The organism is Dyadobacter sp., assembly GCF_039919315.1.
Classification (GTDB): Bacteria; Bacteroidota; Bacteroidia; order Cytophagales; family Spirosomataceae; genus Dyadobacter.
On record NZ_JBDSFX010000088.1, the window covers coordinates 1 to 46,036 of the forward strand.

The 46,036-nt window shown below is 45.3% G+C and carries 37 protein-coding genes; 13 read left to right on the plus strand and 24 right to left on the minus strand.

Going from position 1 to position 46,036, the window contains the following annotated elements:
- The 3 genes from ABIO93_RS24315 to ABIO93_RS24325 all read right to left on the minus strand — a co-directional run.
- Positions 1-2,727 (minus strand): SusC/RagA family TonB-linked outer membrane protein (locus ABIO93_RS24315; protein ID WP_348072565.1); only part of this gene is annotated, 2,727 nt, incomplete at its 3' end.
- A 25-nt stretch (positions 2,728-2,752) separates the two neighbouring features.
- Positions 2,753-3,781 (minus strand): FecR domain-containing protein, encoded by a 1,029-nt coding sequence (locus tag ABIO93_RS24320; RefSeq protein WP_348072567.1) that lies wholly within the window; start codon positions 3,779-3,781, stop codon positions 2,753-2,755.
- 46 nt (positions 3,782-3,827) lie between these two features.
- Entirely contained in the window at positions 3,828-4,505 is a 678-nt protein-coding gene (locus tag ABIO93_RS24325) for an RNA polymerase sigma-70 factor (RefSeq protein WP_348072569.1), read from the minus strand.
- Between the two features lie 252 nt (positions 4,506-4,757).
- On the opposite strand from ABIO93_RS24325, the gene ABIO93_RS24330 reads away from it, so the two are divergent.
- The 3 genes from ABIO93_RS24330 to ABIO93_RS24340 are packed head-to-tail and all read left to right on the plus strand — an operon-like array spanning position 4,758 to position 6,835.
- Positions 4,758-5,318 (plus strand): hypothetical protein, encoded by a 561-nt coding sequence (locus tag ABIO93_RS24330; RefSeq protein ID WP_348072571.1) that lies wholly within the window; start codon positions 4,758-4,760, stop codon positions 5,316-5,318.
- Positions 5,319-5,351: 33 nt separating this feature from the next.
- A complete protein-coding gene (locus tag ABIO93_RS24335) occupies positions 5,352-6,146 on the plus strand; it encodes a hypothetical protein (protein ID WP_348072573.1) in 795 nt (264 codons plus the stop codon).
- Positions 6,143-6,835 carry a hypothetical protein gene (locus ABIO93_RS24340; protein WP_348072575.1) on the plus strand — a complete coding sequence of 231 codons (693 nt, stop codon included), beginning with the start codon at positions 6,143-6,145 and terminating at the stop codon, positions 6,833-6,835. Before ABIO93_RS24335 ends, ABIO93_RS24340 begins: the two co-directional genes overlap by 4 nt.
- Positions 6,836-6,856: 21 nt before the next feature.
- Here the strand turns inward: ABIO93_RS24340 and msrB are convergent, their stop codons facing one another.
- The 6 genes from msrB to ABIO93_RS24370 all read right to left on the minus strand — a co-directional run bounded on the left by msrB (position 6,857) and on the right by ABIO93_RS24370 (position 13,084).
- Complete coding sequence (msrB, locus tag ABIO93_RS24345) at positions 6,857-7,426, minus strand: peptide-methionine (R)-S-oxide reductase MsrB (RefSeq protein WP_348072577.1); 570 nt, start codon at positions 7,424-7,426, stop codon at positions 6,857-6,859.
- Between the two features lie 121 nt (positions 7,427-7,547).
- Positions 7,548-8,276, minus strand: coding sequence for a bacillithiol biosynthesis deacetylase BshB1 (gene bshB1 / locus ABIO93_RS24350; RefSeq protein WP_348072579.1), 729 nt, complete (start codon positions 8,274-8,276; stop codon positions 7,548-7,550).
- 13 nt (positions 8,277-8,289) lie between these two features.
- Entirely contained in the window at positions 8,290-9,366 is a 1,077-nt protein-coding gene (locus ABIO93_RS24355; protein ID WP_348072581.1) for a M23 family metallopeptidase, read from the minus strand.
- Positions 9,367-9,449: 83 nt separating this feature from the next.
- Complete coding sequence (trxB, locus tag ABIO93_RS24360; RefSeq protein WP_348072583.1) at positions 9,450-10,409, minus strand: thioredoxin-disulfide reductase; 960 nt, start codon at positions 10,407-10,409, stop codon at positions 9,450-9,452.
- A gap of 177 nt (positions 10,410-10,586) precedes the next feature.
- On the minus strand, positions 10,587-12,548 hold the full coding sequence (locus ABIO93_RS24365; protein ID WP_348072585.1) for an OmpA family protein: 1,962 nt from the start codon (positions 12,546-12,548) through the stop codon (positions 10,587-10,589).
- Complete coding sequence (locus ABIO93_RS24370; RefSeq protein ID WP_348072630.1) at positions 12,503-13,084, minus strand: 7-carboxy-7-deazaguanine synthase QueE; 582 nt, start codon at positions 13,082-13,084, stop codon at positions 12,503-12,505. Before ABIO93_RS24370 ends, ABIO93_RS24365 begins: the two co-directional genes overlap by 46 nt.
- A 171-nt stretch (positions 13,085-13,255) precedes the next feature.
- Here ABIO93_RS24370 and mnmE point away from each other — a divergent pair, with 171 nt between their 5' ends.
- A complete protein-coding gene (gene mnmE / locus ABIO93_RS24375) occupies positions 13,256-14,623 on the plus strand; it encodes a tRNA uridine-5-carboxymethylaminomethyl(34) synthesis GTPase MnmE (protein WP_348072587.1) in 1,368 nt (455 codons plus the stop codon).
- 170 nt (positions 14,624-14,793) lie between these two features.
- On the opposite strand, the gene ABIO93_RS24380 is transcribed toward mnmE, so the two are convergent.
- From ABIO93_RS24380 to ABIO93_RS24405, 6 genes are all read right to left on the minus strand, one after another.
- Entirely contained in the window at positions 14,794-15,027 is a 234-nt protein-coding gene (locus ABIO93_RS24380) for a hypothetical protein (protein ID WP_348072589.1), read from the minus strand.
- A gap of 211 nt (positions 15,028-15,238) precedes the next feature.
- Positions 15,239-16,465 (minus strand): type II toxin-antitoxin system HipA family toxin, encoded by a 1,227-nt coding sequence (locus ABIO93_RS24385; protein ID WP_348072591.1) that lies wholly within the window; start codon positions 16,463-16,465, stop codon positions 15,239-15,241.
- Positions 16,462-16,767 carry a helix-turn-helix transcriptional regulator gene (locus tag ABIO93_RS24390; RefSeq protein WP_348072593.1) on the minus strand — a complete coding sequence of 102 codons (306 nt, stop codon included), beginning with the start codon at positions 16,765-16,767 and terminating at the stop codon, positions 16,462-16,464. The genes ABIO93_RS24385 and ABIO93_RS24390 overlap by 4 nt, the downstream gene beginning before the upstream one ends.
- A 906-nt stretch (positions 16,768-17,673) precedes the next feature.
- Positions 17,674-19,140: a Fic family protein gene (locus ABIO93_RS24395; RefSeq protein ID WP_348072595.1), complete on the minus strand. Its 1,467-nt coding sequence runs from the start codon at positions 19,138-19,140 to the stop codon at positions 17,674-17,676.
- A gap of 120 nt (positions 19,141-19,260) precedes the next feature.
- A complete protein-coding gene (locus tag ABIO93_RS24400) occupies positions 19,261-20,763 on the minus strand; it encodes a cryptochrome/photolyase family protein (protein ID WP_348072597.1) in 1,503 nt (500 codons plus the stop codon).
- The gene (locus ABIO93_RS24405) at positions 20,744-21,088 is read right to left on the minus strand and encodes a hypothetical protein (RefSeq protein ID WP_348072599.1); all 345 of its coding nucleotides are present in this window, start codon (positions 21,086-21,088) and stop codon (positions 20,744-20,746) included. Before ABIO93_RS24405 ends, ABIO93_RS24400 begins: the two co-directional genes overlap by 20 nt.
- A gap of 935 nt (positions 21,089-22,023) precedes the next feature.
- Here ABIO93_RS24405 and ABIO93_RS24410 point away from each other — a divergent pair.
- Positions 22,024-23,508: a glycoside hydrolase family 130 protein gene (locus ABIO93_RS24410; RefSeq protein ID WP_348072601.1), complete on the plus strand. Its 1,485-nt coding sequence runs from the start codon at positions 22,024-22,026 to the stop codon at positions 23,506-23,508.
- On the opposite strand, the gene ABIO93_RS24415 is transcribed toward ABIO93_RS24410, so the two are convergent.
- Together ABIO93_RS24415 and ABIO93_RS24420 are read right to left on the minus strand one after the other, a co-directional pair.
- Positions 23,497-24,507, minus strand: a complete 1,011-nt coding sequence (locus ABIO93_RS24415; protein WP_348072603.1) for a glycosyltransferase family 4 protein — start codon at positions 24,505-24,507, stop codon at positions 23,497-23,499. The two genes, ABIO93_RS24410 and ABIO93_RS24415, sit on opposite strands and share 12 nt — an antisense overlap.
- Complete coding sequence (locus tag ABIO93_RS24420; protein WP_348072605.1) at positions 24,504-26,747, minus strand: glycosyltransferase family 4 protein; 2,244 nt, start codon at positions 26,745-26,747, stop codon at positions 24,504-24,506. Before ABIO93_RS24420 ends, ABIO93_RS24415 begins: the two co-directional genes overlap by 4 nt.
- Positions 26,748-27,275: 528 nt before the next feature.
- On the opposite strand from ABIO93_RS24420, the gene ABIO93_RS24425 reads away from it, so the two are divergent.
- On the plus strand, positions 27,276-29,663 hold the full coding sequence (locus tag ABIO93_RS24425) for an ABC transporter permease (protein WP_348072607.1): 2,388 nt from the start codon (positions 27,276-27,278) through the stop codon (positions 29,661-29,663).
- Positions 29,664-29,762: 99 nt separating this feature from the next.
- Here ABIO93_RS24425 and ABIO93_RS24430 read toward each other — a convergent pair whose 3' ends face one another.
- Positions 29,763-30,869: an NADH:flavin oxidoreductase gene (locus ABIO93_RS24430; protein ID WP_348072609.1), complete on the minus strand. Its 1,107-nt coding sequence runs from the start codon at positions 30,867-30,869 to the stop codon at positions 29,763-29,765.
- 17 nt (positions 30,870-30,886) lie between these two features.
- The gene (locus tag ABIO93_RS24435; protein ID WP_348072611.1) at positions 30,887-31,189 is read right to left on the minus strand and encodes a metalloregulator ArsR/SmtB family transcription factor; all 303 of its coding nucleotides are present in this window, start codon (positions 31,187-31,189) and stop codon (positions 30,887-30,889) included.
- A gap of 193 nt (positions 31,190-31,382) precedes the next feature.
- Here ABIO93_RS24435 and ABIO93_RS24440 point away from each other — a divergent pair, with 193 nt between their 5' ends.
- The 3 genes from ABIO93_RS24440 to ABIO93_RS24450 all read left to right on the plus strand — a co-directional run bounded on the left by ABIO93_RS24440 (position 31,383) and on the right by ABIO93_RS24450 (position 34,226).
- Positions 31,383-31,601 (plus strand): DUF1080 domain-containing protein, encoded by a 219-nt coding sequence (locus ABIO93_RS24440; RefSeq protein WP_348072613.1) that lies wholly within the window; start codon positions 31,383-31,385, stop codon positions 31,599-31,601.
- Positions 31,602-31,604: 3 nt separating this feature from the next.
- A complete protein-coding gene (locus tag ABIO93_RS24445; RefSeq protein WP_348072615.1) occupies positions 31,605-32,951 on the plus strand; it encodes a Gfo/Idh/MocA family oxidoreductase in 1,347 nt (448 codons plus the stop codon).
- Between the two features lie 216 nt (positions 32,952-33,167).
- On the plus strand, positions 33,168-34,226 hold the full coding sequence (locus ABIO93_RS24450; RefSeq protein WP_348072617.1) for an ionic transporter y4hA: 1,059 nt from the start codon (positions 33,168-33,170) through the stop codon (positions 34,224-34,226).
- A gap of 108 nt (positions 34,227-34,334) precedes the next feature.
- On the opposite strand, the gene ABIO93_RS24455 is transcribed toward ABIO93_RS24450, so the two are convergent.
- A complete protein-coding gene (locus ABIO93_RS24455; RefSeq protein WP_348072619.1) occupies positions 34,335-35,999 on the minus strand; it encodes a PQQ-dependent sugar dehydrogenase in 1,665 nt (554 codons plus the stop codon).
- Between the two features lie 181 nt (positions 36,000-36,180).
- Here ABIO93_RS24455 and ABIO93_RS24460 point away from each other — a divergent pair, with 181 nt between their 5' ends.
- Positions 36,181-36,732 carry a hypothetical protein gene (locus ABIO93_RS24460; protein ID WP_348072621.1) on the plus strand — a complete coding sequence of 184 codons (552 nt, stop codon included), beginning with the start codon at positions 36,181-36,183 and terminating at the stop codon, positions 36,730-36,732.
- A gap of 41 nt (positions 36,733-36,773) precedes the next feature.
- On the opposite strand, the gene ABIO93_RS24465 is transcribed toward ABIO93_RS24460, so the two are convergent.
- From ABIO93_RS24465 to ABIO93_RS24475, 3 genes are read right to left on the minus strand one after another with little or no spacing between them, the layout of a single operon-like run.
- Entirely contained in the window at positions 36,774-36,965 is a 192-nt protein-coding gene (locus ABIO93_RS24465; protein ID WP_348072623.1) for a hypothetical protein, read from the minus strand.
- Between the two features lie 41 nt (positions 36,966-37,006).
- The gene (locus ABIO93_RS24470; protein WP_348072624.1) at positions 37,007-38,389 is read right to left on the minus strand and encodes a bifunctional class I SAM-dependent methyltransferase/glycosyltransferase family 2 protein; all 1,383 of its coding nucleotides are present in this window, start codon (positions 38,387-38,389) and stop codon (positions 37,007-37,009) included.
- Entirely contained in the window at positions 38,386-39,894 is a 1,509-nt protein-coding gene (locus ABIO93_RS24475; protein WP_348072625.1) for a hypothetical protein, read from the minus strand. The genes ABIO93_RS24470 and ABIO93_RS24475 overlap by 4 nt, the downstream gene beginning before the upstream one ends.
- A 342-nt stretch (positions 39,895-40,236) precedes the next feature.
- Between ABIO93_RS24475 and ABIO93_RS24480 the strand changes: the two genes are divergently transcribed.
- The 3 genes from ABIO93_RS24480 (at position 40,237) to ABIO93_RS24490 (ending at position 43,151) form a co-directional block, all read left to right on the plus strand.
- Positions 40,237-41,118 (plus strand): DUF808 domain-containing protein, encoded by an 882-nt coding sequence (locus tag ABIO93_RS24480; protein ID WP_348072626.1) that lies wholly within the window; start codon positions 40,237-40,239, stop codon positions 41,116-41,118.
- A gap of 239 nt (positions 41,119-41,357) precedes the next feature.
- Positions 41,358-42,452, plus strand: coding sequence for a hypothetical protein (locus ABIO93_RS24485; RefSeq protein ID WP_348072627.1), 1,095 nt, complete (start codon positions 41,358-41,360; stop codon positions 42,450-42,452).
- Between the two features lie 159 nt (positions 42,453-42,611).
- Positions 42,612-43,151 carry a hypothetical protein gene (locus ABIO93_RS24490; protein ID WP_348072628.1) on the plus strand — a complete coding sequence of 180 codons (540 nt, stop codon included), beginning with the start codon at positions 42,612-42,614 and terminating at the stop codon, positions 43,149-43,151.
- A gap of 69 nt (positions 43,152-43,220) precedes the next feature.
- Here the strand turns inward: ABIO93_RS24490 and ABIO93_RS24495 are convergent.
- Positions 43,221-46,036, minus strand: a 2,816-nt coding sequence (locus ABIO93_RS24495) for a T9SS type A sorting domain-containing protein (protein WP_348072629.1), incomplete at its 5' end; no start/stop codon positions are given.

The window sequence follows — 46,036 nt, forward strand, 5'->3', positions numbered from 1 at the left end:
TCCCGTATCGAAATAGCCGCTGGCGAGGGCAAAACGGTCATTGGATAAGGTCAGGATTTTATTGGAATTGGTAGAAAAATTGGCCGAAGTCGTCCATCTGAACGAAGCTGTTTGAAACGGTATAGCATTCACCTGGATCTCAACACCTTTGTTTTCCATCGAAGCCGCGTTGGCAGTGATGGTACTGTACAAATAGGGCGGGGTAGGGACCGGGAAATTGGCGATCAGGTCGCGGGTGGTGCGCCGGTAAAGGTCTACGGAGCCCGAGATACGGTCGTTCATAAAACCATAATCCAGACCAATATTGACCTCTTCCTTGCGCTCCCACCGCAGATCGGGGTTAGCGTTATTGGACGGATTAATCGCCTGCACCCACTGACCGTTGATGAGCACATTGGTGTTAAAATTGATCTTATTAAGTGAAATATAGGAACTGCCTGGTTCTGTTCCGGTTACGCCGTAACCTGCTCTTAATTTCATGTTAGAGACCGTGTTTGTATTTTCGAGAAAACCTTCTCTTTTCAAATTCCAGCCGACGGAAAATGCTGGAAAGCTGCCCCATTTGTGATTAGATCCAAACCGCGAGGAACCTTCGTGACGCACACTGGCCGTTAACAGGTACTTGTTCATGAAACTGTAATTGACCCGAAAAAAATAACTGATCAGCTTGTTTTCAGATTGAGAAGATGTTTCGGGAGCCTGTCCGCGTCTGAGCGCCAAACCTGCGCCAATGTTGTTGTAAGTGAAGTTATCGGTTGGGAAATCCCAGTTTTGCATGAAGTAGTCTTCCATGTTGTAGCGCCTCCATGTATGTCCGGCCAGCAGCACGAAATTGTGGTCCTGAATGGTTTTATTGTAGTTGGCAGTCAATTCAAAGAGGTCGTCCTGCGAGCGGCTGGTGCCACGTGAGGCAAAGCCGTTTCGTCCGTTCCGGGCTGTTGAATAATGGTTTTTGGTTTCGTAATAACCCCTCGTGCTGTTATACATGTCCCTGGCAAACAGCGCTTTAATTTCCAATCCTTCAATGGGCGCCAGCGAAATGGTGCCGTAAGTCCTGAGGTTGTTATTTCTGTTCTGTCCATAAGACTCTTCAATGGCTGCCAGTGGGTTCATATAATCCGTTTTGTCAGTCCGCTCCGTCCATTTGCCGTTTTCATCCCTTAATGCTTCGGTAGGGTTGAAAGTCAGCGAGTTGCGGTACACCAGGCCGGAGTACGAGCCACCATCGATGGAAAAGTACTTTTGCTGGTAGCCGCTCAGGTTTGCATTGATCTTCAACAATCCGTCGAACATGGAATGGTTAACCTCAATGCGTGGAAAGAGCGTTGTGTTATCCGATTTTTTCATAATACCGTTCAAATGGCGATATTCCAGGCTGACAATGTAATTCGTTGTCCGCGAGCCGCCTCGCAAGCTAATGTTGTGCACTTGCGACAATGGTTTTTGGGTCACTTCGTTGAGCCAGTTGGTGTTGTGGCCGTAATCAATAGCGCCGGGTTTTTGCTGGGCAGCAAGTTGGCGATACTGATCCACGTTCATGAAATCCAGTTTCCGGGTCATTCTTTGTGTGGTGAAATAAGAGCTCACTTCCAGGATTGCGGGTGTTTCTCCTTTTACTTTTCTGGTGGTGATCAGGATCACCCCGTTCGTTCCGCGCGTGCCGTAAATGGCAGCTGCCGATCCGTCTTTTAGCACATCAATGGATTCAATGTCCTCGGGTGCGACCGTGTTGAGCGCACCGGGTACGCCGTCGATCAGGATCAATGGTTCGGAACTTGCATTGATAGTTGCGTTTCCTCTCAGTGAAATTTGGGCCAATGCAGTGGGATCGCCGCTGGGTGTGATCACAGTCAGTCCCGCCACTTTGCCACGAATAAGCTGGGCCGCATCCTGAACGGGGCCTTTCACGAAGTCTTCGGATTTAACGCTGGCAATGGCGCTTGTGATCTGCTCTCTTTTTTGCGTTCCATAGCCCACAACCACTACTTCTTCAAGGCTTTTTTGATCGGGTAACAATGCAATGTCAATGCTGGATTTGGTGCCCACAACCACTTCCTGGTTCTGATATCCCACATAGGAAAAAACCAATGTCACATTCGATTTGAGGTCATCAGGGATACCAATGCTGTATTGGCCATCAGCGTCTGTAGTGCTTCCTCTCGTCGTTCCTTTAATGAGTATACTGACGCCTGGCAATTTTTCTCCGGCATCGCCTTTCACCACCCCGTTGATAACCCTTTCTGCTGCTTTACCTGCTACTTCCGTGGTGGCAGAAGCAGTTTGCAGGATGGCCGTTGGGGTTTGGTAGGAAGCGGGAGGGGCCTCGTCGATATTTTCCTGCTGGGGTTGCTGGGCGCCTGGCTTGCTCTCCTCTTGGTTGGTCAGAATCAGGTAGGTTTGCTGGCTTACTTTTTTGTAGCGCAATCCGGCTGGTATAAGTATGCTATTAAGCTTGTTTTCAATCGATTGTGTAGTTTGAAGCTGAGCGGGTTGGACGGAGACACCTTCCAATAATTTTTCTTCAAACAGAATATCCACTTTGAACTGCTTCTTGACCTGCATAAGCGCATCGCGTAAGGTCAGCTTGTTACTGGGAATTGTGGCAGCAGATCCAGCATTACTTTTCGCACGATTTTGGGCCATTAGCTGGGCTTTTAAAGGCGCAATATCCAGCAGACATCCCACCATTAAGGTTACCAACACTTGAAAGTGTACTAATTTGGTCATAACAATAAACGATTTAAGATACGGACTAATGATTGGAATTGAGCACGAAGGTTTCCGACTGTTGATCGGTTTGTGGGGAATGGCTTACCCGTGCATTGAGCACATCAGAGAGCACTTTGATCACATTTGCCGGGTCATTTGCATTGAAGGTACCTCCGATGGTCCGCTTGGCCAGAGCGGAATCGGCAACAATCACATTCACTCCGAAATGCTCGCTGATCTGGTAGGCAATTTCGGACACAGGCGTATTTTCGAACATAAACCTATGCTGCTTCCAGGCCTGATGCGCAGACAATGTTTCGCTATGGCTCAGCGTGAGCCTTCCCTGGGTCGACATGGTGGCTATGTCACCGGGCTTCATCAGCACTGGCTTGGCATTGAGCTCATTGAGCGCGCGAAGCTGAACGCTTCCCTGGCTGAGCACCACCTTGGAGCCGTGGTCGCGGCTGTACACGATGAACTCGGTACCCAGCACCCTTACTTCGAGCTTATCCGGGGTGCGGACGACGAATTTGCGGTGATCGGGCGTATGTTTTACAGCGAATTCAGCTTCCCCTTTCAGCATAACTTCCCGTGTTCCGCTTCCGAACCCGAAGCGGGGAACGGTCAGCACCGAGTTTGCATTTAATGTTACCCGTGTGCTATCGGGCAATTTCACCATGCGGATCTCGCCGTAACCGGTTTCATAGTGCGTGTAAAGCCACACATCCGAAAGCAAGTAGGCACCAATAATGAGTGTAAAAGAAGCCGCCGCCACCCATCGCAATAAAAGAAGCCGACGCCTGAAAGACGTATAGAACGCGCTTGCCAAGGAGGCGGACTGCTCCATAGCAGTAGCATAATTCGGAACGGTACGTAGTGAACGTTCGTAGGCCAGATCCACATTGGGGGTAAACTGTGGGTTTTCGGTCTCCCACTCTTCCAGCCATTGAAAATACAGCTCCCGGTTGACCGGATTGTTGAGCCATTCCCGAATCAGAATGTTCTGCATCCGGGTTGTTTTCCCCTCGAAGAAGTTCTGGATCACCTGTTTGGAAAGAAATGGTTTCTTCATGCTCTGTTGAATTCAGTATGAGATGTGAGGACGGGAAAAAAATCCGTCAAATGAATAGCAAAGTGATTTGAATGATGGAAAGTAGTCCGTGATCTTGTAGCGCTTTTCTGAGAATGGATAAGCCCTTGGTGATATGTCCTTCCACGGTTTTAATAGATATACCCAGTTCTTCGGCGATCAGGGCATTTCTCTTTCCTTCGAACCGGCTCATCAGAAACACTTTCTGGTTTTGAGGTGATAGTGAGCGGATTACCTGTTCGACTTTCAGGACCAGTTCCTGAAATTGTAGTTCGTGCTGAGGGGTGTCTGCTGGCGAGGCTACTGAGAAATCGTCGAAATCGGCGGTTAGGGTCTCTTTACCGAAGTTTTTCTTCATATAATGAAACGCCGCATGCCTGACGGTGGTAAACAAATAGGACCGGTAAGAAGTGTTTACAGAAGTATGCAGCTGCTTGGACCAGAATTGGCCAAACACCTCTACGACAATGTCCTCGGCGATGTCTTTGGCATAAACAAACCGGACTGCATGGCTGCATAATTGTTTGTAATAGCGTTTAAAGAGCAATTCATAACCCCTCCCCGGATCCTCTTCAAAAGCCTGCCGGATAAATACTTCTGAATCAACAAAATCTGCCAGCGTATTTTTGACTTCCGGGAAATCTGAGGACAAGCTGGCTGGTTCGGTAGTAAGCGCTTTACGCTCAATAGGAGACTTATGATTCATAAACATAATGGAAGTAGTTATCCATAAGAGTATGATAGGGGGGTGCTACCCTTGCCGGTTTTGTTAATTTTTTAATTTTTTTTGTGATTATTTGTAAAAATGCCTGAAAACGAGGCTCAGGTTATCGCAGATGGCTTGATCCACCTATCTGCTGGTAGCCTATGAAAGTCGCAGTTCACATCATTGAGTTGACCATGAATTTTTTAGTAAACAGAAGCAACCTTATTATGCAACAGGGTGTCTAAAATAAAAATGGGAATCCTGACTATGCTGGCTATGAAAAAATCTCCTCTTTTGCTGCTCGGACTTTTTGTCTTGGTCTCCTGTTTGCCGGAGAACAATGAAAATGTCATTGGTGTCAAGTTTGACGGTACAGGTTATAAACCCATTTATGCCAGCGCAGACGAGATTGCCAAAATCGAATTTACGGCTGCAAAGCCGTTGACAGAACCTGGTAAAATCTACGTTTCAGACCCTTATCTCTTTATCAATGAAATGGGAAAGGGAATTCACATCATTAATAACGCCGACCCGAAAAATCCCGAAAATCTATCCTTCATCTCCATCACCGGTAACTATGATATGGCCGCCAAAGACAAGTGGCTGTATGCGGATAATCTTTCTAATCTTTTAGTCTTCGACATTAGCGATCCCAAAACACCTAAGCTGGTAAAAACAATTGCGAATGCTATTCCGGTCAATAATTATCCACCTTATCAGAACATTTACTTTGAATGTGTGGAAAGCAAAAAGGGCTTAGTAATAGGCTGGGAAAAAGTCACTATGTCCGAAAAACCGCGATGTTACAGGTAAAGTATGTGCTACTACTCCCTTCAAAAACAATCCATGCTGGACTTATCTAATATCAATGGCATCATGAAAAGACTGGCCCCTTTATTTTTTCTCGGACTGGCCATTATCGGTCTGGTGATTATTCTGACCTCCTGCGACGGCGGTAATGATTCAGCATTGAACCCACAAACCGGTACTGGTGGCTCTATGGCACGGTTTGCCATCACCGGCAACACGCTTTACATTGTCTCCAAGCAATCGCTGGAAGTCTATAACATTAGCGATGGCGCAAGCCCTGTTAAAGCCCTTACCAAAAACATCGGACTGGGCATTGAAACCATTTTTCCTTTTAAGGATAATCTTTTTATCGGCGCCAGTGACGGCATGTACATTTTCGATAATGCCAAACCGACCGACCCGGTACAAATTTCAAAATTTACTCATATCCAGTCCTGTGATCCCGTAGTAGTACAGGGAAAATACGCTTATGTAACCCTGAGGAGCGGGGTCGTGTGCCGGGCGGGCAATACGCTGAGTTCATTGGATGTAATCGACATTACCGATCCTTCCAAGCCATTTCTGATCAACACACAGGCCATGGACTCTCCTTATGGGCTAAGTGCTTCGGGAAACCGGCTGTTTGTCTGTGAAGGTGACAAGGGATTCAGGATAATGGATATTTCAAATCCGGCTGTGCCCATATACAAGAGCTATTTCCACGATCTTCCTTCCTATGATGTGATCTCCCGCGGTAAACATCTGATTATTACCGGTAAGAAAGGTCTCTTCCAGTATGAGTATGATGACGCCGACAACCTTGAACTACTTAGCAAAATACCGGTTCTATGAGGCTTCTCCTGATTTGTGTTATATGTAGCTTCTTTCAGTTCAGCACAGTTGTTGGGCAAATCAATGCGGAGGCAGCCAAAAATCATGTCATCATCAAATTTTCACCTTTGCCGCTTTTCGATGCTGATAATACCGTTCAGTTTGGCGTGGAAGTGCCATTGGGCAAAAGGGGATTTAGCTTGCAGCAGGACCTAGGTTACGGCCATTCAAAGTTTAGTATGTGGTATTCTGATTACACAAATCCTCCCAACAAAGCAACCTTTAAGAGCAGGACACAGCTCCGATATTATTATTTCGACGGGCGAAAAGTGAGGGGTTATATGGCTGGGGAATTGCTCTTGAAAAAAGTGGTCTACCGCAATGATCAGTGGGTAGGAATGGATTGTAGTGAATTTGGGACCTGTGGCTTTTTTCAAAATCAGGAAGTAAAGATCGGACGCTTTGTAGGCGCGGGCCATTTCAGGATGGGTTGGCAGTTTTACTTTGGAAGCCGGATGGCCCTCGATATGTTTACTGGATTTGGTATACGAAGCATTCATGTAAAGGCCATAACGCCGGGCCTGCAAAACATGAGGTATTCCAGGCCCAGAGAAATGTGGTCAGATACCAGCCCAGGATCGAGAGAAGTGGTGCCAAGCCTGGTCCTGGGTTTTCACTTGGGAATTATATTGGGCAAATTTGAAGACTAGTATCAGAAAACCATTGTAGGGTTAACTGCCTGCGTTAGCTTTCTTTTTACCATTGTATTTCTTTTCAGCGGTTTTGGCCTTCTCAAAATCGAGTACCACACCATTGATGCAATAGCGAAGACCAGTAGGCGGGGGGCCGTCGTCAAAAACGTGACCCAAATGTGATTTGCAACGTCCGCACATGACCTCAATCCGTGTCATACCCAAACTTCTATCCTTTGCTTCAATAATTGACTTTTTATCAATAGGCTCAAAGAAACTAGGCCACCCGCAACCACTTTCATATTTGGCGTCACTCTTAAAAAGCGGGTTTCCACAAACGGCGCAATAAAACGTACCGATTTCTTTGGAATGCTCATATTCGCTGGTAAAAGGCCTTTCTGTTCCCTTCAAACGAGCTACCTGATACACCTCAGGTGATAGGATTTTCTGCCAATCGCTATTGTTTTTATTTAATTTGGAGGTATCGGTATGGGAGTACTCAGTACTCTTTTTGGCCGGGCTGGTTTGCTCGCCGGAAGATTGTCCGTAGCAGGTTTGTAGCAAAACGGAGCACATTCCTAACAGCGCAAGCATTATTGATTTTTTCATGCTGATTTGATGGGATGATTTATTCTATATACGAAATCCAACAGCTAAAAGTTGAGTAGTGCACGTCTTTACTTCGCCGTAGGCTTGTGCGAAAAAATAAGCATATTGAAGAATTATAAAATCAAATAAATGAAGACAAATCCCTGATGCCCAGTTTTTTGGCAGTTGTAAAACCTTCGCCAAATGTAACGCCGATAGAATGACCCATCTCACGGGCGCGGGCGATGACAAATTCCAGAAATTCGGGTGTAGAAATATAGCTCTGCGGCTCGCCTTCCTCATTGTATTCAGGCACATGGAACTGACTTTTGAAGGCTCGGATCGCTTCTACTTTCAGATCATGGAAGGCAGTGATATCTACCACAAAGTCAGGTGAAATATATCTGTCCTGCACCGTATGGAAAATATGTTTGGGGCGCCATGCCTGCTGCTCGCCGCCCTGCTCATCATAAGTTTTGATCATTCTTAGCCCGGAGTAGAAACAACTGTCCGCTACAAGCTGCCCGGCCCTTCCGTGATCCGGATGCCTGTCAATGACCGCGTTGGTGATGACGATATCGGGCTGGTACTTGCGAATGTAGGGAATGATCGCTTTTTGATGGGCTTCATTGTTGACAAAGAAGCCATCGGCAAGGCCTGCGTTGTCTCTTATGGAGATATTCATGATCGCAGCCGCGTCTTTGGCTTCCTGAATCCGACCTTCGGGCGTGCCCCTGGTACCAAGCTCGCCGCGGGTAAGATCTACAATTCCTACTTTTTTGCCTAACGCTATTTGAGACAAAAGGGTCCCTGCACAGCACAGTTCGACATCATCGGGATGCGCTGTGATGGCTAAAATATCTAGTTTCATAAAATTGTTCAGGTTATTTGATGCGAAGCTTTTGGCCGATCCTTAATGTGGAACGGGCTGACATTCTGTTTCGCCTTGCGATAGAAGAAATGCTCACACCGTACCGGCTTGCGATAGAGCCCAGCGTGTCACCGGAGCGTACTTTGTGCAGAATGGTTCGGGTGTAGGCCACCGGTGCATCACCGGCCTCGAATTCACTTTTACTGGATTTTCCCCTGAGGTGGTTCCAGACCGAGCTGGTTAACAGAAAATGGTCAGACTTGATAGCTGCATTCTCCCAATCAAAGATATTTCTGGGGTCGAAAGGGTTTCCCTCATACCGGTTTTCATAATGCAGGTGAGACCCTGAACTTCTGCCGGTATTACCACCCAGGCCGATCATCTCTCCGGCTTTTACCAACTGACCAGATTCCACGGATTGTTTGGAGAGGTGACCATACAATGTTTCCAGTCCGTTATAATGTCGTACTAAAATAAAGCGGCCATACCCACTGCCATCCCAGGCAACGATCCTGACCATTCCATCATAAGTGGACCGTACTGTATCACCTGTTTCCAGGTCCAGATCCGTACCATTATGCCAGCGGCCCCATCGGTAGCTAAAATTGGATGTGGTGGGGGTGCGGGTCATGGGCGTGCTCCACATACGGTTGGCGGCCTGATCGTATAATTTCAAATCGACAGGCTCGTCAAATTCCAGCGCGCTCAAACCGTAGGGGTTAATACTACGGGCGTCCCAGATCACATAATATTCTGCTGCCTTTACCCATTCGTCTGCTACGAGCAGCGAATCTTCTACCTGTACTACTTCTGTTTCCCCTTCATCAATGGTAGTCGTATCTTCGCTGACGACCGGATTGAGTGGCTTGACGGGTTCGAACTGGCTTTGAAATTTTAAATTGGAGGTCTCTACCTGGTATTCGTCCTCAGCTTGGGGGACGGTTACCTTGGTGGTCGGTCCTTCGTTAGCATTGTTTCCGGACTGATTAATCTTAGGATTTCTTTTGAATTTTCCTCGCTCTTGCGCTTGCGTGTTCCAGGAGATCAAACACACGATCATTAGCAAACTTACAATAAGCTTTACTTTCATAGGTATAAAAAATCAGATCAGACTGTACTGCCCGTTTTAGTGGTACAATGCAGTCTGATTCAAATTAGGGGTATGGCAAATAATTAAGCTGTCTCTTCAATAATAATGTCCACTTCGCGCTCCATCAAAAATCTTTCGGCATCCAATGCAGCCATACAGCCGGTACCCGCAGCAGTAACAGCCTGTCTGTAAACATTGTCCTGGGCATCACCACAAGCGAAGACGCCTTTCACATTCGTGCAAGAGCTTCCTTTGATGGTTTGAATGTACCCTGTCTCATCCATCTGCAGGTAACCTTTGAAGATATCCGTGTTCGGTTTGTGGCCTATTGCTACAAAGAAACCAGTTGCGTCTAAAAGTTGCTCCTCGCCGGTTTTATTATTTTTTACCAAAACAGATTCAAGACCGTGTTCGCCATTCAGTTTTACAGTTTCGGTATTCCAGAGAATTTCGATGTTTGGCAACATTTCCACTCTTTTCTGCATGATTTTGGAAGCACGCATTTCGTCACGGCGAACCAATAAATATACTTTACGGGCCAATTTGGCAAGATAACTAGCTTCTTCGGCAGCAGTATCACCAGCACCTACAACGACTACATCTTGTCCGCGGAAAAAGAAACCATCACAAACAGCACAGGCAGAAACGCCATGTCCGTTCAGACGTTGCTCATCTTCCAGACCGAGCCATTTAGCAGAAGCACCTGTCGAAACGATCACGGAATCTGCCTCGATCTCGTGTTTGTTATCAATGATCACTTTGAGCGGATGCGATGTAAAATCAACCGCAGTGGCCAGTCCGTAGCGGATATCCGTGCCAAAACGTTTGGCCTGTTTTTCGAAATTGATCATCATTTCAGGGCCGGTAATTCCATCCGGATAACCGGGATAATTATCTACCTCAGTGGTGATCGTAAGCTGGCCGCCCGGTTGGGCGCCTTGGTAAAGTACAGGGTTTAATCCAGCTCTGGAAGCATATATTGCGGCTGTGTAACCGGCAGGGCCGGAGCCAATAATCAGACAAGAAACTTTCTCAGATGACATATTTATTAAATACTAAATGTTAATGACGAATGTTGTTAACTTATTTCTTAAAAATAAAGAAGAGCCTAACCAGGCATTCATGTGTGCTTATTGGGGCAATGCAATGGTTGTACTCGTCAAATACAACATTGGCTGATCGACAAAAGTGCGAAATTTCAGTTCTTTATGCAAATTCTCTTAGAGTATCCGCCATTCAATTCGCCGGTTCAGCTGGCGATTGGTTTCTGAGTCATTATTAGCCACAGGTTTTGTCTCTCCATAGCCCTTTGAAGATATTCTTTCCGCGCCTACCCCGGATTTATGCAAATACTGTTGTACCGACAATGCTCTTCTGCGGGAAAGCTCCATGTTCTCAGTATCGGAGCCCACATCGTCGGTATGCCCGGAAATCTCGATTTTAATGGCTCTGTTTTTATTTAAAAAATCCACCATTTTATTGAGCTCCACTTTAGACTTGTCGTCGAGCTCGTACTGGCCGGTTTGGAAGAAAATATTGTTTAACACCTCAGCCCGATCTTTTTCAATAGCTTCGAGGGGAATGTCGAGATTGACAAAAGAGGTTGAGTCGCTGACCGTGAACGATAGGCTCTTGAATAAATAGCCCGTTTTAGAAACGTAAAAAGCGTATTCACCTCCACTGTTGAGTACTGTCAAGAACGATCCGGTTTTACCATCAGATGTAAATGCGCCCACTTTTTGCTGGGTTTTCAGGTCAAATAAATCAATGTCAGAAGCCAGCGCCGTGCCGGTATTTTTATCAAAAACTTTCCCTTTGGCATAGCGGGTGGGAATAATCATTTGTTGAACTGATTCGGGAAGCTGGAAAGTGTAGATCAGCGAGCGGCCTTTGCCTCTTTCGGAGGTATCATCCGTATAATATGCTCTCTGACCATCAGAAGCAATATACATACCTACCTGATCGGCCACGGTGTTGATAGGATAACCCAGATTTTTTGGTTGCGCCCATACCGTATCAATTCTTTGAGAAATAAAAATGTCGAAACCGCCCAACCCTGTCAGCCCATTGGAAGCGTAGAAAAGCGTGCGACCGTTGGCATGGATGAATGGTGCGTTTTCTTCGTCCGGGGTATTAATTGTGGCGCCCAGGTTTTTAGGAGCAGTCCATTGTTTTTTTTCATCCAGGTGCGTGATCCAGATATCCCTTTTGCCCTGCCCGCCTTTTCGATCGGAGGCAAAGTAAAGGGTATGGCCGTCAGCCGAAAGGGAAGGTTGTGATTCCCAGTCGCGGGTATTGACCTGCTGGCCCAGATTAATGGGCGCGCTCCAATCTTTGCCATCTTTGTGAGCAATGTATAAGTCACAGCTACCAAAACCGTCCTGCCTGTTACAGGCAGTGAAAACCAGCGTTCGGCCGTCGGCAGAAACACTGCATGTCCCTTCATTATTGGCCGTGTTAATGGACTTTGAAATTTCCTCAGGTACATCCCAGACATTCGTGGCCCCGCCATTTTGCTTTCGGTGCGTAATGTAAATATTCTCGTCACGGTTCTCGGTAAGGCCGGTAAAAATTAAGGTCTCGTCATCAGCGGTCATCACCGGGAAGTACTGCGTGCCCAGAAAATTGACCGTATCACCCATTGAAGTTTTTTTGATAACCAGTGGATTTTTAATCGCATTCTGAGCGAATTTGGAAGAAGCGATAGACTTTTCGGCCAGCCTGGAAAGGCTTGATTTTGGTGGAAACAGTGGATAGGCCTTTTCAAAATAAATTTGTGCAGAATCGTAGCGCTCAGCATTGAAATGATAGCGGCCCAGCCATTGGAATGCAGCAGCAGACTGGGGCGCCGCTGGTTTGAGGGCGATTACTTTATAGTAGTGTTTCTTGACCAGGTCCACATTTCTCTGCAGCTCGTAGATCTGTGCTAGGCGCAGGTGCGTGTCATAGCTGTCAGGCACTTCTTGGAGTACTTTTTCAAAGAGTGTGACAGCTTCAACCAATTGTCTTGCCTGCCAGGCTGCCTGCGCTTTTTCGTAGATTTCACGTGCCTTTCTTGGCAAGGTACCATCTTGGGCTGAGGCAATGTACGGTGTGTAAAGGCTTAAAAAAAGAAAGAAAATCAGTGCGCGGCGCATTATGGAATATTCATAAACTTGTGAGTTTGTAACGACATTTTCCATTTGGGATTGTCTTTGATATAGTCAATTATCAAAGGCAGCATCACCTCTTGCTTACTCCATTCGGGTTGAAGAAGGAGTGTACATTCAGCAGAAACCAGCCTGGAGTGCTCTTCTGCAAAATCAAAATCACTTTTATTATAAATGATCGATTTCAGCTCGTCGGCATTTTTGTAAATGTCAGGATGAGGATTTTTAAACTTTTTTGGCGAGAAACAAACCCAGTCCCAGTGACCGGTAAAGGGATAAACGCCAGATGTTTCAATGTTGGTTTTAAAGCCGACTTCCTGCAGTGCAGCCGTCAGCGCATCCAAATTATACATTAACGGTTCGCCGCCCGTGATGACAGCCAGCCGGCCAGGGAACTGCAGTGCGCCTTTTACAATAGCATCGATCGTAAATTTAGGATGGATGCTGGCATCCCAGGATTCCTTCACATCACACCAGTGACAGCCCACTTCGCAGCCACCGAGACGGATAAAATAGGCAGCTCGTCCGCTATGCTGCCCCTCACCCTGCAAGGTGTAAAAGGCCTCCATGACAGGAAGCTGCTGGGTAAGGATCGGTAATGTTTCAGTAAGCAAAATTCAAAAAGACAAATGTTCAAAAAAAGTACAACAACCAAACTGGTTGGAAAATCCCACAAAGGTACAAAATTCAAAATTGATCGTTTCGATGTTCCATTTTCGATTTAGTCGCATCTTTGCATTATGAATACAATGCAGATCCATCAGCAGGAAGTAATTTGTGCACTTGCTACCCCCTCAGGCGTAGGAGCAATCGCCATCATAAGGGTCTCAGGCCTGGGCAGTATAGGTTTGGTCAATTCAATTTTCAATGGCAAAAATCTTGAAAACGCTGATACACATACCGTTCATTTTGGCACGATCCGTTCAGCAGATGAAATCATTGATGAGGTTTTGGTGACGGTTTTTAAAACACCAAAATCATTTACAAAAGAAGACTCGGTTGAAATTTCCTGTCACGGCTCGGATTATATCATCCGGCAGATCCTGAAATTATTGATCACAAAAGGCGCCAGAATTGCCAAACCAGGAGAATTTACCCAGCGGGCGTTCCTGAACGGCCAGTTCGATTTGGTACAAGCTGAAGCAGTCGCAGATCTGATCGCGGCCGATTCGCAAGCCAGTCACAAAACCGCATTAAACCAATTGCGAGGTGGTTTTTCCAAAAAATTAGCATCATTACGTTCAGAGTTGATCCATTTTGCATCATTAATAGAGCTTGAACTCGACTTCGGCGAAGAAGATGTAGAATTCGCAGAAAGGGAAGACTTGCGAAGGCTGATCAATGCGCTGCTCGAAGCGATTGCGCCACTGATTGAATCATTTGATTTCGGCAACGCGATTAAGGAAGGCGTACCGGTCGCCATCATCGGTTCTCCGAATGTTGGGAAATCGACACTTTTGAATGCATTGCTCAATGAAGAAAAAGCGATTGTGACCAGCATTGCGGGTACTACGCGTGATGTGATCGAAGATACCATTGTGCTTAATGGGTTGAAATTTAGATTTATCGATACAGCCGGAATCCGCGAAACAGTTGATCTGGTTGAGTCCATTGGTATAGAGCGGTCCAAGGCCGCAATGGAAAAGGCTGATATTGTTATTTTTCTTTTCGATAGCGAGGAAACTTTAAAAGAGAATCAGGAGCTAGCCAAAAGTCTCCCTACGGATAAGGAGATCTTATATGTACTCAACAAAATAGATGAAAGCCCGGAATTGGCTCAAAACCTGGCAGCCAAAGCGCCACAGATCATATCTATTTCCGCCCAAAAACAAACAGGTTTACCTACATTGACCGAAAAGTTAGTCTCAGTGGTACACGGGCAGGCGGCTGGTGACACAGTTGTAACCAACCTGCGCCATTATGAGCATTTGATGAAAACCAATGATGCCCTCACGGATGTGATCAACGGGTTGGAGTCTGGCGTTACGGGTGATTTTTTAGCGCAGGATATCAGGTTGTCGCTGCACCATTTGGGGGAGATTACCGGGACTATTGTGACGGATGATTTGCTGGATAATATTTTTTCGAAGTTTTGTATCGGGAAGTAATATAGAGTAAGTAACCATAAATATATATAAACAAACATATATAAAAGCCCGTCAGGATCATTCTGATGGGGTTTTTGATTTATTGATATTTTGCGATAATATCCGAGTGGTTTGTACCTTTTTGTACCTTTTATGGTATTTTTAGGCCGAGGTACAAAAAGGTACAAAAATTAACGATTTAGGGGACCTTCCTGTTGAACTACCGAGTAATCCTCGGTAGTTGCAGCCACATCGAGTTCTTCATCGCTGTATATATTTTTCAAGTGTAGCCCGATTGTATCGGTGTCCTTTTCGAACAATTCAGACATCTGCTTTTGACTCAACCAAACGGTTTCTTCCTCAAACTTCACTTCGATTTGAGTTTGCCCGTCCGCACCTCGATAAATTTCAATTTGATTCTCCATTGCCTATTTTTAACTCTGCCAAATTAAGGAAAAGCAGGCGAATGAAGCAAAAGACAAAAATCGCAGTGCTTTTGAGTGGCAGCGCAAGGTCATGATGCAGCATTATGCTGACTATTTTAGATAGCCTGTCGTAGAGAATTGAAATGGAATAGTATGGGCTTCTCGAACGTGAGTACGTTAATCTCGGCATGAAATGGATACACCATCTATTTTATGCCAGCCTTTTATTTATCAAATCTATATTTGCCTCACTTATACGGTATTCTTTTGCCAAAGTCTTCCACTGCCTCAAGGCAGCCTTTGTTTGTGCAATAATTTCATTTACAAGAGCTTTGGACAGACCAGCTTCAAGCCCCAACTTTATAAGCTGCTTGTCGCTGGGGTTTCTTCCCTCTCCCATTACCATTGTGCTTTGTTCTCCCCCAGGGCCATTAGAAAACGTCAGATCATAAGCTGGCGATAACTTCCATTCCCCTTTACTATCCATCAGAAAACTGAAGTTCTTGGCATGGTCATCACGGTTATGGGCCAGGACATTGAATACAGCTAGTCTATACATTTTCTCAACCTCACGGATGTCTTTCGTAAGCTGACCAGTAAGCGTCAGTAAATCTTCATAATCTAATGATGGTGTCCGAAAATCACTATGCAATAACCCGCTTACCGTATGCATGTGGTATCGTTTTGTACCATTCCGGTCAAAGCGTTTTGCCGCAAAATATCCGCATCCTTTGCTAGCTACAAATAAATGAGCTTCTGACATTACAACGCCTGCCTCTTTTGCCATCAGAGCATAAACGTATTCAATTGCGCCGGAATCAAGTCCGTCTTGAGAATTCGGGAACTTGATCAGCCAGGGCTCAAATCCATCGGCAAGTTGCTTTGCACCATGGGTTATATTCTGACGGGTCTCATCAACCCCTATGAGCGCTTTGGGTCTTGCCCCGGCAGATGATCCGTTTAAAGAAAGTAGCTCCTGAATGAGCTCTTCTGAACTTCCTGTAAGAACTTCACCGGCTTGCTGAGCAAGTTGATCCAGATCAATAAAGCTATCGTCTATATCAGACGGACTATAATCCGGTTCATAGACTAAGGCTCCCATTCCGTGAAATCCCACATATGCCAAACGATCCAGTGGAGTAATATCTGACGGCAATATGTTTTGAGAACGCAAAAGGCGGTCAAATAATAAACGCCCCCAACCATCGGGTAGGCAATCGCTAAAAACACCTGCCAATCCTTCGAAAGGTCTTGTGTCAAAAGCAGTAACGCCTGTTTTGAGAGGCAATCGTAAAGGAGAAATCTCCAATCCTCTTTGAATGAATGAGGCATCATATTCAAAATAAATGGTGTGGTCGCGAATAGCCAAACGCCCAACCGGAAGAATTCCGCTGCCGAAATCCAATCTTACTTTGAGTTCTGTGATAAGATGTTTCATTTGCGACGACCTCGTTTACGGATTGAAGTCTCTTCCTTCAACACTTCATCGATTGAAGAGAAAGTTGGTTTTACAGGCTTGATAGCCTCAATCACTTCCTCGATGCCGCCTACAACCAAAAGAAGCCTAAGGAATGACTCCAAAGAGATGACCCCTTTCTGCTCAAATTTTCTTAGAGTTGGTAGTGCAACGCCTGAACGCTCTGCTAAACCTTCCTGAGTAAGGCCCGCACTTAGACGCCTGGATCTCACATTTTCTGCAAGCTTACGAAGTGCCTTTGATGGTGATATAAGTGATATCATTGTAGTACCTATCGGCCTTGTAACCTAATAATTAATACTATTGTATTACAAATGTAGTTAATTGAAAGCGAAGAATGCCTTACTTAGATGGTTTTAAAGTTGAAATTATAAGTATTAGATCCTGTTTTTAAACAAAGGCCAATACCCTTGATGGAAATGTGGCTCGTAGGTAACCGAGTAATGAATGTCAAGTTTTGTGGTCATTTACTTGCCCACAATCCTCTAAGAAAAACGCATATGCTGTCAGGCTAAGCAACCGCTACATCAAAAGTCCCCGAGACAGAATTTTATCTTGAATCTACAGATAATCTGTGCGGAACACGTTTCACCCTACATTCCAGCTTCAACTGCCGAGAATTCCTCGGTAGTTGCACCGCCAGATTTATGTAAAGCTGACCAACGAGGCATAACACACAAAATCGTTACTTTTGAGGGTAAGTACAGATGTTGTATGGAGGCATTATCCATGTTCAAGAGTACTTTTTCAATATGTGCAAGTCCAAAAATGGCTGGCAACAATTTGGAAGCTTTTTACTCATTAAGTTCGAGTTTGTACCTCTTTTGTACCTATATGAGTGTAAAGTGCTTAAAATGAATTCATAATACATATTGTATCGGGAAATAGTCAGCATTAGGATTTTTTGGATTAGGGGATTATAGAATTAGTATACTACACACATGAAACAGGAGGATATGACGCGCTAGTAATGTTATATCCCTGGATTAAGGAACCCTTTGACAGCAGGGTTGCCTGCTGACCGAGCTGAGAACTCTTAGTGAAATTTACAAGGTGGCAACCAAGTAATTTCTTACATTAAATATCGTGATCTGGAAGAGCAAACGGAATACTCTTCATTAACCTTGGGTATTTGTTAGAATATTTTCTCCTAGTGATGAGCTGCTACTTCATTGAGGCAAAATTATCAGCTTCGAAATCTCCGGATCGTCAAATGCATTACAGGCCATAAGATACATTTCCATTTTTTCCTCACTCTCGCCGTAAACGTTATAACTGAATTCGAATGTCCTGAGCAACATCCTGATGTAGGGAGCGGGGTCATGTTGCCTAGTGAGTTTTCGAAGCGCTCCCATGTAATCTTCCCTAAAGACAGTGGGGATTATGATTTTCGAAAGGCCTTTCGAAGAGAGTTCGGCATTCATCATGACGCGGGCTATTCTGCCGTTACCATCTAGGAAAGGGTGGACTTCGCTGATCAGAAACATGATGTAGACTGCTTTGGCAAACGGATCTTTAAGTAATGTATACCAGTCAAAACCCTTTTTTAACGTACCAGCTACCAGTTGCCAATCGACAAACTCGGTATTGCCCGCCCGGTTGTTCTTATCCTTAAATTGACCAGGTTTTTTGGCTAGCCTGGCTCTCAGCAACGTGGCATGTCGGCTTCGAAGTAATTGCAGTAGTCCATTTGCAGATTCTGGCGTTACCCTCATTTCCTTCCGGTCAGAAACGATTTGATAGGTCCCCAAGACATCGTGCGAATCCTCGTCTCTATCCGGCAGGGGCGTTTCGGACTGAATGATTTGTAGCGCTTCACTTACTGTGAATTCTGTTCCCTCAATGTAATTTGAAAAGTAGCTTTCAAAGAAGGCAAAGTTGCGGTAGGATCTTATTGACTCATTTCTATCCTTGTAGGATGGAAACGTTTTCGTACTTAAAGCTCCATATAAAGTCTCGAAAATTTTAATTCGTTCTGGGTCAAACGGCTCACCAAGTGATCTGGCAATGGCTAATGGGGACCGAAGGTTTTTTGAACTGCCGGTAGTAAGGAGGTCGCTGACCAATTTGTTAAGTTTTATGAACTCCTTTTCCATGCCCAAAACAGGTGCCAGCTCCCGGGCTCTATCCCGAAGCTGATTAATGCCGTCTTCACCTCTTGACCTGATTAGAAGATCAAGTCTTTCCTCAATCTGTTCCGTTGACAAAGTTTTAGGTAATTCGCCAGCACTTCTGGTCTCCTGCATGTTTTCCAGCATTGCCCTCGCTTCCTGGGACGCAAACAGATTTTCATAAAAAACGTTATCATTTTCTTGTTTGGTCGGACCTTCCAAAAAATGGATCGTCAAACCTGGGAGGCGGATATTTCGTGTGTAAGTATGAGTAAGAAAGACATGTCCTCCATCGGCAGGCGCGAATTCTAATGCACTCCTGTGACTAAGTAATATGCCTGGATAGTGATTAGATAATATTCTAAACCAGTTTCGTCTGATGATCACTCCGGGAGCTTCTTCGAAGTTTGAAGTGTAGATCCGAGGCGCTATTTTGTGGATAATCCCTTTTTTCTCCATCCTGGCTAGCCTGGCAGATTCAGATTTATCTGACGAACCGAAGAGTAGTTCTTGTAACCTTATCATTGGAATTTTTTCGACTAAATCAAAATTGCAGCAGATAAATGTATGAAAATTTTCTACTAAACTTTGATTTTGTTAGAATTTTTTCATTTAACTGCCACGCGGTAACTTTGAAGTAATTACTCAATCCAGCGACTTTAAAAACCGCTCCCCAGTATTCAGCAAAGCCTTCCGCTTCTCAACCTCCATTTTGTCAAAATTACCCAGCAGCATGCCTAGTCTGGGATTTTGCTGGAAAAAGCTCCGGTGCACGTGCATGAAGCGCCAGAAGAGTGCGTCCCAGATTTCCTGCCACGGGCCCTTTTCATAGTTACTCATTTTCATGATGTAATTGCTGCCTGCTATGTAGGGTTTGGTCGCCATCAACCCACCATCTGCGAACTGGCTCATGGCGTATACATTCGGTACCATCACCCAGTCATAGGCATCAATAAACAATTCCATAAACCATTGATAAACATCATTCGGGTCAAACTCGCATAATAACATGAAGTTTCCTAAAACCATCAGACGTTCAATGTGGTGGCAATAACCCCGCTCCAAAACCTTTTTAATAGTGCTATCAATAGGTTCAATTCCGGTCGTTCCGTCGTAAAATGACTTTGGTATTTTTCTGGTGAAATTCCAGTAATTTTTGGTTCTGGCAACGGAACCTTTGCATTCATAAAAACCTCGCATGAATTCCCGCCAACCAATGATCTGACGTATAAAACCTTCCGTAGAATTCAATGGAATGTCCTGCTGCTCGGCATAGTTAATTACAGTATCGATGATGAGCTGTGGGGTGATCAGGCCAACATTGAGCATTGGCGTGAGCATGCTGTGATGTAGAATACTTTCTTCTTTGACGATGGCATCTTCATAAGGGCCGAATTCTTGAAAGCGGGTGACGAGGAAGTCCTGTAGCCATTTTTTAGATGAGGCATGGTCTCCCGGATAGAAGGAGTACTTGGTTAAATGACCGAGATTGTCATTGAAATGCTGCTGAACGTAATTTTTTGCCTCCTCATAAAACTCATTGGTTTCAGGATAGCTAATATGAGGTGGTTCTTTTTTTCGGGGGTATTTCTTTCGGTTATCGACATCATAGCTCCATGCGCTACCGACCGGCTCATTGTTGTTGTCTACCAGAATCTTACGGATTTTTCGTTGCTGAATGTAAAACTCGGTCTGGAAAAATTTCTTCTTTTTCTCTTGAAAAAATGCGACTAATTCTTCTTTACTATTTAAAAATAATGGACTCCGGTATTCTATTATTTGAATGCCTGATTTGGCAGCAGCTGAGGTCACACGTTGTACAAGCCAGTTATCGGTCGGGTCAATGTAATGTATGGTTTCAATTTTTTTTGACTTTAAATCGGCAACCATATTCCTTACATCCGAAAGCGGGTTTGCTGCTTCTATATAAATCACTTCTACATTTTTGGATCTCAGAAACGCAGTGTACCATTTCATCGTTGCCCTGTGAAATGCGATTTTTTGCTTGTGGAATGCAAACTGTTTGAAATACAATGTTTCTTCCAGCAAATAAACCGGAAAACCGTTTTCCGCAATCGGGCTATTTTCGAATAATTGATGAGGGAAAATAAGGTTGGCTGCGTTCAAGTTACTGATGGAAGCTTCCATGAATCTTAAATCTGCGGTTTTTAGCGCCCTGCTGTATCTCCAAGATACCACGATAGTCGGTGATACCCGCGATAGTTTTGCTTTCCTCCTTGATCATCAATTTAGCATTGTATTTTTCCCCGGAGAAGTATTCCGTGAAGCCCTTTCGGTCTTTGACGGTCATGGTATGGCCAACAATGATCTTTTGATCATCAATGATCAGATAAGCTTTTTTTAGCGGAGTGGCTACAAAAATATACTGATTTTGAGATAGGGGTATAGATTCAAGACCAAAATAGTACCCGGCCTCCCCTTGAAATGGCTTCTCACTGATGACTGAAAGCATCAATCGGTCTTGTGCAATCACTCCAATGTTGCACATTGCCAAATTGAAGAATATAGTTATAAAGATCGGCAGAAGATACATGTTGATTCAAAAGCGTTAAGTTGAAATCAAGAACCGTTAAGCGAACTACGATTATGAAACTTCCCGCTGTCAAGGACATCTGGATGAGACACATACAACTGCGACACATAATCTGATGATCATGTGTCGCAGTTGCCATTATTATCTTTGAAAATGCTCCTTCGGCAGGTGTGTGCTGATTAACTCCCCTGGATGATGAGATTTACGATTATTGCTTACTGCCGCTCGAAAACGGGACTCCTTCAGCAGGACGCAAATCATCAGCAGAAGGGAAGCTATTAGTAAAGTACTTTTATTTTTCATAGAGTATGCGGATAGTGCGATCCTTAGCAGACATGGATATGTATCAATTTTCGTGCCAAGCTGCAAAATTCAGGAACGAAAAACATGCAATAAATAGCCTTTTGGTTACATATGTGGTATTTAAAGCTTTAATCTATTTTATCGTATGATCTTTATTTGCGATAATCGTTCTGTAACAACGTTTATGCTTTGAACTTAGAATAATTATAAATTAATGATTTGCCCATGAGACTCTCATTGACAATCGATAGTTGTAGACATGAGGCTAAATTTTCTCGACTTATTTCCGGATTCTACACAAAAGCCTGGGTAATCGAAGATGTTGGAGACGGGTAGTTGTACTTACAATGATTTATCAAACAGTTAGGCATATGGAGACTGAGTGTCATCCAATTGAAATAAAACTCCGACAGTTGTATTGAAAAGCTTGGCCGTCCTCAAAGCAAGTAAAATGGAGGGGATAAATTTCCCGGTCTCGGGTCCAGCAAACAAAATCCAGATATTCATGTTCTTATGCCGAATTAATGCATCATCTTGTTCAAAAACTTTCAATGTCAGTACACATCATAAGGAAAGATATTAGTTTCCAACCCGACTCCAGCCGTGTGATCGCACGGTTTCTTTACAGCAGTGATGAACGAAGCAAACATCTGATTGCGCTGATCCTGAACCTGTCTGAAAAAGAGCAACAACAGGAATTAAGTAACGTTTTTCGAAAATACGCCAAGCGTCACCGGAACATCATCAAAATATTTGAAAAGCACTTTCAAAGGTTGTCAACTGTGGTAGATGCGATGGGCATTGATCCCCACAATTTGGCTACAAACCAGAAACTGCTGATAGGCTCCTATTTCACGATGGAATACTCAATCGAAGCAGCCGCCTTTTTTAATCCGTCCATTGTGGAAGATCCTGACCAATCGCGGATCGGACCCGGTGAGAAAAGGGTAATCCTAAGTTTCCGGGCCACTGGCGAGGGTCATATTTCATCGATTGTCTTCAGGTCGGCCATCATTGACCAGGATAACCTGATCATGGTGGAGCCGCCCGGACGAATGCTGAATGCCCCGGAGCATGTGCGCAATCACGTTTACAGGAAAAAAACTTTTCTGGCAAAGCTTGGGGAGATGCAGAACATTGAAAATGCAGCCTATCCTGTGATTGCTCAGAAACTCACGGAAACTTTCACTTACGAAGAGCTCAAACGTTACGTGGAAGAAACCAAGAAGCAAATCGAGCTGGATCCGCTAAGTGTTGTTTTCCTTCGTGAAACCATGTGGCTTGCCTCGTCGCATTACGAGATGGATTTTTCACTTGATACTGATATTTCGGAGCGTGTGATCTTTCCGATCGCTGATACCGAAAAAAAGGGGATCGAAGATGCCAGGTTTGTGAAATTTACAAATGAGGACAATGATCAGACTTACTACGCGACTTATACCGCTTATGATGGTAGTTCTATCTTGCCTAAGTTACTGGTGACCAGTGATTTTTATCATTTTAAAGTTTTGCCAATCCATGGAGACATAGCCCAAAATAAGGGAATGGCATTGTTTCCCAGAAAAATCAATGGGAAATATGCAATGCTCTGCCGGATCGATGGCGTGAATAATTACATTTCATTTTCGGATAATATCAACATCTGGCGCGAGGCTACCATGATCCAATCACCCAAATATCCATGGGAATTTGTTCAGATTGGCAATTGTGGATCACCACTAGAAACCGAAGCAGGGTGGTTGGTGCTGACACATGGCGTGGGTCCTATGCGGGAATACGTACTCGGTGCCTCCCTTTTTGATCTGGACAATCCTCAAAAAGAGATCGGTCGTCTTGTGCAACCACTGCTGGTACCCAACCGAAAAGAGCGCGAAGGCTATGTTCCTAACGTGGTATACTCCTGCGGCGCGCTGATTCACAACGAGAGCCTCATTATTCCGTATGCGGTTTCGGATTATGCATCCACTTACGCGACCGTTGATCTGAAAGAATTACTGGCCATGCTGGCCGAGAACGCAACCGTTTCAGCGGCTTAGCAGATTCTCATAGACATTGATATAGCCTTCCACCATCTTATCCTTCGAAAACATAGCCTGGGCCCATTCCCGGCAGTCGGATCGTTTGATCCGGCTGATTTGCTTTACGGCCTCAGTGGCCTCATTCAGCGAATTTACCAAATAGCCCGTCTTGCCATTCTGGATCAGCTCGCCCATAGAGCCGCGGTCGTAAGCGATCACAGGTGTGCCACAGAACATGGATTCTGCCACGCTTAATCCGAATGGCTCATCGAATTTGACCGGATGGAGCAGCGCAAAAGCATTACCAAGAAGTTGCTTTCGTTCTTGGGGACCTACATTGCCACAATAGATGACGTTGCGGCCATCAATAAACGGTTTTATTTTTTGTTCAAAATAACCCTCGTCCTGAATAAGTCCTGCTATCATCAGCTTACGACCGGTCTGTTGGGCAATTTCAATCGCCTCGCTAGTGCCTTTGTCGGGATGGATCCTTCCGAAAAAAAGAAGGTAATCCAATGGATTCTCAACAAATTCGAAATCATGATAGTCAATACCGTTATAAACCGTTGCCACATAGTCCAGGTCCGCATGCCGATCAGAGTTACTGATCGAAGCATAAGCCGTATTTGCATTGTATTTTCTATAAACTTCCAGGATCTTCGGTGATGAAAACCCGTGAATGGTAGTTAGCATCGGCGTGCCAATCAGTCTGGAATAGGATAGGGGCAGGAAATCAAAATGATTGTGGATCAGGTCAAATTGATCGGCCTTTTCCATCAGATTGCTAATATGCAGACACTCGGCTACTTTGGGGTCTACATCTGGATCTTCGGCATAGGGCGTTTTGCAGGTCGCATCCAGTCTTGCATTGGTGACTGAGTCCGAGGTTGCGAAAAGTGTTACTTCAATGCCTTTTGCATGCAGACCTTCTGCTAAATGTGAAGCGACCTGCTCCCAGGGGCCATATTTCCTGGGCGGTGTTCGCCAGGCAATGGATGATAGAATCGCTACTTTCATACCAGCTCGATTTCCATTTTTGAAACTTCTTCAAAGGCTTCCAGTACGCTCAAATGGGAAATTAAATAGGCCAGTGTACTTTCTGCGCCTTGATTACGGTTTACACCATAGCTCTCCAGACCATCGCAGCAACCCTTTGTCTCAAAGTCGTAAAGACTAATCCGAAGATCGTTTTCTCCCAAAAACCACATAAAACAAATATAGAGTTGTGTGATGTAAGCCTGGTCTTTGGTTAAGCGAAATGCCTGATGAAACATAAGTACCATCGCAAGCGCGTCCAGCGGCTGCTGCGCAAACATGGAACTCTCGCCATCTTTGAGAAACCACTTTTCATTGCCCACAATGGATAGATACCCATTTTTAAGCGTGATTTCGGACAGGAAAGTCATGCTTTCAAGGCCAATACGGTTTACTTTATCATCATTCAAAAACTCAGCTGCGTGCAGTAATGCAAGGGGTAAAAATGCATTATCGTAAGCCAATAGGGATTCAAACCAATGCCATTTTTCTGTACGGTTCAATTCATAATCCGTGATCAGCCGCCCGGTCAATTGTTTTAAAATCTCAATCATTCCTTCATCAGTCGGATTGCTTTTGAGATAATGACAGATCCCAACGATTGTATTGGCAATGCTTCTGATCGATTCGAGCTTGACAAAATTGGGGGCAGCATCAAAGAAAATTTCACGACCAGTCTGGTAATAAGCATCATTGGGCGCATTTCCCAGCAGATAACCCAGAGACCAGATTGTCCTTCCAAAAGAGTCTTCCGAACCTACTTCATCGAGAAAATTACGGTTGAAGCTCAAAAAATTCCGGAAAGCCCCGTCTGGGTTTTGCATGTAATTAATGTAGCTCAGATACGTTGGTGACAATTTGAGCGCCAGGGGATGTTTGTTGCGTTTGTAGGTCATCAAAACCATTAAAAGTGCTCTGGCATTATCGTCCAGACAATAGCCTTCTTTCAGGTTCGGAATACCATATTTGGCGTGTTGAATAATGCCTGTGTCATCGGTTAGCCGCTGCACGTGGTCCAGCAAGAAAGGTGGCAGCATGAGCGGGTCCAGAATGGTTTCCCTATTAATCTCCACATCCGGCTGTTGCGCTACGATCTTTTCTGCGAGCTGGGCATATTTTTCGCCGATCTTCGGCCAGGTAATTTCTCTACCGTAATCATGTGCATTTTTCCTGAGCTCGCGCATTGTTTCCGGATGATCCAGCAAGTCAAGGAAAATTTCAGTCAGTGCCTCGACGTCATTAAAACCAAATAATCGGCCTCTGCCATCAGCCAGCAGTTCCGCGGCATGCCAGTAAGGTGTTGAGATCACGGCCGATCCCGCACCGATCGCATACGACAAAGTTCCGCTGGTGATCTGTGCCTCATTTGTATAAGGTGTAATGTAAATGTCGGAGGCAGAAAGGTATTTGAAAAGCTCAGACTGATCTATAAATTCGTTGAGGAAAATGACGTGTTTTTCAATTCTGAGCTTTTTGACCAAACCTAAAAGAAATACCCGATATTCTTCACCAGAATGCCTGATCACATTGGGATGGGTTTTGCCAAGCACAATATAAACAAGCTGCGGATACTTGGCGACCACTGCCGGGAGCGCCTTCAAAACAGTTTCAATGCCCTTATTTCTTCCAATAAAGCCAAATGTCAGCAGCACATGTTTAGACGAAAGTTTGAATTCTTTTTTTGCCAGAAGCTGATCAAATTGAATGTCAGGGACGCCGTGAGCAATCTCTATGATCTTCTCCTGGGGTACGTTGTATTCAGTAACCAGCATATCCACCGCCGTTCGGGTCATCACCACGATCGATTGGGCGATTTTGCAAATCTCTGCCATTACCGCCCGTTCGTTGTAAGATGGTGTTTTCAGAACGGTATGAAATGTGACAATCAGTGGAATTTTTAGCCTATATAGTAACGGCAGAATATAAATCCCGTTTTGCCCGCCAAATATCCCGAATTCATGCTGCAGCACACAGATATCGGCACCGCTGAAATTGATGAATTTTGCGGCTTCGAGGTAATCGGCCTGCTCTTCCTGGCGGATGGTAAGTTTTACTTCTTTTGGGTAATCGTAATGTTGCCCATTGTCGTCCATCGCGACCACTATCCCCTTATTAGGCCCTTCTGAGCTCACTGCACCTACCATCGAATCAACTAGATTTCTGGTAAATGTTCCGATTCCGCATTCCCGTGGCGGGAACGTGCCTATAAATGCAATCTTCATGCTTTTGCCAGGTTGATTTCTTCTAAGTTAACCCTTATTCCCCATTATTCGGCCCTTATGACTATTCACAAAGATTCTTAGCAATGAAAAAAACAATGGCTTGAATGGTCGTTTTTAAGGTCTATCTTACAATAAATCCAAACCAACTTCTGTCAAAAGAAAAGCGTAAATCATACCGAATCTTTTTTCGGATATTCCCGTTTGTGGCGCCCTCCCGAACTTTGCCATGTACAAATTTAAATAGCAGATAGGATGGCAAATCATGAAAATAAAACCTCACTTCCTAACCTGGATCTTTTTCCGCAGCGATGACGCTAAGTGTCATTGGTTCTATTTCTCTCTCCTGCTCCAAGTCATGGAGGGTATGCATTGAAAAACGGACTTATACAAAAAGGTTACCGGACATGTGTTGTTCGGAATCGTACAGTTTGAAAATTTTAAATAGCTGTAAAACAATGTTTTATAGTATTTTGCTTCTCGGGCATAACATTTGACTATCTTCCAATCAACGTCCTAACTCACCTGACCATGTTGCAAAACTATGTTAAGATCGCCTGGCGAAACCTGCTTAGAAGTAAAACATATAGTATTTTAATCCTGGCAGGGCTGGCCAGTGGGATGACGTGCGCAATTGTTTTGGGGCTTTTTGTAAAAGATGAGCTTGATTTTGATGGTTACCACAAAAATGCAGCCCGCGTGTACCGGTTGATACTCGATATTAAATGGGCCGACAACCGGTACAATATGGCTACTGCGGCCACACCATTTGGTCCTGCCTTGCAACGCGAATTTGCAGAGATAAAAAATATCGTGCGGGTAAAACAAGGCAACCAGACGTTCAGGAATGGAAGCACTGTGAGCAATGTGAAACACCTTTATTATACTGAACCTTCCCTTTTTAAGTTTTTTGATTATGACTTTATTGATGGCGATCCCAAAACAGCATTAAATGGTATAACCAACGTCGTCTTGACCAAAAAACTGGCGATGGTACTCTTCGGCAAAACCTCAGGGCTGATCGGGAAAACCGTGCTTGTAAAAGATAATGAGCCTTTCACCATCACAGGAATTATCAGCGAAGCCCCGGCTAACCACCATTTGCAATTTGACGCCTTGCTGCCTTATGCCAATAGGAGGGTAAGCAACGCGGATCCGGAAAATTGGGGCAATTTTAACACGTTTACCTACCTGATGATGGACAGCCCTGAGCTCGCCAAAAAATTGGAGAGTAAAATGCCTGCCTTTTATGAAAAATATATTGCGAAAGCGATCGGTGACTCAGGCGGAGAGAAGATCCATTTTGGTATCACTTTCCAGCCTTTAAATGATATTCACCTCCATTCTTCCCATTTGCTCGGCGAAGAGAATGGTAGCAGCGTGCGGTACGTTTACACGATCTCGATTATTGGACTTTTCATCTTGCTGATCGCAATCGTCAACTACATCAACCTGGCGACGGCACGTGCAACTGGCCGGGCCAAAGAGGTCGGGATACGCAAGGCAGTCGGTTCACAAAAGTTTCAACTTGTAGGCCAGTTTCTCTCCGAATCTATGCTGATATCGGTTTTAGCCATGCTGGGCAGCTTGTTTTTGCTCCAAGTCTTACTTCCTTCTTTCAACTCGATCGCGGACAAAAAGCTCACATTCAACCTTTTCGATTTCAACCTCATCGCCTTTTTCGCGGTATGTGCCTCAGTAGTTGGGTTGGTGAGCGGTTTGTACCCCGCATTTATTTTATCAAAATACAATCCCGCCATTGTGTTGAAAGGATCTTCGCATTTAGGAGGCCAGGGAGCACTTTTGCGCAAATCGCTGGTCGTATTTCAGTTTGCTGTTTCAATGCTGATGATCGTGGGTACCATCGTGGTTTACCAGCAATTGGCGTATATGAGCAATAAAGAATTGGGTTTTGACAAGCAGCAAGTGGTGTCCATTCCGCTTAAAAGCCCGTCCTTACAGCAATCTGCAATCGTTTTGAGGGATCAAATACTTAAGAAAGCAGGTGTAATAAGCGTCAGCCTGACCAATGGAACGATCGGTTCTGAGCTTAACAATAAGTCTACATTCAATTTCTCTACGAAAACCACTGATATCCCTGTTAGTTCAGAGCATTTCAAAGTCGATGAGCAGTTTTTGGATGTGCTCAAAATACCGATATTGGATGGACGTAACTTTTCGAGCGTACTAGACAATGACTCGTCCGGCGCAGTATTGGTAAATCAAGCAATGTTAAAAAGACTGGGCTGGAAAACCCTCACCGATGGGCAGATTGAGGTGGACACCCGTAAAGTTGAAATTACCGGGGTGGTCCGGGATTTTCATTTACGCTCTTTGCACAATCAGATTGAGCCTTTGATCTTAATTCTGAAAAAGAAAGGCGCTAATAACCTGCTGGTCAAAATTTCACAGCACAACATTTCCGCTACCATTGCCTCCTTGAAACAGTCTTTTACAGAAATTAACCCAAACCAGCCTTTTGAATACGAATTTCTTGATCAGGCTTTTGCCAAGCAATATAGCTCAGATCAACGCAGGGGCGCGATGTTTCTGACCTTCTCTGGAATCGCGATTTTAATTGCCTGCATTGGGCTTTTCGGACTTGCTACATTCACGGCTGAGCAACGCACAAAGGAAATTGGGGTTAGGAAGGTGCTGGGGGCGTCGGTAGCAGGGGTCGTTGCGCTTTTGTCAGCAGATTTCCTCAAACTTGTCCTGATCGCCATAGTTATTTCCGCGCCAATAGCCTGGTACCTGATGCACACCTGGCTACAAACTTTTGCCTACAAGATTGAGATCGAATGGTGGGTATTTGCGCTGGCCGGGTTTACTTCTATTGGGATCGCATTGCTAACGGTAGGTTTTCAGAGCATCCGGGCGGCATTAACTAATCCGGTCAAAAGTCTTCGGACTGAATAGGTGATACATCTATCTAAAAAGCAGAGACCGGCGTTGGATAAAGAGCTATGATATCAACAAGCAGCAAACACCTCCCGGAGCACAATTTCGAGGCGCTGATTATTCCATAACAAGTTCGGCCAGCGCTTCTTTTTTAAATCCTTTTAGTTCGTTGTTTCTATTATTTTTAATTTTTGTCACCCAGTTTGGATCGGCTAAAATGGGGCGTCCCACTGCCACTAGGTCGAAGTCTCCGCGGTCCATGCGACGGTTAAGCTCTTCCAATGTACTTGGTTCTGAACTTTCTCCTGCAAATGAGCCAAAAAAATCACCGGTAAGCCCGACTGATCCTACTGTGATCGTTGCTTTTCCTGTCAATTTTTTCGCCCAGCCCGCAAAGTTCAGATCAGACCCTTCAAACTCAGGCTCCCAAAAACGGCGTTGTGAACAATGCAGAATATCAACACCCGCATCTATAAGTGGTGTAAGCCAGGCCTCCATTTCCTGAGGTGTTGTGGCCAGTTGGTTATGATAGGCTGAGGGTTTGAATTGCGATAACCTGATAATGATCGCGAAATCTTCACCAACCTGCTTTCTCACTTCCCGAATCACGTCGGTCGCAAATTTTGTCCGCTGCGGCAGCGTCTTTCCGCCGTATTCATCTGTGCGTAAATTGGTTGCTTCCCAGAAAAACTGGTCGATAAGATAACCATGCGCACCATGTAGTTCAATGCAATCAAAGCCTGCCGCTTTTGCGTCTGCCGCTGCTTTGCCAAAAGCCAGAATGGTATTTTCAATGTCTTGTGCAGTCATTGTGGTTCCGTTTTGATTACCAGGACGGTTCAAGCCGGATGGTCCCTCAAATGGTACGGGCGGCACCCATCCTGAGTGGTGATTGTCCATAATACCCATGTGCCAGATCTGCGGACCCATTTTTCCACCTTTTGCATGCACAGCCTCCACTACATTTTGCCAGCCAGCCATGGCATTCTCACCATATAGGTGCGGAACATTAGGGTCGTTGGAAGCTGACAGGCGATTGATGACAGTGCCTTCGGATAAAATCAATCCTACTTCTCCCTCTGCCCTTTTTTGATAATAGGCGGCTACATCTGATGTGGGTACGCCGTTCGGGGAAAATGAACGCGTCATAGGTGCCATAACGACACGGTTCTTCAAGTCCAGTGATTTTAACTGGAAGGGCAAAAACAAACTTTTGGTACTCATATTTGTAAATTGGAAAATTAGAGAAATTCACTAATGACCTTGCTTAGCTTTTCAAATGCTGCTTCATCGCGCTTGTAATAGGTCCATTGCCCCACACGCGTTGCCTGAACAAAACCAGCCCGCTGCAAAATCGATAAATATTCAGAAACGGTCGACTGCGTAAGACCAGCTTTGATCTGTAACTGTCCTACACATACGCCGTGTACATAGCCATACTCTTTCTGGCCCGGAAAATTCGTCTCAGGCTCTTTAAGCCATTCAAGGATTTCTAACCGGGTTTTGTTTGATAGCGCTTTGAAAATTTCTACGTGGTTCATCATATCGGTATATCGGTATTTTCCGATATACTGTTAAACCGAAAACGCCCGGAGTAAAGTTCCACTTCTGGATAGACAATGTTACTTTAATTGCGTATAGATAGGAACGTTGCTGTTGCTGATGTCATCAAAATGATCGGCTTTTCAGGGTGTTGGGCATAGTTACACCGTCTGTCGTAAAACATGCAGGAAATGGATGGAGATTATGCCAAGCTGCCATCATGTGCAGCATTACCTCAATGGTGTGAAAATCCTTGAATTTAATCGCGGTGATAAGGTATATACCGAGGCTGTGGCGCTTAGTAAATTCAATAAGGCTGTTCCCGCGTTCGGCTCTCCTGAAAAGGGGCACATTCTTTTGCAGGAGCACGGAGCCGAAGTTTCATTTAAAAACATCAAAATCAAAGCTTTATAAGTCATGCCAAACAGACGTGAATTTTTGAAAACTACTGCCGCAGGATCGCTGGGCGTTGCTATTGGGAGTACCGCTATGGGTTTCAGTGCAAAAAGCTATAAACGCATTATCGGCGCCAATGACCTGATCCGTGTGGCAACAATTGGTGTCAACAGCCGTGGTAAAAGTATGAGCGGCACATTTGCCGGTCAGAAGAATGCGGAAGTGGGCATTGTCTGCGACGTAGATGAAAGGGCAATCCCAAAGGCCATTCAGGCGGTGATGGAAGCCAAGCAAACCGCAACACCCAAGTCGGAAAAAGACTGTCGCAAGGTGCTCGAAGACAAATCCATAGACGCTATATACATTGCAACACCCGACCACTGGCATGCACCACTGACGATTATGGGCTGCCAGGCAGGCAAGCACGTGTACGTCGAAAAACCATTGAGTCACAACCCGCGCGAGGGCGAGCTGGCCATTGAGGCTGCCCGGAAGTACAAGCGGGTGGTACAGATGGGCGCACAGCGCAGGTCTGCGCCGGTGATCACAGAAGGAATAAAGCAATTGCATCAGGGAATTATTGGTCGCGTTTATCTGGCTAAGACCTGGTATACCAACAAACGCAAAGCCACTTTTCTGAAACCGGGTACCGTCCCTTCCTGGCTTGATTATGAGCTCTGGCAGGGACCTGCGCCACGGATGCCTTACAAGGAGGGGCTCATCCACTACGATTGGCATTGGTTCTGGCACTGGGGTACCGGGGAAGCGCTCAACAATGGTACGCACGAGGTGGATGTGGCCCGGTGGGGTTTGGGCGTAGACTTTCCAACCCGCGTAAGCTCCATCGGAGGGCGGTATGAATTTAAGGACGATTGGGAAACCCCCGATACGCAGGTGATCACCATGGATTACCCCGGCCGGATTTCCCTGATCTGGGAGTCGAGAAGTTCTAATGGACGGAAGATAGAAGGGCTGGACCGAGGTATTATTTTTTACGGGGAAAACGGTAGCCTCGACACGGGTGGCGACGCCTACAAAGTATATGATCTGGATGGCAAGCTCATTAAGGAAGTAAACTCACCGACAGAAGAGGCGGGTATGCAAGGCCGCAACCTGGCCAGCCCGAGCCTTGGCATGGATAATCTTCACGTGGCCGACTTCCTGGACGCGATCCGTAACAACCGCAAGCCCAACTGTGATGTAGAACTCGGCTACAAGAGCGTGGTTGCCATGCAGCTCGGTAACATCGCCTGGCGAGTAGGCCGCGACCTGAAAATTGACCCTAAAAACGGGCACATTATCGGCGATAAAGACGCGGAGAAGCTATGGTCGCGCGAGTATGCAAAAGGATGGGAAGTAGTAGTTTAGTTAACGAAACTAAGTACTGCGCAAGTGGTGTTGTAAGCCGCCGTCGAGATCTCCGTAACTGGCCCCAAGCAGCCTTGACAGGTGGCTTGGGGCCAGGTCATTTATAGATTGTGAGGATCTTTTCTGGTAGGTTAATGCCTCTGGTGTACTATATTTACCGGAAACGATGTGATCAGCGGGCCTAAATTATGGCTCGGCCAGCCAAACCCAGACTGTATGAAAAAAATATTCAATTGGACCTATTTAGCACCGTTGCTCGCCTGGGTCTTGTATTTTGCCATTCCGATTGGTAATGATCTGATTGTTAATTTGCTAGCTGGGCTGCTTATGATTGGCAGCGTAATGGCAGCGGTGCATCATGCAGAAGTAGTAGCCCATCGAGTAGGCGAACCATACGGCACAATCATCCTGGCAGTGGCAGTTACATTATTGGAAGCGTCCATCATTGTATCATTGATGTTGGCGGGAGGAAAAGGTGCTGAGAGCTATGCCAGAAATACCCTATTCGCAGCGGTGATGCTGATCTTAAATGGGATAATGGGTATTAGTATGGTGGTGGGTGCTTTAAAGCATAAGGAGCAAACGTTTCAAACCAAGTCTGTAACCATTGCCCTGGTTGCGCTCGTTTCGATTTTGGTGCTTACCCTTGTGTTGCCCAACTTTACAACCAGCGTTGCCGGGCCGCGGTATAGCGACCCTCAACTGATTATTGTGACAGTGGCGTGCGTGCTCATATACGGGTCCTTTCTGTTTACCCAAACCATTGGCCACCGTGAATATTTCCTGGCAGAAGCATCCGAAGAGGAAACGATCATTAGCCGGAAAGATTCCTTGATCAGCTTGCTTCTTTTGCTGTTTTGCTTAGGGGTTGTTATTCTGCTGGCAAAGGCGCTTTCGCCGGTTATTGAGCGCAGCGTAGCTGCTGCCGGTCTGCCAACCGCGTTGGTTGGTGTTTTGATCGCCGCGGTTATCCTATTGCCGGAAGGTATCGCCGCGGTTCGTGCCGCTTCAAAAAACAGGTTTCAAACCAGCATTAACTTATCATTAGGATCAGCCCTGGCAAGTATTGGGTTAAGTATACCTACTGTGGCTATACTCTGTACCGCAATGGATCTGCCACTTGTTTTAGGCCTTGATAAGAAATCCATGATTCTGTTGGGACTTTCTGTTTTTACGGTAATGCTTTCACTCAATAAGGGCCGTACCAACCTCTTGTACGGAACGGTCTTGGTGGTGAACCTGATGATGTATATTTTTACCATCATCTACGAGTGACATGCCAGCAATATCATAGTAAAAGGCCATCATTGACATAGCCTAAATTGGTCTTACAAATGGAGTTTTTCTCTTCAAAGAGAGGTTAATAGGTTAGAAGTAAAACGACTACTCCTTCACTAATTGACTACTTTGAGAAAAACCGGTTTGTTGGTCAATCACTTTCATTGTGTAAACGCCATTAGCATAGCCCTTCAAATCGAGCACCAAGCCATCCTCTGATATCGCTTTCCGACCAAATATCTTACGTCCCGAAACGTGGTAAACATTCACGACATAGCCTGATTTAAGACCATTGATGGTAAATGAGCCCGAAGAGGGATTTGGAAATATGGTAATGCTATTTTCAAGACAATGGCTTGCGCCTCTTATCAGCTTGCTATACTGATAGCGGCCGTCTTGATCGATCATTTTAAGCCGATAGTAGGCTGTTTCAGCGTAGGGCAGGTTGTCGTTGTAGTGATAAATATGGCCCTCACCCAAGGCTGGGATGGATGCGATGCGCTCGAACTTCTTACCGTCCGTGCTATGCTGCAATTCAAAGGCCTTAAAATTTATTTCCGATTCAGTCTTCCAATCCAGCTGCTGGGAACAGTCCTTGGAATTTAGCATAAAATAAGCAAGTGTTACCGGAAGCGGATCGCCAGGATTGGCTATTTTAGATACGGTACCATTCAAAAATGACAGTGTATACAATTCTCCTTCATGGTCTTCCCCGAATGAAATCAGGGACTCATAATTCAAACCAGTCGGAAAGCTCCCGCTACCAGCCGGGCTGATCAAACCTATTTTGCCCGATTGATAATCCCCGAAGAAGTAATAGCCTTTGAGCGAAGGATATTTGCTGCCACGGTAAACATAGCCCCCCATAACTGATGCGCTACTGCCCCCATTGTTGCTGAATCCGGGATAAGTGTATTTTGGAGGCGAGTAGATTGTCCCGTCGGCACAGTGGGTTGCGTTATAAGTCTGGGTTCCTTCCAGGCAATTCCAGCCAAAGTTTGCTGGCGTGCCTGTGAAAGGATATTTCAGGTAATTGACTTCCTCCCAGGCATCCTGTCCATTATCCCCAATCCAAAGATCGCCTGACGACCGGTCAAAACTGAAACGCCAGGGGTTGCGAAGGCCCAGTGCGAAGATTTTGTTTAGGATATTATCCGCAGGTGAGGCGCTATTGACATCCAGTCGGAGGATTTTACCAAAAAGCTTTCCCATATTTTGTGAATTATTACCTGGATCTCCAATTGCCCCTCTGCTCCCAGGACCGTTGTCGCCGGTAGAAACATACAGAAATCCATCCATTCCAAAAGCCAGATCCCCGCCCCGATGCCCGCCAAGTATATTTTCGTAAGGTATGGTCAGAATTTTGAGCTCCGAAGATACCTCGGCAAGATCAGCGTCGGAGGTGGAGCGAGTGAACCGCGAAAGTTGCACTTCTGTACTGTTTTTCAAAACATACAATACATAAAAGTAACCCGAGGTCTGATAGTTGGGTGCAAATACCAGGCTGAAAATACCCGCCCAATCCGGATCATTTATTTTACTCCCAATGTCCAGAAATGGCTGAGAAAGAATACTTCCATTTTTGATAATCCTGATCTTGCCACCGATTTCTGCCACAAATAATCTGGCGTCGCCACCATTAACTACTCGCACAGGCCGGGTAAATCCTGCTACAAACGACTGGATCACGGGGGTGGGCTGGGCCAAAGAAAACTGCTGGGTTGCATTTAAAATAACCAGCAGGCACGCATACATGCAGTAGCCTTTCATAGCCCGATAATTTAATTGTAATGGATTACTTCAAAAATAACTAAACCCGATCATAGATTTCCCGGTGAGACCACCGGGTGACAAATTTATTTTTCGACTTTGTCATTTTTGAACCCATTAACCATACTTTGGGAATGATCTTTTAAGCTGATCAAATTGAAAGAAATCAGACTATATTTATATGGAAAATTCAGGGTTTACGTCCAGATCAATCGGGACCGTGTCCGGTGTTTTTTTTTCAAAAACAGACGCCGATCATGCATACAATGCACTGCTCCAGCGCGGGCATACAGCTGATGATATTTCAGTTTTGATGTCTGACGAGACTTTGAATAAGCACCAGGATCCGGGCAGAGATACAGCGCAAAGTGTGACGGTGTCCGAGGACGAATCTAGCCTTGACAAAGCCAAAAATGCATTTGCCGGGATCATTATCTCAATTACTTCCATGATTTCATTGCCTGGCATAGGTATTGCGATTTCGAATACTTTGCAAAAAAAGATGCCAATCAAACCCGATGAGGATGCTCCTTACGGAAAATCCCATGCTTTAAGTAGCTCCGGAATTCCCGATCAGCATGCTGAATCTTACAGCGATCATATGCACGAAGGCGGCATTATTATCAGCGTAGATCCACGAAACGAGGAAGAAAAACGGGCCATTATACAGGATTTTAAATTGTGCAATGGCCATGATATCCTCGGAGACGATGGCTACACAGAACTAGATTGAAGCCATAAAAATGAAACAGGCTTGATCTTGCGATCATTCCTTTATTCTGACTTGGACTTCAATTGACCCCTGATTTCATCTTCTGTTCCCTGCACGAAATGTTTATCCCCATTTTTAAGGATGACCAGGGTATTCCGCATGTCGGCATCCGGAATAATTTCCTCGACCTCATCGAGGGAGAATCTGACTGATTGAGAAGGATCATCCTTCATTTTGAATGTGCTTTTTTTCATTGGTTTCTAGCTTAATTAGTGGTTATGGAACGATTAATTCTTCATCTGAATTTGATTTTATTCAACGCAAAAAACGTCATGCGCAGCAGTAGCCATCCATGTTTGAAACGTGAAATGTTGGTCTCCCCATAAGAACGGGCTCGGTAGTGAATGGGGATTTCAATAAATTTCAGACTGAGCTTGGCCGCTCCGAATAGCAGATCGAAATCGCCAAATGGGTCAAATTCTCCAAAATAGGATCTGTTGGCCGCTAACTTGATGTAGTTTTCCCGCGATATTACTTTGGTACCGCAGAGTGTATCTTTTAAAGGTTGGCCCAGCAACCAGGAAAATGCCAAGCTGAAAAACTTATTGCCTACCAGGTTCAGAAAACGCATTGCCTGCTTTTCCATAGGATATACAAGCCGGGACCCATTGATGAACTCTGCTTTGCCAAAAGCGATGGCGTCGAAGAACTTAGGCAGCTCCTCTGGTGACACAGTAATATCAGCGTCCAGGATCATGAGAATATCTCCGCTGGCCATATTGAAGCCTTTCCTAACCGCATCCCCTTTGCCCTTGCCATCCTGCTGCGCCCACTTGATATCATGCGTTTCCTTATATCGGGAAGCTTGCCGCTGAATTTCCTCCCAGGTCTGATCCGTCGAATTCCCTTCGACAAAAATGATCTCCGTGTGACCGCCCATTTTTGGCATACGCTGAATAAGTGCCTCGATGTTTCCTTTTTCGTTTCGGGCCGGAATGATTACGCTGACACTTACATTGTCAATGGGTCTTTGCACACACCTTGCACTTCTGGCTACCAGGCAGGTAATTAACCCCAAGTTATTGATCAGAGGAAAATTACCTACATAGCGGTTCAAAAATGGGGACAATAAAGGGATGTACTTTGGGAAAATCATTTTCCTTTGGTTGCTGATCAACTCGAAATCAGAAAGGTTGAGTAGCGAAATGATATCGTGGATATCCAGCCAGTTTTGTCTTACTTGGGGCATTTTCAGGCCCAGGCGCTCTGCAATATGTAATAACGGCCTCCAAATCAGATTGGTGGATGTAATAACCAGACGGGTCTGAGGTGTGAATACTTGATGGATTTTTTCAAATGCTTTTTGAACATCTCTGAAACTTCCAATGGTGTCGCTGACGATCACATAATCAAATGTTTGATCTAGGAATAAATGCTCCGCATCCATCTCATAATAGGTGTTGGCCGGCCGGCGAATTCTTGCAAAACGAATCATTTCAGGCGAAACATCGATGCCGACTCCTCTTGCCGGTTTCAACTCTTCCAGAAGATAGCCTGTCCCGCATCCAATTTCAAGCACAGCACACCCCTCCGGCACAATAAATTTTAGGTGCGCTACCAGAGATCTTGCATAATAGTCGTTCTTGCTGATCCATTGTTCCCTTTCCTCGCCTGTCATTTGAGATTTGATTGGTACCAGTTTGACTCTACCAGAATTAAAAGATGCTCGTTGGGGACCATGGTGTAGTCTTTTCCAGGAAAGTCATGGTAATGCCCGTTTTTTACTAAATCCTTTTCATACATGTACAACAATGGTTGGCCAAGAATATGGGCAGGACGACGCCCATCTTCTTCCCAATAAGCGGGATAAATGTTTTCGAAGAAGCGTGTATAATGAAAGGGGACGATAACCTCGGAACCATAGGGCATCCTTCTTGCTAACATATAGAGTTGCCTGGCTATTCCTTCCGGATACGGGTCTAGGCCAAGCCGGGTTTTTACCATGTAGGACACGTTTGCGCTTAGGACGCTCGGCCTGGCTTCAAAAGTAAAATAGTGTGCTACCAGGAACGGTGCCAAAAGGAATTGAAGCAAGCCACCTGTTAATATCCATGGGATTGCCGTCTGACTGGGCATGGTGCCTGATTGTGTAAGCCGGTAGCTAAAAAAAATGAAAGCACTCAACATAAATGCCCACAAGCCGCCTAGCCTGGCTGGATAAGAAACACCCGGATAGATGACAGGGAAATAAAACAGGGCTTCGGTCGCAAACATGACAAATAGAATTGCGTAACCACCCGCAAGAGTCCATACAATGATCTTCTTGTGAGGGGATAAACGAAGCCAGGGAATAAAAGGGAGCATTCCTAAACCAAATGTGAGCAATCCAATCAGGCAGGATGATACCAAGTACCAAAGTAATGTAGACCCTAGCTCAACACGAGACAGTGCCAGGCCAAGCCGGGAAGCCTTGGAACCATTCAAATAAGAAAGCAGCCACAACCCGGATAGAAAAACGACCAGACTGACTCCGGTTATGATCAGATTTCTTCTATTTAAAATATAAGCTGACCTGTGCCTGGCCGGATTGGAGAGAACCATATCAACCACCGAGCAAAACAGCAAGAGACAGCACAGTAGCACTACCGAAGACTCTTTTACGGAAAGAGCCAGTAAAAGCCAGAGGATAATCAAACCTCGCTTTTTCTCGGCCAGACTCAGTGAGAGCAGTGCAAGCAAAGGAATAAGGTAGTGCTCCGGGTGCCACCCAAAATAATCGAGATAGATAAAGTAGCCCATTGGTCCAAAGACGAAGAAAAATGCAGTGAGCCAGGTTGTGGTGCGCTCAAAAGCATTAAAACCAGCGATGCTTCGGTCATACTTCCAGAAAAAAAAGCCAACTAGACCTAGATAAGCCGTAAAAAGACCATAAACGCCCATAGGTTTGGTCAAAATTCCTACAAGTGGAATAAAGTAGTAATTGTGTTGCTGGGCATGATGTCCATAAACTGTATCAAATAGAAATGGCCTGCCTTCCAACCAACCTCTGCTCAGCTGAAGTATCACCATCCCATCAGCATATTGCTCAGGGCTGGTTTGAAATTGCAGTACTTTGAGAAGATACCAAATCACGCATCCAATGATGGGAAGCAATACCAAAAACGCTCTTTTGAATGGAGTCATAGAATTAGAAAAAGGCATATTTAGCTATCACTCATGCGCTAAGCCTCTTTTGGAAGAACTGAACACAAGTTCAATTTGTAAAAATTGTACCGGCCCGGCAAACCGAATACTCAAACTTTTATCTCCTGCAGTTCAATCGGGACCGCAAGGGCTATTGGCGGCTGGTAGCTGTTGCCAGGAACGCGTATCACTTCGTGGATGGCGATGGCAGAGGGCGCAACCAGGCGGCCTGGATCCTGTGACCTTTCGATGTGCTTTTGTGAGAGATATATCGCCAGCTGACAATCTGTGCGTATCTTACGGCAGCAAAAATTTTAATACAATTAAATCTCAAATCGATAAATGGCATCGGGTTTTTTCGCAATTCTGGACGATATAGCAGCATTAATGGATGATGTTGCGCTGGCAACAAAATTGGCCACGCGTAAAACGGCAGGTATTTTAGGTGATGATCTGGCAGTTAATGCGGAAAAAGCAACGGGGTTTTTGGCTGATAGAGAATTGCCGATTCTTTGGTCGATTACCAAGGGTTCATTGATCAACAAGCTCATCATAGTTCCTATCGCCCTCTTATTAAATGCGTTCTTGCCTGTCGCTATCACCTACATTCTTCTTCTAGGCGGTTGTTACCTGGCCTATGAGGGAGGGGAGAAGATCATAGAATACTTTTTAAAGACCGATAAACATAAGCAACCGGACATTGCCGATAGCAAGCAAGATAGTTCCGCTGAGGATCATGAAAAGGCCAAAGTCAAGTCCGCCATCATGACAGACTTCATCCTTTCCGTGGAAATTGTTTTCATCGCCCTGGGTACCGTCGCTGAGCAAGACTCAATGATACAAATCATGACTGTGTCTGCGGTTGCATTACTGGCGACAGCCGGAGTATATGGCATTGTTGCGCTGATTGTAAGAATGGATGATGCGGGTCGTAAACTGATTCAGCGTTCAAATGATAAAGGTATCCTCTCTAAGCTCGGTCATGTGCTGGTTGGGGCGTTGCCAGTTGTGATCAGGATTTTAGGCGTAGTGGGAACACTTGCCCTTTTGCTGGTTGCAGGCGGCATATTTGTTCATAACATTCACTTCCTGCACAATGTGTTTCCGACGCTACCGGATACCGTCATAGAATTTATCGCCGGTTTGGTGGTCGGCTTGGTCATTGCCGGATTTGTAACCCTTATCAAAGGGTTTCTCCATTCTTTCAAAAAGCCGCAAATTTGAGCAGATCAGAATTTCTGCGAGCGGAAATGTGGCCATTGACTGGGTGGCCACACTTATAAACCGCATTCCCCTTTTGCTATTTTAATCCGATTTTGCTTCTGTCCTTTATAACACCGCAAAGAGTTATTTTACGGCTATGATACTCTTATAAAGCGCTATAATTTTATGAAAATCAATTAGAAAGAGAAATCTCTTTGATGAAACATTAAAATTAATCGCAAACATAAACAAACTGATGTATGGGAGTTTTCGGAGACATTGCAAATTTCTTTGAGGATACGTTAGGGATCGATGAGTGTACGCACAATACAGTCAATCCTTATTTCTGGGCAACCGTTGCGTCGCTGAAAACGGCCAAACACACCAAATCGGTTACGGACTTCGATTCTTGTTTGAAATTAGGAAGGCAGATTGCCCAGAATGCTCAAATTAGTGGGACAATTTCTAATAATTTTATCGAATGTGCCTGTAAAAAGGTTTTCTCGAAAGGCGGAAATGACCACATTCCCGTATGGCATCCATGGGAAAACATTGGTGGCAAAATAAAAGGGAATGTCGGCGCGGTCGCAATTCCCAATACTAACATTGTAGATCTATATGTTCGCGGCACGGATGACACACTTTGGCAAAAGGCATGGGATAATGGTAAATGGATCGATTGGACACAAGTTGACTCTGGTTTCAAGATCTTCTCCTCACCCAAGGCTGTCTCATCAGGACCCATGCATCGTTCCATTTACGCAGTGGGGGCAGATGGCGGTGTTTATCATAAGTACTGGGACGGGCAATGGCATAACTGGGAAAATTTGGGCGGAAAAATAAAAGGCAATGTGGGCGCCGTCGGGGTGCCGGGAACCAATGTGACAGATTTGTACACGCGGGGTATGGATGACACGCTTTGGCAGCAGTACTGGTCCAATGGATGGAGTGGATGGTTCCAAGTGGATTCAGGTTTTAAAATGACGTGTACGCCTACCGTGCTATCCGCAAATCAATCTCATCGCGCAATATATGCAACCGGACAGGATGGTAACTTATATCTTAAAAATTGGGACGGGCAATGGCACCCGTGGCAACAAATTGGCGGAAAGGTCGCAGGTGACGTTTCAGGGTTGGTGTTGGCCAAGATAAATGCGACAGACCTTTATGCAAGAGGCTGGGATAACAGGCTATGGCAGAAAATTTGGCAAAATTGCAAATGGGGCGACTTCTTTAAGCTTGATGCTGACTTTAAGATCATTTCGTCACCGTCAGTTGTTTCTTTAAATATTAACCACAGAGATGTTTACGCAGTAGGCGAAAATGGAAATGTCTATCATAAATTTTGGTCATAATATTAATGTGGTTTTAGTCCCTTCCTGATGGTGCGGGTTTTCGATCAGTGCATTACTAGTTTTTTTAATGTGTGTGAGCCAACTGTTTTGAGTTACTATTAGTCATTAAATAAGTTTGATGAAAAATTCGTAACTTTATTTAAACAAGGCAACTACATCATGAGAACAAGATCATTACTGTCCGGTGCTTATGCCTGCCTGCTCATCCTTTTGTTTTCCGGTTGTTCAGACGATATCGACCTTTCCAATGAACAGGAGATTTTTTTTGAAGTCAACTACGCTAATAATGCATGGACTTACCAGTTCAAAGGGTTTTTAATTGATAAGGAAGGAAGGATCAGGACGTATGACTTACCGGCTAAATGGGTCAATGTAGAAGGAGGAACCACGATTACAGTGGATGAGTTGGATGCTAACCTCTCCAAAACCGCTATTTCGAGCCATTCCGTTCCGATAACTGAGCTGGACAAATATAAATTGGAAGCTGCGCAGATTAGCGATGCGGATTTTACTAAACCTGAGAATGTAGGAGCGGACATGGGCGGTACCAGTTATTTAATGTACAAATATGATCCGTCCAGAAAGGTGTATAAGGCAATTTTATTGAAACAAACAGGAGACGTAGTGATTTATAATAAAGATTCGAAAGCCAAGGGAATAGCAGACTGGCTTACCCAGATCACAGACGAGGTTTATTGATCAGTTCAAAAGGAAAGCGGCCGTCACCATAGGGTGCGGCCGCTTTCTTTTTGTTTGAGAATTGAATGTTCAAAGCTTGACTACTGATAAATGGTAAGTGGCTTTATCATTGGATATCAATACCTGGTAGATTCCCGATGGCAATCGGCCCAGGGACATATTCAGTTTTCCATTCCGGATATTAACCTTCTCCTTGCTCATTACTTCCTGGCCCGAGGCATTGATTATCCTTGCATTGACCCAGGACGTCGTCATATCCGGTAACTCCACATTCAGCACGGACTGCACGGGATTCGGATAAAATTTAATGTTACCAGCTTTCAATGCGTCGATTGCGATAATTTTGCTGTAGGCAAATTTCCCGTCGGTGTCGACTTGTTTGAGCCGGTAATAGGTAATGCCCGTATTGAAGCCCACGTCGGTAAACCTGTACTCGTTGGTCACAGCTGAGCTGCCCATTCCCTGTACTTGTCCGCTCTCTGTAAAAATGCGAGCGTTCAGACTTTCCTCGATGACAAAATAGGCGTTGTTGACTTCGGAGGAAGTCGTCCAATTCAATTGGTTGCCTTCTGCCGTGTTTTTGCCCTCAAATTGAACCAGCGTTACTGGTAATGCGGAGCCGGCAGGAGCATCAGACAATCCAAAACCTGAAAAACCTGACGTAAAGGTGGAAGTAAAGGAATAGTCGCCATTGAAGACGGGGTTCATAACAACATCGACGAGGGCTGTGGTGGCCGCGTTGCCGGTCGCAATGCTTCCGGAACTTTTACCCATCGAATTTACATCGTCCACTGTAAAGGCGGACAAATCCGAAGCCGTCAGCTCCGAAGCTTTGTAATAAATGGTTATTTCAAACTGACCATTTGGATTATTGGTTGTCGGCGTAACCTTGAATGTTTTGTTAGTCACCTGGTACCCACCCATCCAGGCGGTTCCGTTTGCACCCTGCCGGTCGACCTCCACGGTCGTACAACCATAATCATGTGCGCTAAGGTTTTTGATTTTAGCCATCAGGTTTCCGGTTGCGGGATCATAAAAGACGGCCGTTTCGTTGGGACCCAGATATTCCTGATCAGCACTCCCTGTGTTAATGGTTGTCAGAATATCCGTGGAGTTGGTGGCAGTCACTTTTACCAAATCAATTGCCCACCAAATTTCAGAGTTGGATTTATATCGGAAGCGCACCTTCATATTTACATTGGCATATGCATCAGGAATGGCCAGGTTTTGAATGTCAGGTGTATTGGACAGAATGTCTCCGCGTGATCCGGTTGCTTCGTTTTGTGTCAGGATATTATGCCAGGTCGTGCCATCCCACACATCCACCAATCCCTCTTCGGGATAGCTCCCCAGTTGCACGCGCCAGTTTTGTGAGAACGTCAGTACCAGATTTTTCTTTCCTTCTGTGTTGATAGGCGGTGATTCAAGGATTTCGTCCATCAAATAAAAACTGCCGTTAACGATATTCGAGTTCATAAAAAAGAAAGGCGACCGCTGCGCGTCCAAGCCGGCATTACTGTACTTCGCAACCTCCCAGGTGTGAAAACTGTTTCCTCCATTAATCGCCAGCCAACCCTGCTGTCCGTTATCGAAGTTTGAGCTAAGCAATTCTTCTGTATAATTCCCGGGCGTCAGGTCATCGTCAATGATGGTTAGCCGGAAAGTCTGAAATCCCGCTGCCGCATAGCCGTTACCACCATTGGTGTTGATGTTGTAGGAAAGATCTATCGTTTCTTCTCCCTCCACGTAGGCGTCATTGTAAATCCTTAGCGTAACATTCTGGGTCAATGAACCCGATGACAGGCTAACGGAGGCCGGAAAGATGGTATAGTCTCCGGTCGCCCCGTTTTTGGCAGTCCCGCCCGGGGTATTGAACGTTACCGTTACGGGTTGTGTGGGTACCTTGTCGATTTGCAGAGTGATTATTTTATCCACATAGTCAAAGCAACCAGCCGGAGTAGTTCCTTCCCCTTCATTGATGGTGGCACTTTCTGCTACAAAATGGACCGCCGGCGTAACAGCACAGGTATACACACGGATATCGTCGACATACCAGCCGTCCACGCGACCGCACTGATCTGTACCTAATTCAAAACGTAACTGGATCGTGTTGCCAGCTACCAGGCCCAAGGAAGTCAGGTCTATCTGACTCTGTCCCCATGATCCGGTCACGGAGCCACCATCAGTGCCTGTAAAAGCAGGTTGTGCCTGCATTGGATTGTTATTGCCTGCACCGGCGGCATTCAGGAAATTATTGTAGCCATTGGCGGTAAATGCAGATGCCGGAAGCAACGTCCAGGCGCCGCCATTAATCGCGTATTTAATATTTCCCCCATCCCAGGTGTCCTCTATGGCTACATAATGGTCGAAAGCCATGCTGAGGTTCCCGGCTGTTCCTGCAGGAATGTTAATCACAGGGCTTTCTATCCGGATGATCCCGGCCTCGTTTGAGCCGTCGCTGCAACTTCCTCCTCCGTTGACGGCAAAGGCAACGTTGCCGGTATGGCCCGCCGGAGCAGGAGCTTGTACCCAGGCACGGTTTGTCCAGGTTCCGGAAGATGTTTGGGACGAGGTGGTAAAGCCACCCAATCCGGCCTCAAAATTTTCGAAAAACAGGGCCAGTCCTGAATTGGCACCTTCGCATAAGGCAGGAGCAGGTTTCAGTATTGTTGCAAATAAACAGTTAGTTTCCCTGCGCAATTCTACTGCTGCAATGACCTTGCCCAGTTCCAGGACGTCGTTGGCTGTAATAGCTTGACCAGAACTGCCGGCCGCACCCGGAGCGGTGGAAAGGCCGGGTAGGTCAATGCCGATTAGTGAAGTAGCGGCCGCCTCAAGGATATCGGCTTGCGCCGCAAAATCCGTCGTAGCCGTCATATATTGTG

Coding starts and splice junctions, on each gene's coding strand:
- ABIO93_RS24320 (WP_348072567.1), bottom strand. CDS start 3,781: ATGAAGAAACCATTTCTTTCCAAACAGGTGATCCAGAACTTCTTCGAG.
- ABIO93_RS24325 (WP_348072569.1), bottom strand. CDS start 4,505: ATGAATCATAAGTCTCCTATTGAGCGTAAAGCGCTTACTACCGAACCA.
- ABIO93_RS24330 (WP_348072571.1), top strand. CDS start 4,758: ATGGGAATCCTGACTATGCTGGCTATGAAAAAATCTCCTCTTTTGCTG.
- ABIO93_RS24335 (WP_348072573.1), top strand. CDS start 5,352: ATGCTGGACTTATCTAATATCAATGGCATCATGAAAAGACTGGCCCCT.
- ABIO93_RS24340 (WP_348072575.1), top strand. CDS start 6,143: ATGAGGCTTCTCCTGATTTGTGTTATATGTAGCTTCTTTCAGTTCAGC.
- msrB (WP_348072577.1), bottom strand. CDS start 7,426: ATGAAAAAATCAATAATGCTTGCGCTGTTAGGAATGTGCTCCGTTTTG.
- bshB1 (WP_348072579.1), bottom strand. CDS start 8,276: ATGAAACTAGATATTTTAGCCATCACAGCGCATCCCGATGATGTCGAA.
- ABIO93_RS24355 (WP_348072581.1), bottom strand. CDS start 9,366: ATGAAAGTAAAGCTTATTGTAAGTTTGCTAATGATCGTGTGTTTGATC.
- trxB (WP_348072583.1), bottom strand. CDS start 10,409: ATGTCATCTGAGAAAGTTTCTTGTCTGATTATTGGCTCCGGCCCTGCC.
- ABIO93_RS24365 (WP_348072585.1), bottom strand. CDS start 12,548: ATGGAAAATGTCGTTACAAACTCACAAGTTTATGAATATTCCATAATG.
- ABIO93_RS24370 (WP_348072630.1), bottom strand. CDS start 13,084: ATGGAGGCCTTTTACACCTTGCAGGGTGAGGGGCAGCATAGCGGACGA.
- mnmE (WP_348072587.1), top strand. CDS start 13,256: ATGAATACAATGCAGATCCATCAGCAGGAAGTAATTTGTGCACTTGCT.
- ABIO93_RS24380 (WP_348072589.1), bottom strand. CDS start 15,027: ATGGAGAATCAAATTGAAATTTATCGAGGTGCGGACGGGCAAACTCAA.
- ABIO93_RS24385 (WP_348072591.1), bottom strand. CDS start 16,465: ATGAAACATCTTATCACAGAACTCAAAGTAAGATTGGATTTCGGCAGC.
- ABIO93_RS24390 (WP_348072593.1), bottom strand. CDS start 16,767: ATGATATCACTTATATCACCATCAAAGGCACTTCGTAAGCTTGCAGAA.
- ABIO93_RS24395 (WP_348072595.1), bottom strand. CDS start 19,140: ATGATAAGGTTACAAGAACTACTCTTCGGTTCGTCAGATAAATCTGAA.
- ABIO93_RS24400 (WP_348072597.1), bottom strand. CDS start 20,763: ATGGAAGCTTCCATCAGTAACTTGAACGCAGCCAACCTTATTTTCCCT.
- ABIO93_RS24405 (WP_348072599.1), bottom strand. CDS start 21,088: ATGCTTTCAGTCATCAGTGAGAAGCCATTTCAAGGGGAGGCCGGGTAC.
- ABIO93_RS24410 (WP_348072601.1), top strand. CDS start 22,024: ATGTCAGTACACATCATAAGGAAAGATATTAGTTTCCAACCCGACTCC.
- ABIO93_RS24415 (WP_348072603.1), bottom strand. CDS start 24,507: ATGAAAGTAGCGATTCTATCATCCATTGCCTGGCGAACACCGCCCAGG.
- ABIO93_RS24420 (WP_348072605.1), bottom strand. CDS start 26,747: ATGAAGATTGCATTTATAGGCACGTTCCCGCCACGGGAATGCGGAATC.
- ABIO93_RS24425 (WP_348072607.1), top strand. CDS start 27,276: ATGTTGCAAAACTATGTTAAGATCGCCTGGCGAAACCTGCTTAGAAGT.
- ABIO93_RS24430 (WP_348072609.1), bottom strand. CDS start 30,869: ATGAGTACCAAAAGTTTGTTTTTGCCCTTCCAGTTAAAATCACTGGAC.
- ABIO93_RS24435 (WP_348072611.1), bottom strand. CDS start 31,189: ATGATGAACCACGTAGAAATTTTCAAAGCGCTATCAAACAAAACCCGG.
- ABIO93_RS24440 (WP_348072613.1), top strand. CDS start 31,383: ATGGAGATTATGCCAAGCTGCCATCATGTGCAGCATTACCTCAATGGT.
- ABIO93_RS24445 (WP_348072615.1), top strand. CDS start 31,605: ATGCCAAACAGACGTGAATTTTTGAAAACTACTGCCGCAGGATCGCTG.
- ABIO93_RS24450 (WP_348072617.1), top strand. CDS start 33,168: ATGAAAAAAATATTCAATTGGACCTATTTAGCACCGTTGCTCGCCTGG.
- ABIO93_RS24455 (WP_348072619.1), bottom strand. CDS start 35,999: ATGAAAGGCTACTGCATGTATGCGTGCCTGCTGGTTATTTTAAATGCA.
- ABIO93_RS24460 (WP_348072621.1), top strand. CDS start 36,181: ATGGAAAATTCAGGGTTTACGTCCAGATCAATCGGGACCGTGTCCGGT.
- ABIO93_RS24465 (WP_348072623.1), bottom strand. CDS start 36,965: ATGAAAAAAAGCACATTCAAAATGAAGGATGATCCTTCTCAATCAGTC.
- ABIO93_RS24470 (WP_348072624.1), bottom strand. CDS start 38,389: ATGACAGGCGAGGAAAGGGAACAATGGATCAGCAAGAACGACTATTAT.
- ABIO93_RS24475 (WP_348072625.1), bottom strand. CDS start 39,894: ATGACTCCATTCAAAAGAGCGTTTTTGGTATTGCTTCCCATCATTGGA.
- ABIO93_RS24480 (WP_348072626.1), top strand. CDS start 40,237: ATGGCATCGGGTTTTTTCGCAATTCTGGACGATATAGCAGCATTAATG.
- ABIO93_RS24485 (WP_348072627.1), top strand. CDS start 41,358: ATGGGAGTTTTCGGAGACATTGCAAATTTCTTTGAGGATACGTTAGGG.
- ABIO93_RS24490 (WP_348072628.1), top strand. CDS start 42,612: ATGAGAACAAGATCATTACTGTCCGGTGCTTATGCCTGCCTGCTCATC.